Source organism: Streptomyces sp. NPDC002580 (genome assembly GCF_042889485.1).
GTDB lineage: Bacteria > Actinomycetota > Actinomycetes > Streptomycetales > Streptomycetaceae > Streptomyces.
In genome coordinates, this window is sequence record NZ_JBIAQZ010000004.1 from 522294 (window position 1) to 579964 (window position 57671).

49 protein-coding genes (2 of these 49 cut by a window edge) are annotated in these 57671 nt (G+C 71.2%); 23 read left to right on the forward strand and 26 right to left on the reverse strand.

All coding sequences use genetic code 11. The features are described from left to right. The 4 genes in view from ACFYW7_RS16340 to ACFYW7_RS16355 are tightly spaced (each overlapping or abutting the next) and all read right to left on the reverse strand, a layout consistent with a single transcriptional unit that may run on beyond the window. A protein-coding gene (locus ACFYW7_RS16340; RefSeq protein WP_389502512.1) for an ATP/GTP-binding protein crosses the window boundary here: on the reverse strand, positions 1-115 show its beginning. Its footprint begins 488 nt before the window's first position; 115 of the gene's 603 nt are visible here — the first part of the coding sequence; it begins with the start codon at positions 113-115; its stop codon lies off the left edge, out of view. Then, positions 93-455 (reverse strand): DUF742 domain-containing protein, encoded by a 363-nt coding sequence (locus ACFYW7_RS16345; protein ID WP_389502514.1) that lies wholly within the window; start codon positions 453-455, stop codon positions 93-95. Before ACFYW7_RS16345 ends, ACFYW7_RS16340 begins: the two co-directional genes overlap by 23 nt. After that, positions 452-865, reverse strand: coding sequence for a roadblock/LC7 domain-containing protein (locus ACFYW7_RS16350; RefSeq protein WP_389502516.1), 414 nt, complete (start codon positions 863-865; stop codon positions 452-454). The genes ACFYW7_RS16345 and ACFYW7_RS16350 overlap by 4 nt, the downstream gene beginning before the upstream one ends. Beyond that, positions 862-2526: an ATP-binding protein gene (locus tag ACFYW7_RS16355; protein WP_389502518.1), complete on the reverse strand. Its 1665-nt coding sequence runs from the start codon at positions 2524-2526 to the stop codon at positions 862-864. Before ACFYW7_RS16355 ends, ACFYW7_RS16350 begins: the two co-directional genes overlap by 4 nt. 261 nt (positions 2527-2787) lie before the next feature. Between ACFYW7_RS16355 and ACFYW7_RS16360 the strand changes: the two genes are divergently transcribed. Next, complete coding sequence (locus ACFYW7_RS16360; protein WP_389502520.1) at positions 2788-3705, forward strand: helix-turn-helix domain-containing protein; 918 nt, start codon at positions 2788-2790, stop codon at positions 3703-3705. On the opposite strand, the gene ACFYW7_RS16365 is transcribed toward ACFYW7_RS16360, so the two are convergent. The 5 genes from ACFYW7_RS16365 to ACFYW7_RS16385 form a co-directional block, all read right to left on the reverse strand. Beyond that, positions 3702-5075, reverse strand: a complete 1374-nt coding sequence (locus tag ACFYW7_RS16365) for a YhgE/Pip domain-containing protein (protein WP_389502522.1) — start codon at positions 5073-5075, stop codon at positions 3702-3704. The two genes, ACFYW7_RS16360 and ACFYW7_RS16365, sit on opposite strands and share 4 nt — an antisense overlap. Before the next feature lie 356 nt (positions 5076-5431). Next, complete coding sequence (msrB, locus tag ACFYW7_RS16370) at positions 5432-5839, reverse strand: peptide-methionine (R)-S-oxide reductase MsrB (protein WP_389502747.1); 408 nt, start codon at positions 5837-5839, stop codon at positions 5432-5434. Between the two features lie 46 nt (positions 5840-5885). Further along, positions 5886-7274 carry a UDP-N-acetylmuramate--L-alanine ligase gene (gene murC / locus ACFYW7_RS16375; protein ID WP_389502524.1) on the reverse strand — a complete coding sequence of 463 codons (1389 nt, stop codon included), beginning with the start codon at positions 7272-7274 and terminating at the stop codon, positions 5886-5888. Positions 7275-7556: 282 nt separating this feature from the next. Continuing rightward, complete coding sequence (locus ACFYW7_RS16380; RefSeq protein ID WP_389502749.1) at positions 7557-8012, reverse strand: indole-3-glycerol phosphate synthase; 456 nt, start codon at positions 8010-8012, stop codon at positions 7557-7559. Between the two features lie 151 nt (positions 8013-8163). Then, entirely contained in the window at positions 8164-8967 is an 804-nt protein-coding gene (locus ACFYW7_RS16385) for a pyrimidine reductase family protein (protein WP_389502526.1), read from the reverse strand. Here ACFYW7_RS16385 and zapE point away from each other — a divergent pair. The 5 genes from zapE to ACFYW7_RS16410 all read left to right on the forward strand — a co-directional run bounded on the left by zapE (position 8966) and on the right by ACFYW7_RS16410 (position 13776). Continuing rightward, positions 8966-10111 (forward strand): cell division protein ZapE, encoded by a 1146-nt coding sequence (gene zapE / locus ACFYW7_RS16390; RefSeq protein WP_389502528.1) that lies wholly within the window; start codon positions 8966-8968, stop codon positions 10109-10111. The genes ACFYW7_RS16385 and zapE overlap by 2 nt on opposite strands. Before the next feature lie 244 nt (positions 10112-10355). After that, positions 10356-11450 (forward strand): slipin family protein, encoded by a 1095-nt coding sequence (locus ACFYW7_RS16395; protein WP_389502530.1) that lies wholly within the window; start codon positions 10356-10358, stop codon positions 11448-11450. Positions 11451-11521: 71 nt separating this feature from the next. After that, positions 11522-12382 (forward strand): polysaccharide deacetylase family protein, encoded by an 861-nt coding sequence (locus ACFYW7_RS16400; RefSeq protein WP_389502532.1) that lies wholly within the window; start codon positions 11522-11524, stop codon positions 12380-12382. A 133-nt stretch (positions 12383-12515) separates the two neighbouring features. Continuing rightward, positions 12516-12719 (forward strand): hypothetical protein, encoded by a 204-nt coding sequence (locus tag ACFYW7_RS16405; RefSeq protein WP_389502534.1) that lies wholly within the window; start codon positions 12516-12518, stop codon positions 12717-12719. Positions 12720-13026: 307 nt separating this feature from the next. Then, positions 13027-13776 (forward strand): peptidyl-tRNA hydrolase, encoded by a 750-nt coding sequence (locus tag ACFYW7_RS16410; RefSeq protein ID WP_389502536.1) that lies wholly within the window; start codon positions 13027-13029, stop codon positions 13774-13776. Between the two features lie 99 nt (positions 13777-13875). On the opposite strand, the gene ACFYW7_RS16415 is transcribed toward ACFYW7_RS16410, so the two are convergent. Continuing rightward, entirely contained in the window at positions 13876-14349 is a 474-nt protein-coding gene (locus ACFYW7_RS16415) for a hypothetical protein (protein WP_389502538.1), read from the reverse strand. Between the two features lie 290 nt (positions 14350-14639). Here ACFYW7_RS16415 and ACFYW7_RS16420 point away from each other — a divergent pair, with 290 nt between their 5' ends. Next, positions 14640-14891: a DUF397 domain-containing protein gene (locus tag ACFYW7_RS16420; protein WP_389502751.1), complete on the forward strand. Its 252-nt coding sequence runs from the start codon at positions 14640-14642 to the stop codon at positions 14889-14891. 98 nt (positions 14892-14989) lie between these two features. Continuing rightward, on the forward strand, positions 14990-15913 hold the full coding sequence (locus tag ACFYW7_RS16425; RefSeq protein WP_389502540.1) for a helix-turn-helix domain-containing protein: 924 nt from the start codon (positions 14990-14992) through the stop codon (positions 15911-15913). Between the two features lie 142 nt (positions 15914-16055). Here ACFYW7_RS16425 and ACFYW7_RS16430 read toward each other — a convergent pair whose 3' ends face one another. Then, a complete protein-coding gene (locus tag ACFYW7_RS16430) occupies positions 16056-16874 on the reverse strand; it encodes an SAM-dependent methyltransferase (RefSeq protein ID WP_389502542.1) in 819 nt (272 codons plus the stop codon). A 300-nt stretch (positions 16875-17174) separates the two neighbouring features. On the opposite strand from ACFYW7_RS16430, the gene ACFYW7_RS16435 reads away from it, so the two are divergent. From ACFYW7_RS16435 to ACFYW7_RS16455, 5 genes are all read left to right on the forward strand, one after another. Next, entirely contained in the window at positions 17175-17420 is a 246-nt protein-coding gene (locus ACFYW7_RS16435; RefSeq protein WP_389502544.1) for a hypothetical protein, read from the forward strand. Positions 17421-17627: 207 nt separating this feature from the next. Beyond that, positions 17628-18941: a DUF692 domain-containing protein gene (locus tag ACFYW7_RS16440; RefSeq protein ID WP_389502753.1), complete on the forward strand. Its 1314-nt coding sequence runs from the start codon at positions 17628-17630 to the stop codon at positions 18939-18941. Positions 18942-19244: 303 nt separating this feature from the next. Further along, the gene (locus ACFYW7_RS16445; RefSeq protein ID WP_389502546.1) at positions 19245-20012 is read left to right on the forward strand and encodes a DUF4142 domain-containing protein; all 768 of its coding nucleotides are present in this window, start codon (positions 19245-19247) and stop codon (positions 20010-20012) included. Positions 20013-20138: 126 nt separating this feature from the next. Beyond that, positions 20139-20936, forward strand: a complete 798-nt coding sequence (locus tag ACFYW7_RS16450) for a TIGR04222 domain-containing membrane protein (protein WP_389502548.1) — start codon at positions 20139-20141, stop codon at positions 20934-20936. Positions 20937-21056: 120 nt separating this feature from the next. After that, positions 21057-22760, forward strand: coding sequence for an alpha/beta hydrolase (locus tag ACFYW7_RS16455; protein WP_389502550.1), 1704 nt, complete (start codon positions 21057-21059; stop codon positions 22758-22760). A gap of 61 nt (positions 22761-22821) precedes the next feature. Here ACFYW7_RS16455 and hemQ read toward each other — a convergent pair whose 3' ends face one another. Next, positions 22822-23553 carry a hydrogen peroxide-dependent heme synthase gene (gene hemQ / locus ACFYW7_RS16460; protein WP_389502553.1) on the reverse strand — a complete coding sequence of 244 codons (732 nt, stop codon included), beginning with the start codon at positions 23551-23553 and terminating at the stop codon, positions 22822-22824. Between the two features lie 4 nt (positions 23554-23557). Next, positions 23558-25048 (reverse strand): protoporphyrinogen oxidase, encoded by a 1491-nt coding sequence (gene hemG / locus ACFYW7_RS16465; protein ID WP_389502556.1) that lies wholly within the window; start codon positions 25046-25048, stop codon positions 23558-23560. Positions 25049-25324: 276 nt separating this feature from the next. Between hemG and ACFYW7_RS16470 the strand changes: the two genes are divergently transcribed. Both ACFYW7_RS16470 and ACFYW7_RS16475 read left to right on the forward strand, forming a co-directional pair. Then, positions 25325-26365, forward strand: a complete 1041-nt coding sequence (locus ACFYW7_RS16470; protein WP_389502558.1) for a DUF4349 domain-containing protein — start codon at positions 25325-25327, stop codon at positions 26363-26365. Positions 26366-26392: 27 nt separating this feature from the next. Further along, on the forward strand, positions 26393-27820 hold the full coding sequence (locus ACFYW7_RS16475; protein WP_389502560.1) for an FAD-dependent oxidoreductase: 1428 nt from the start codon (positions 26393-26395) through the stop codon (positions 27818-27820). Positions 27821-27983: 163 nt separating this feature from the next. Here ACFYW7_RS16475 and ACFYW7_RS16480 read toward each other — a convergent pair whose 3' ends face one another. Continuing rightward, positions 27984-28316, reverse strand: coding sequence for a hypothetical protein (locus tag ACFYW7_RS16480; RefSeq protein WP_389502562.1), 333 nt, complete (start codon positions 28314-28316; stop codon positions 27984-27986). A gap of 188 nt (positions 28317-28504) precedes the next feature. Here ACFYW7_RS16480 and ACFYW7_RS16485 point away from each other — a divergent pair, with 188 nt between their 5' ends. After that, positions 28505-29326 carry a rhomboid family intramembrane serine protease gene (locus tag ACFYW7_RS16485; protein WP_389502564.1) on the forward strand — a complete coding sequence of 274 codons (822 nt, stop codon included), beginning with the start codon at positions 28505-28507 and terminating at the stop codon, positions 29324-29326. 62 nt (positions 29327-29388) lie between these two features. On the opposite strand, the gene hemE is transcribed toward ACFYW7_RS16485, so the two are convergent. Then, complete coding sequence (hemE, locus tag ACFYW7_RS16490) at positions 29389-30456, reverse strand: uroporphyrinogen decarboxylase (protein ID WP_389502566.1); 1068 nt, start codon at positions 30454-30456, stop codon at positions 29389-29391. A 174-nt stretch (positions 30457-30630) separates the two neighbouring features. Here hemE and ACFYW7_RS16495 point away from each other — a divergent pair, with 174 nt between their 5' ends. The 5 genes from ACFYW7_RS16495 (at position 30631) to ACFYW7_RS16515 (ending at position 37466) form a co-directional block, all read left to right on the forward strand. Then, on the forward strand, positions 30631-31299 hold the full coding sequence (locus ACFYW7_RS16495; protein WP_389502570.1) for a DUF3000 domain-containing protein: 669 nt from the start codon (positions 30631-30633) through the stop codon (positions 31297-31299). Between the two features lie 282 nt (positions 31300-31581). Then, positions 31582-32244, forward strand: a complete 663-nt coding sequence (locus tag ACFYW7_RS16500; RefSeq protein WP_019073943.1) for a response regulator transcription factor — start codon at positions 31582-31584, stop codon at positions 32242-32244. A 167-nt stretch (positions 32245-32411) separates the two neighbouring features. After that, the gene (locus ACFYW7_RS16505; protein WP_389502572.1) at positions 32412-33689 is read left to right on the forward strand and encodes a ribonuclease D; all 1278 of its coding nucleotides are present in this window, start codon (positions 32412-32414) and stop codon (positions 33687-33689) included. 418 nt (positions 33690-34107) lie between these two features. Next, positions 34108-35334: a thiolase family protein gene (locus tag ACFYW7_RS16510; RefSeq protein WP_389502574.1), complete on the forward strand. Its 1227-nt coding sequence runs from the start codon at positions 34108-34110 to the stop codon at positions 35332-35334. After that, the gene (locus ACFYW7_RS16515; protein ID WP_389502576.1) at positions 35331-37466 is read left to right on the forward strand and encodes a 3-hydroxyacyl-CoA dehydrogenase NAD-binding domain-containing protein; all 2136 of its coding nucleotides are present in this window, start codon (positions 35331-35333) and stop codon (positions 37464-37466) included. Before ACFYW7_RS16510 ends, ACFYW7_RS16515 begins: the two co-directional genes overlap by 4 nt. Positions 37467-37604: 138 nt before the next feature. Here the strand turns inward: ACFYW7_RS16515 and ACFYW7_RS16520 are convergent, their stop codons facing one another. Then, positions 37605-38621, reverse strand: coding sequence for a hypothetical protein (locus ACFYW7_RS16520; protein WP_389502578.1), 1017 nt, complete (start codon positions 38619-38621; stop codon positions 37605-37607). A gap of 119 nt (positions 38622-38740) precedes the next feature. Here ACFYW7_RS16520 and ACFYW7_RS16525 point away from each other — a divergent pair, with 119 nt between their 5' ends. Further along, positions 38741-39127 (forward strand): NTP pyrophosphohydrolase, encoded by a 387-nt coding sequence (locus ACFYW7_RS16525; protein ID WP_389502580.1) that lies wholly within the window; start codon positions 38741-38743, stop codon positions 39125-39127. A gap of 93 nt (positions 39128-39220) precedes the next feature. Here ACFYW7_RS16525 and ACFYW7_RS16530 read toward each other — a convergent pair whose 3' ends face one another. From ACFYW7_RS16530 to ngcE, 9 genes are all read right to left on the reverse strand, one after another. Further along, the gene (locus ACFYW7_RS16530; RefSeq protein WP_389502755.1) at positions 39221-40744 is read right to left on the reverse strand and encodes an amino acid permease; all 1524 of its coding nucleotides are present in this window, start codon (positions 40742-40744) and stop codon (positions 39221-39223) included. A gap of 177 nt (positions 40745-40921) precedes the next feature. Continuing rightward, on the reverse strand, positions 40922-42853 hold the full coding sequence (gene dxs, locus ACFYW7_RS16535; protein WP_389502582.1) for a 1-deoxy-D-xylulose-5-phosphate synthase: 1932 nt from the start codon (positions 42851-42853) through the stop codon (positions 40922-40924). A gap of 226 nt (positions 42854-43079) precedes the next feature. Next, positions 43080-44402 carry a sugar ABC transporter permease gene (locus tag ACFYW7_RS16540; RefSeq protein ID WP_389502584.1) on the reverse strand — a complete coding sequence of 441 codons (1323 nt, stop codon included), beginning with the start codon at positions 44400-44402 and terminating at the stop codon, positions 43080-43082. Beyond that, positions 44399-45190 (reverse strand): ATP-binding cassette domain-containing protein, encoded by a 792-nt coding sequence (locus ACFYW7_RS16545; RefSeq protein ID WP_389502586.1) that lies wholly within the window; start codon positions 45188-45190, stop codon positions 44399-44401. The genes ACFYW7_RS16540 and ACFYW7_RS16545 overlap by 4 nt, the downstream gene beginning before the upstream one ends. Before the next feature lie 248 nt (positions 45191-45438). Then, positions 45439-46542 carry a sugar ABC transporter substrate-binding protein gene (locus ACFYW7_RS16550; RefSeq protein WP_389502588.1) on the reverse strand — a complete coding sequence of 368 codons (1104 nt, stop codon included), beginning with the start codon at positions 46540-46542 and terminating at the stop codon, positions 45439-45441. Between the two features lie 121 nt (positions 46543-46663). Further along, complete coding sequence (locus ACFYW7_RS16555; RefSeq protein ID WP_389502590.1) at positions 46664-47863, reverse strand: ROK family protein; 1200 nt, start codon at positions 47861-47863, stop codon at positions 46664-46666. Positions 47864-48105: 242 nt separating this feature from the next. Then, complete coding sequence (locus tag ACFYW7_RS16560; protein WP_389502592.1) at positions 48106-49044, reverse strand: carbohydrate ABC transporter permease; 939 nt, start codon at positions 49042-49044, stop codon at positions 48106-48108. A gap of 15 nt (positions 49045-49059) precedes the next feature. After that, complete coding sequence (locus ACFYW7_RS16565) at positions 49060-49992, reverse strand: carbohydrate ABC transporter permease (RefSeq protein ID WP_389502594.1); 933 nt, start codon at positions 49990-49992, stop codon at positions 49060-49062. 82 nt (positions 49993-50074) lie between these two features. Then, a complete protein-coding gene (ngcE, locus tag ACFYW7_RS16570; RefSeq protein ID WP_389502596.1) occupies positions 50075-51523 on the reverse strand; it encodes an N-acetylglucosamine/diacetylchitobiose ABC transporter substrate-binding protein in 1449 nt (482 codons plus the stop codon). Positions 51524-52009: 486 nt separating this feature from the next. Between ngcE and ACFYW7_RS16575 the strand changes: the two genes are divergently transcribed. After that, the gene (locus ACFYW7_RS16575) at positions 52010-55834 is read left to right on the forward strand and encodes a GH92 family glycosyl hydrolase (RefSeq protein ID WP_389502598.1); all 3825 of its coding nucleotides are present in this window, start codon (positions 52010-52012) and stop codon (positions 55832-55834) included. 158 nt (positions 55835-55992) lie between these two features. On the opposite strand, the gene ACFYW7_RS16580 is transcribed toward ACFYW7_RS16575, so the two are convergent. Then, on the reverse strand, positions 55993-57671 hold the 3' portion of the coding sequence (locus ACFYW7_RS16580; protein ID WP_389502600.1) for a GH92 family glycosyl hydrolase. The gene runs 1600 nt beyond the window's last position; the window shows 1679 of its 3279 coding nt (coding positions 1601-3279); its start codon lies off the right edge, out of view; it ends in the stop codon at positions 55993-55995.

The following is a 57671-nucleotide window of genomic DNA, read 5'->3' on the forward strand; positions in this document are numbered from 1 at the left end:
GCGTCCCGACGAACGTGGTCTTGCCGACCGCGAAGTGGCCGACGACCAGCAGCTTGACGGCCGTCCGTACGCCGTCGGGCAGATGGACGGGCTCAGAGGCGGGAGCGAAGTCCATCGAGCACCTCCTGGAGGACGCGGGCGTCGAACGGTCCGGCGGAGGGGATCGGCGCGCGGGTGAGCAGGTGGCCGCTGTCCATCAGGTCGGCGACCAGCACCTTGGTGACACTGACCGGCAGTCCCAGATGGCTCGCCACCTCGGCCACCGACAGCGCCCCCGGCCCGCACAGCTCCGTCAGGCGCCGCTTCTCGGGGCTGAGCCCGGTGAGCGGCGGGCCCGCGGCGGCGATCAGCAGGGTGACGAGGTCGAGGGTGTTGCGCGACGGGTGGGAGCGGCCGTCCGTGACGACGTACGACCGCACCAGCCGCTCCCCCGGACGGCGCCTCGGCGGCGTCATGCCGGGCTGCCGGTGTCCTGCCGTGCCGGGCTGGTCAGCTCCTTGCCGAGCCGGTCGACCAGCTTGTGCATGCGGTAGGTGACCGCCTCCATGTCCACGTCCGCGGTCGTGGACACCGCGAGGTGCGCGCCCTCGCCCGCGGCGACGAGGAAGACGTAGCCGTGCGCGAACTCGATCAGGGTCTGCCGCCACGGCGTGTTCGCGGTGCCGCAGAACTCGGCCGTGCTGCGGCTGATCGACTGCACCCCGGACAGGCCTGCGGCCAGCCGTTCGGCGTCGTCCCGGCCGATGTCCGCGGAGTGGGCCCGGAGCATGCCGTCGGCGGACAGCAGGATCGCGTGCCGCGCTTCCGGCACCTTCAGGACCTCGTCGAGCATCCATCCCAGCTCGTTGGTCTTGGGCGCGGTCATCCCGGTGTGTTCCCTTCGTTCTCGTGGGGTGTTGCGTACGACGTCACGGGGGCGTCCGTCGACGGCCCAGCCGCTTCCGGCGGCGCCTCGGGGCAGTCCGTGGCGGCCACGGGAGCGTCCGTCGGCGACCCGAGTGGCTCCGGCGGCGCGGCGGCGATCCTCACGGACGCAGGGGACGCGGTGGGCGGCGCGGGGGTGTCCGTCGGCTCGGAGCGCTGCGGCCCGCCGGGGGCGCGGGGCGGCAGCGGCGGGTCCGGCGTGCCGGTGGTGTCCCGCGCCGCGCGGCCGAAACGGGTGCCTCGCGCGAATGCGCCCATGCGCCGGGCGTTCTCCTCGGCCGACCGCGCGCTGACGTCCTCGGCGGGTACGGCGGGCGCCGTGGGTACGACGGCGGACCGGTCGCCGGGGACCGGCTGCCGATCGCGGCGGCGCCGTCTGGGCAGACCACCGGCCGTCGTCGCCTCGACCGGCTCGGCCGCACGGAGCGTCGGCCGGCCGGGGTCGGCGGACTCCCCGGCCCCGGGCCGCGCGGCCCGCCCGGCCGTCCGCGGGACCTCGGTCCGCGCGGCCTCGTCCCGCGCCGGCACCCCGGGCGCCGCGGCGACATGGGTGAGCAGCGCGGCCGGAAGGAACACCACGGCGCGGACACCGCCGTACGGGGACCGTGTGTCCACCGAGACGCTGAACCCGTACCGGGCGGCGAGCACGCCGACGACGGCGAACCCGAACTGGGGCGGATCGTCGAGCCGTGTCACGTCCACCGCGTCACGGCCGGTCAGCAGGGCGGCGGCCCGCTCGGTCGCGGGGCCGTCCATGCCGACGCCCGCGTCGTCGATGACCACGCAGGCTCCGTTGTGCACGACCTGGACGGCGACCTCGACCGTGGTGCTGGGCTGCGAGTGGCGTGCGGCGTTGTCCAGCAGTTCCGCGACGGCGAGGACCACGGGTTCGACCACGCGGCTCCGCACGGCGATGTCGGCCTGCCCGTTGACCCGGACGCGGCGGTAGTCGCGCACCCGGGAGGTCGCGCCGCGCACCACCTCGATCAGGGCGGAGGTGCTGCGCTGCCGACCGGGCCAGGAGCCGCACAGGACGGCGATCGCCTGGGCGCGACGGCCGAACTGGGCGTTGGTGTGGTCGATCTCGAGAAGGTCGCGCAGCACGTCGGGGTGATCGTGCCGGTCCTGCATCTCGGCGATGGACACCTGCTGCTCGTTGGCCAGGGCCTGGATCGAACGCATCGACGCCTTGAGGGCGGACTTCGCGGACCGGTCGGCGCGCTCCTGCGCGTGTTCCACCGCTTCCGAGAAGCGGTGGAGGACGGTGTCGAGGCACCGCGCGAAGTCCGTGTCGGCCAGCCGCGCGTCGAACGGGCCCGCGGCGGACGCACCGGAACCGGTGGCGGTGGATCCGGCAGCCGTGGATCCGGTGGCGGGGGGCCGGGTCGCCCGGTGCGGGCGCGGGGTGTCCTCCAGGGCGGGAAGGCGGACCGCGACCACGCGGCGCAGCTCCTCGTCGCGGGCCAGCAGATCGTCCGCGAGCGTGGCGGCCCGTCGGCGTTGCCGGGTGGTGATCCCGCGCTGGCGCAGCAGCAGCACAGTGACCGTGAGCAGTCCGGCGGCCAGGCACCAGGACGCGGCCTCCGGTATCCGTTCGGTCATGGTCCTCGAGTCCTCGTAGGCGGAGACGCGTTGCCGGGGTGGGAGCGGGAAGAGTGAGGGATGGTGCGCGAGGGGGCGCGGCGCATGACGGTAGCGGCGCCCGGGCTCTTTCCGCTTGCCCCGGCGCGCAAGGAAGTTGCCGTCATGCGCACCGACCGTGTGCACTAGGCTGACTCCGCGTAACTACCCTCTGACGCAAGGGAGTTGATGTTGTCGTCGCCTGCGGGAAGCTATCGGGTGGGGCGCGGTACGACGGGGGCGGTGGAACCCTGGGAGCGGACCGGCTTCTGGAGCGAGCAGGTCGGGTCCTGCCAGTCCCGGATGGGGTACCGGTACGGGCGCACCGACGACTTCCGCGGGGAGACGGTCCGTCAGCGCACCGAGACCTATCAGCTGGTCAGGTTCCGGTCCGACGAGATCGAGTACAGCAGGACCGCCACGCACGTGCGCGAGGACCCCGACGAGGACTACCGGTTACTGCTTCCGCTGACCGGGGAGATCGTCCTGCGTCAGAACGGCAACGAGGCGCGGCTGACCCCGGGCACGGGCACGCTCGTCACCTTCGGGGCCCCCTTCGAGTGCCTCCAGGCGGCCTCCACCCAGGCGTTCGTCCTCACGATCCCCGCCCGCGAGGTGGACGGACGGGTGAACCGCGGATCCGCGTCGGCCACCGGGCTCGATCTGAGCAGGGGCCTCGGCCGCGTCGTCCGTTCGATGCTCGACGGGCTGTACGCGGAGCGCGACGATCTCACCGACTGCCAGTTCAACGCCGTCTCCGACCGCGTGGTCGAGCTGCTGTGCATGCTCGCCTCCGGCGACGACCGGCCCGACGGCGCCCGCCACCTGACCGACGTGGAGACCGTGGTCCGCCGCCACGTCCGGGAGAACGCGGCCGACCCCGGCCTCACCGGTACGTCCATGGCCCGCGCCCTCGGCTGGTCACTGCGCCAGATCCAGCTGGCCCTCCAGCACGCGGGCACCACCCCCCGCGAGCTGATCCGCGAGGAGCGCCTGCGCCTGGTCCGCGAACGCCTCCGGCGCGGCGACTGCGAGCACCTGACCATCACCGACCTGGCCTACGCCTCGGGGTTCTCGTCCGCGAGCGCCCTGAGCACCGCGTTCCGCCAGCGTTTCGGGGTGAGCCCCCGCGAGATGCGCAACGCCACCCGCGCGGCTTAGGCGTTCCGGCCGGAGGGAGCGGGCTGCGGGGTCAGCCGGGACAGTCCCTTGCGGTCGTAGTAACGGGTCATCGCGAAACCGAAGATCAGGGCGAGCACGGCGCCGACGCCGATCATGCGCCAGGCCCGGTCGAGGCCGGCGTCGGCCCGCGCGTCGAAGAAGAGGATCGCCCGCACCCCGTCGCTCAGTTGACGCATGGGCTCGAAGACGGACAGGAAACGGTAGAAGCCGGGGACGGCCTGGAGCGGGACGGTGGCGCCCGAGGACGGCAGGCCCAGCACGATGAACACGAACATGGACACGAGCTGTCCGATCCCGCCGAAGGCCGCGTTGATCGCCTGGACTCCCAGCCCGACGGCGAGGCTCGCGCAGTAGGAGTAGATCCACAGCAGGGGCAGGTGCGTGGCGTCCATGCCGAGGATCGCGACGGTGGCCAGCATGACCAGGGAGACCGTGAGCACGGTGATCCCGGCGGTCATGACCATCTTCAGGAGCAGGGTCTGGGTGCGGTCGATCGGCACGGTCGGACGACGGGTGTGCCAGGGGCCGATCTCGTTGTCGGCGTAGCCGAGGGCCGTGTCGACGCCGGTGCTGATGAGGTTGCCGCCGAGGAACCCGGCCAGCACCAGGAGCAGGGTGTAGTAGAACGCGCTCAGTCCGAGACCGCTGTCGGAGCCGATGGGGTGCCCGACCCGGGTCACGACCTGAACGGGGTCGGCCAGGAGCAGCCGCGTGGTGGAGTCCGCCCGCGCGGTCGCGGAGGACGCCGTCAGCTGCTTGCCGATGGTCGCGGAGGCCTGCTCGGCGGCCGTCGTGGTGATCCGGCTCGCGAGGGACGAACCGAGGCTGCCCATGCCGGGGTTGGTCAGCACCGTCATGGTGGGCCGGGCCGTGGCGTTCGCTGTGGTCAGCGCGGCGATGGAGTCGGTGAAGTCCTCGGGGACGACCAGGGCGCCGTAGATCTTGCCCGAGGCGAGCTGGTCCGCCGCCTGCGCGCGGGTGAGCCTGCGCCAGTCGACCGTGCCGGAGGTGCCGCCGGTGACGGCCGCGGCGACCTGGGTTCCGACGTTCTGGCTCTGCCCCGGGAGCGGCTTGCCCGTGTCCGCGTCGACCAGCCCGATCGGCAGGTCGGCGAGATGCCGGTTCGGGTTGACGATGCCGCCCATGTAGAGCAGCGACAGCAACAGCGCGAGCAGCCCCGTCAGCACGGTGGGAACCAGCCACAGTTTCGGCTTGCGCAGGAGCGCGCCGGCCCGGGCCGGTCCGGGTACGCCGCCGCGGTCACCCGGGCCGGCCTGCGCGTCTCCCCGGCCGTCGCTGCCCGTGGGGTCCCCGTCGTCGGCGGCGGACGAATTGCTGTCGGCGTCCATGGTTCTCCGTAGGTTCCGGGCGGCACGGGAGCGGTCTGGGCGCGCGGCCCCCGGCCGGGGAGTCCGGGGCCGCACGTCAGGCCAGGATCGGGGGTGCGCCGTCGTCCCGGACGACGACTCGCCGAAACCCCGACCTCGGCACCCGTCTTCCCACCGAGGACCCCACGCCGGCCCTGGCGACCGGCCTGTACGACCGCGCCGTACAACCACTCCGGACGGCCACTCTTATGGACCAGGCCGCGCCGTACGACCAGGCCGTGCGACGGCGCCGGCACGGGAACACGCGTCGGTCATGGAAGAGCGCGGGCTCGTGTCCTCCAGGGACTCGAACCCGCGCTCGGACGTTCCGGCCCCGCTCAGCCCTCGTCCGGCGCCAACCGCAGCGAGATCGAGTTGATGCAGTACCGCTGGTCCGTCGGGGTCGCGTAACCCTCACCCTCGAACACGTGACCGAGGTGCGATCCGCAGCGGGCGCAGCGCACCTCGGTCCGCACCATCCCGTGGGAGCGGTCCTGGATCAGCTCGACGGCGTCGGAGTCCTTCGGGTCGTAGAAGGACGGCCAGCCGCAGTGCGACTCGAACTTCTCCGTGGAGGTGAAGAGTTCGGCGCCGCAGGCTCGGCAGGAGTAGACGCCGGTCGTCTTGGTGTCCGTGTACTCACCGGTGAAGGCGGGCTCGGTGCCCGCCTTGCGCAGCACCGTGTACTCGGCCGGGGTCAGCTCCGCGCGCCACTGCTCGTCCGGCTTCTCGATGTCGTACGACATGCTGTTCAACCCCTCACGATCAAGGAGGCCCGCTGGGGGCCGACGACTACGCGGACAGGCGGGCGAGGATCTCCGGTCCGAGATCCGTCACGTCGCCCGCGCCCATGGTGAGAACGAGATCACCGGGCTTCGTCATTCCCGCGACGACGGACGGCACCTCGGCCTTGTCGTGGACGGGTGTCACCTCCGCGCCCGCCACCCGGGCGGCCTGGAGGATCAGCTCGCTGGTGACACCGGGGATCGGGTCCTCACGGGCCGGGTAGATGTCCAGGACGACCGAGGCGTCCGCCAGTGCCAGGGCCTCGCCCATCTCCTTGCCCAGCTCCTGGGTGCGGGAGAACAGGTGGGGCTGGAAGACCACGAGGATGCGGCCCGAGGTCCCGGCGCGCATGGCCTCCAGGTCGGCCGTCATCTCGGTCGGGTGGTGCGCGTACGAGTCGATGACCTGGACGCCGGCCGCCTCGCCCTTCAGCTGGAGGCGGCGCTTCACGCCGGTGTAGGAGGCGAGCGCGGGGGCCAGCTCGGTCGCCGGGATGCCCAGGGCGACACCCGCCGCCAGCGCCGCCACCGCGTTGTGCGCGTAGTGGCGGCCGGGGACCGAGACCGTGAAGGTCAGTTCGGCGCCGTCCAGCAGGACCGTCACCTCGCTCTTGAGTCCCTGCGGGACCACGGAGAGCACCCGGACGTCCGCGTCGGCGGCGTCGCCGTACGTCACCACGCGCACGTCACGGTCCGTGACCCGGCGCGTCAGCTCGCGAGCGCCCTCGTGGTCGGCCGAGACCACCAGCGTGCCGCCCTCGGCGACGCGGTCCACGAACGTCTCGAAGGACTCGTAGATCTCTTCCATGGACGCGTAGTTGGCGTGGTGGTCGAGTTCGACGTTGAGGATGATCGCGACCTCGGGCGCGTACTTGTGGAAGCTGCGGTCCGACTCGTCGGCCTCGGCGACGAAGATCTCGCCCTCGCCGTGCAGGGCGTTCGACCCGGGGGCGTCCAGGTCGCCGCCGATGGCGTACGACGGGGAGAGGCCCAGCGACGAGAGCGACACGGCCAGCATCGACGTGGTCGTCGTCTTGCCGTGGGTGCCCGCGACCGCGATCGGGCGCAGGCCGTCCATCAGACGGGCCAGGGCGTCCGAACGGTGGACGACGGGGATGCCGAGCTCGGCCGCGCGGGCGAGCTCCGGGTTGTCCGCTCGGATCGCGGAGGAGACCACGACGCAGGTGGCGTCGGAGGCGAGGTGGTCGGGCGCGTGCCCGATGTGCACCGTGGCGCCCAGCGCGCGCAGGGCCTCGGCGGTGGCGGACTCCTTGGCGTCGCTGCCCGCCACCTCGGCGCCGCGCTGCGCGAGGATCTTCGCGATGCCCGACATCCCGGCGCCGCCGATGCCGATGAAGTGCGGTCGGTCCATCGCGGTAGGAAGGCCGGGTGCCATGCGTGTATCTCCCCAAGATCCGGGACGAAGGTGGGCGCGCTCTCCCGAGGGGAACGCGCACCCAGCCTATTGGGTGCGGCGGACAGCGCCTCACGAGGGACACCGGCCGACGCGCCCGAGCACCCGCGACGGAGCAGCCGGGGCCGGGTCGTCGGCGCCCCCGCGGGAGCCTGATCCGCCGCCCCTGGGGTCCCCGGACGAGGGGCGCACGGGACGGGGGCGGCCGAGACGGAGGGACCGGGACGGAGGGGGCCCGGACGAGGGCAACCGGGACGGGGCGCCTCAGGCCTTGCTGTGCGAGAACAGCTTCAGCACGGGCACGCCCACCTTGTGACGGGCCCGGGAGGCCCAGTCGCGGTGGAAGAACTCCTCGACGTAGTGGGGGTCGGTCAGCACGATGACCTCGTCCGCCTCGACCTCGTCGACCAGGGTCTTCAGCGCGTCGAGCGGGTGGTCCTCGACGAGCCGTCCCTCGGCCGCGCTGCCGGACGCGCGCAGCGCCACCAGCGACACCTCCAGCGCCTGCTCGCCCTGGCCGGCGGCCGCCTCGCCCTCCGGCCTCCCGCCCTCGCGGGCGGCCTCGTCGATCTCGCCGAGCGCGACGTCGTCGATGGCCCGCAGCAGCCGGTCCGCCTGGTCGCCCCGTGGCTGGAGCAGCACGTGGAAGGCGACCGCCTCGTCACCGTGCAAGGTGGTGACGAACTCAACGTCGGCGGACGTCAGGGCCTTCTCGATCATCAATACGCTTGTGAACACGACAGGCGCCCTTCTCGTCCGTGGGCCGTCACGGCCCCCTGCGGAAACCATCCTGCCCCGTGACCGCACGGGTACTGCGCGATTTAGTGTGCCCCTGCGGAAGATAAACGGAACCAGCCGTTCCGACGATTCGTCAGGACCGACGGTATCGGCAGTACAGGAACCCGGCCTCTTCCAGCAACGACGCCAGTTCGAACCGCTGCGGGACCGGCATCGACGGCCCTCCGGCGATCCGCTGGGCGTCCCCCGCCGCGAGCATCGGGGCCAGCGTCAGACACAGCTCGTCCAGCACACCGGCCGCGATCCACTGGCCCAGCAGGCGGGGCCCGCCCTCGGTGAGCAGCCTCGTGTGCCCGAGCTCCCCCAGGGCCCGTACGGCGCGGGCGGGATCGACGCCCGCCCCGTCCCCGGCGATCACCACCCGCGCGCCCGCCCGCTCGGCCGCCGCGATCCGGTCCGGCGCGGCCGCGGCGCCGGTCAGCACCAGCGTGGGCACCAGTGGCGAGGTGAACAGGGGCAGCGAGAAGTCCAGGTCGAGGGCCGCCGTGACCACCGCGATCGCGGGCGCGGGCGCCTGTCCGGCGGCCTCCCGGAGCCCGGCGAAGGCCTCGCGGGCGCGGGCCGGGCGGTACCCCTCCTGCCGCACCGTCTGCGCTCCGACGACCACGACGTCGGCGAGGCCCCTCAGGACGCCGAAGATCCGCATGTCGGTGGCGCTGGAGATGGGCTGCGAGCGGCCGTCGTGGTGGGCGGCGCCGTCCAGCGTGGACACCATGTTGGCCCGCAGCCAGGGCTCGCGCACCTCGGGGTAGGCGTACGTCCGGGCCAGCTCGCCGAGCTCCCACTCTCGCTCCGTCACCTCCGTCACCTCCGCCCCGGGGGCCTCGGTGGAGGCCTGGGCTGCTGTTTCGTAGGTCACAGGGAACAGGCGTCGCATGACGTGCAGTCTGGCACGGCGCATAGAGTGGGGAACCGTGTCGTCCACCAGCACCGCCTCCGCGATCGACCCGATAGCCGAAGCGGCACCCCTGTCCCTGTGCGCCCGCGAGCCGCACGTCCCCGCCGACCGGCTCGTCGCCGAGATGGTGCCGCCGCCGCGCTTCGACTCGGTCCGCTTCGCCACGTACATCCCGGACCCGAACCAGCCCAGCCAGATCGAGGCCGTGGGCATCCTCGAAGGCTTCGCGGGCGGGCTCGGCGGGGCGCACGCCGTCGGTGCCCCCAAGCGGAGGATGTTCGGCTTCGGCAAGGCCCCGAAGGCGCCGACCGGACCCCGGGGCGTCTACCTGGACGGCGGCTACGGCGTCGGCAAGACCCACCTCCTCGCCTCCCTGTGGCACGCGACCCCGGCGGAGCCCTCGCTCAAGGCGTTCGGCACGTTCGTGGAGCTGACGAACCTGGTCGGCGCGCTCGGCTTCCAGAAGACCGTGCAGACCCTCTCCGAACACCGTCTCCTGTGCATCGACGAGTTCGAACTGGACGACCCGGGCGACACCGTCCTCGTCTCCACGCTGCTCGGCAAGCTGGTCGACGCGGGTGTCGCGCTCGCCGCCACCTCGAACACGCTCCCGGGCAAGCTCGGCGAGGGCCGGTTCGCGTCCGCCGACTTCCTGCGGGAGATCCAGGGCCTGTCCGCGCGCTTCCGCCCGCTGCGCATCGACGGCGAGGACTACCGCCACCGCGGTCTCCCCGAGGCGCCGGCCCCGTTCTCCGACGAGCAGGTCACCAAGGCCGCGTACGCCACCGACGGCGCGTCCCTCGACGACTTCCCGCACCTGCTCGACCACCTCGCCCGTGTCCACCCCAGCCGGTACGGCGCCCTGACCGACGGCATCAAGGCGGTCTGCCTCACCGACGTCCAGCCCGTCCCGGACCAGTCGACGGCGTTGCGCCTCGTCGTGCTCGCGGACCGGCTGTACGACCGCGAGGTACCGGTCCTCGCCTCCGGAATGCCCTTCGACAAGCTGTTCAGCGACGAGATGCTGAACGGCGGCTACCGCAAGAAGTACTTCCGCGCGATCTCCCGGCTGACCGCGCTCGCGCGCGACGCGAAGGGCCTCGTGGAGAGCGGGAAGGCCTAGGTACCGGCAGGTCCGGCCGACGCGGCACCCCCGGGAACGAATCGGTGAGGGTCGCGCCCGGCCGGTGAGCCCCGGCCTGATCCGCCGCAGGGCGGAGCCGACCGGCGTCGTCGGCTGCCGGCTGCCGGCTGCCGGCTGCCGTGAACGGCCGTACCCCGCCGCGGACAGACACCGGCGGGGATGCAGACACCGCGAAGTAACCTGGAGAGACCGGACATACCGGGCGGCTCGAAAGGGGGTCGTCATGATCCAGGAGATCGTCGCGGCGATAGCACTGGCCGGAACGGCCGGCGTGGTCTACGTGGCGGCCGGAGCGCGGGTCGTCAAGCAGTACGAACGCGGAGTCGTCCTGCGCCTCGGACGGCTCGCGGGCGAGGTGCGCGCCCCCGGGTTCACGATGGTCGTGCCGTTCGTGGACCGGCTGCGCAAGGTGAACATGCAGATCGTGACGCTGTCCGTGCCGGCCCAGGAGGGCATCACCCGGGACAACGTGACGGTCCGCGTCGACGCGGTCGTCTACTTCAGGGTCGTGGACGCGGCCGACGCGGTCATCAAGGTCGAGGACTACCGCTTCGCGGTCTCCCAGATGGCGCAGACGTCACTGCGCTCGATCATCGGCAAGAGCGATCTGGACGATCTGCTGTCCAACCGCGAACTGCTGAACCAGGGCATGGAGTTGATGATCGACAGTCCGGCGATCGGCTGGGGCGTGCAGATCGACCGGGTCGAGATCAAGGACGTGTCGCTGCCGGAGACGATGAAGCGGTCGATGGCCCGGCAGGCCGAGGCCGACCGGGAGCGGCGTGCCCGGATCATCAACGCGGACGCGGAGTTGCAGGCGTCCAAGAAGCTGGCCCAGGCCGCCGAGGTGATGTCGGAACAGCCGGCCGCGCTCCAACTGCGCCTGTTGCAGACGGTGGTGGCCGTCGCGGCCGAGAAGAACTCCACCCTGGTCCTGCCCTTCCCCGTGGAACTGCTCCGCTTCCTGGAACGGGCCCAGTCGGGACAGGCACCGGCCTCGGCGGAGCGCCCGTCGGCGTCGCCGCCCGTGGCGGAGCGGGAGCCCGCGGCCGAGGACGTCGACCCCACCGCACCGTCGGACCCGATCACGGCGCCGGAGCCACTCGGCCTTCCGGACGGACTCACGGGCACGGACGGTTTCACGGACACGGACGGGCTCGGACACGCGAACGGACTCGGGCCCGCGGACGGGCTCAGGATCCCGGACGCCTTCGAGGTGCCGCCCCGGTCCGGGGAGCCGAAGGAGCCCGGGGAGCCGGACGCGTCCGCGCAGCCGGAGCGGCGCGCGGACCGGCCGGGCACGACCCCAGCCGGGTGACTTCGGCGCCCTCGCGCAGGCGGCACACCGCCACGACGGCCGAATAGTCAGATTTGCCCGCATATCTTCACATGGTGATTCTTTCTGTACGGAGCATCGCCCTGACCTGTGCCCTCGGAGCCCTCGGTGCCGCGCTCGCCGCCTGTGGCGGCCCGGCGGCCCCGCAGGCGGCGCGCCGGGGACATCACGCCCCCGCCACCAGTGCCGCGCCGTCGCGGCCCCCCACGCTCGCGCCCGGCCCCGCCGGAACGACACCCGTCTTCACGAACGGGCCCCGCACCCGGGGCAGGACCGTCGCGTTGACGTTCGACGCGGACATGACCGCGGACCAGGGGGCGCGGGCGGCGGCCGGGGAGCATTTCGACAACCCGGAGCTGATCGCGACACTGCGGGCCCTGCGCGTACCCGCGACCGTGTTCATGACGGGCCGGTGGGCCGACGAGTACCCGCGGGAGGCCAGGGACATCGGACAGGACCCGCTGTTCGAGATCGCCAACCACTCGTACAGCCACTACGCCTTCACCGGGGACTGCTACGGACTGCCGACGGTGCCCGGGAACAGGATGCGCGCGGACGTGGAGCGCGCGTACACCGCCTTCCGGAAGGCGGGGGTGCGGGACGCGATGCCGTACTTCCGCTTTCCCGGCGGGTGTCACGACCGGCGGTCGCTGCGGACGTTGAGCGCGGCCGGGGTCACCGCCGTGCAGTGGGACGTGGTGAGCGGGGACGCGTTCGCCACGGACGCGGACGCCGTGGCGCGGCAGGTCCTCGACGGCGTACGGCCCGGGTCCGTCGTCGTCATGCACTGCACGCGCAGCGCGGCGCCCGCGACCGAGCGCGCCGTACGGAGGATCGTCCCGGAGCTGCGCCGGAAGGGGTTCCGGTTCGTGAAGGTGTCCGAACTGATCGGCGCGGCGGTCGGACGACCCTGAACCGGCCGGGAGCGGACCGGACGGGAGCGGCGATGGTCGGCACCGCTCCCCCTCGGCCTCCGCCGCCCCATGCGGCCTGACCGCCCGACCGCCCGACCGCCGGACGGCAGCCCGCCGCTCGTAGGCTGGCGGCATGAGCGACGACCACCGCGCGATCGACGCGGACGGGCAGGCCGACGAGTCCCACGCCCCTCACACGGCGGCGGACGACCCATCGTCGTACGCGGAGTGCGTGCTGTGCCGTGAACCCACGGAGTACCCGGAGTCACAGCGGGGGATCACGCTGTGCCCCGTGTGCGAATGGCAGGAGGCACAGCGCACCGCGTGTTCGGGCTGACCGGCACGGGACGGACCGGGACCGGATACGGCCTCACGGACCCCCGGCGTAACAGTGGCCGGATGTCGCCCTGGGATCGGCGGCCGCTCACCGGCGGACGACCGTCGACCGACACCGGAATCCGGAACCGAACGGCTGACGGCTGACGGCTGACGGTCGGCAGCCGGAGATAGGCGACTGGAGACCGGTGGCGCGACGCCGGACGGGGACGGCCGAGGACAACCGGGGTCGATCGGGAAAGGTGTCCGCAAGAGGCGCCGATGACCGCCCGTCCTGAAGGGATCTTCCGCCTGGCAGACTGGTGGGCGTGACCAGCGACCCGACCTCCGCCGACGACAGCCCGTTCCACTCCGAGCCCACCGTGCGCGACAAGGCACGGCAGTTCGTGCTGCCGCTGGTCGTGCACATCGAGAAGACCGCTCCCCCGGCGCGCACCGACGCACTGGAGACGGCGGCCCGGGCCGTGCTGACGATCCTGAGCGACGAGCGTTCGCTCGGGGACGGCGAGTGGGCGCAGGCGATGCGGGACTGGCAGGACGCCCGGATCCGCAAGGTCGTCCGGCGGGCGCGCGGAGCCGAGTGGCGGCGGGCCGAGGCACTGCCCGGCATCACGGTGACCGGAGACTCCGCCGAGGTGCGCGTCTTCCCTCCGGTGCCGCTGGACGGCTGGCCCAAGGATCTGGCGCGCCTCCAGGTGTCCGGTACGGACCTGGAGGATCCGGAGCCACCGGCCCCGGCCGATCCGGCGGCGCCCGTGCTCTGGCTCAACCCGGAGCTCGACATGTCGGCCGGCAAGACCATGGCGCAGACCGGTCACGGCGCCCAACTGGCCTGGTGGGAACTGTCGGAGAAGGAGCGGAACGCCTGGCGCGACGCCGGCTTCGCCCTCTCCGTACGGACCGCGGACCCGGTGCGCTGGCGTGAACTCACCGCCTCCGAAATTCCGTTGGTCCGCGACGCGGGCTTCACGGAGATCGCGCCCGGACTGACCGTCGCCGTCGAGGGGCACGACCGCGTCGGGACGCTGCCGGTACGGTCGGGGCACTCGCCCGACTGACAGTCGGCCGCTCCGCCCGGCTGCGGGCGACGCCGGGGCGCGGAGGTCGGCCGGGTCACGCGGACGTTCACCGCGGTCCGGGCCCTCCGGCCCGGGCCGTCAGTCGGCCAGCGTGGAGGCGAGTTCCGTGGTGGCTCGCACGAGTTCGGTGTCCGGCTCGGTGAGCAGGTGCTGGAGCGTGCCGCGGTGGGCGCGTACGGCTTGGCGCGCCTCGCGTTCCCAGCCCACGTAGTTCTCACGGCGGTTGAGGAGCTTGGGATAGGCGGCGGCCGTCCGCTCCCACTGCCGGGCGTCCGCGATGTCCTTGAGCAGCTGGATGATCTGCACGCGGCAGGTGACCTGGGGAAGTTCGGCGAGTTCCCACAGGAAGGGGACCGTGGCGGCGGTCGCCTGCTCCACGACGAACCCGAACTGGCAGATTCGTTCCCTCAGGTCCTGGAGTGCGGCCCTGGCCGTCGCCTCGTCACCCCAGGCAACGCTGTTGAGCAGGAACGGGATGGCTTGCGCCGATCCCTTGGAGTCCTTGATCTCGTCCCACGACACGTGTTCCAGGGTCCTGAGTGGTGTTGCCATTTCCGCTCCCTCCGAAGGCGTCGGACAGTCTCAGGGACACGGGCGGGCCCGACGGTCCGGCCCGGACGATCACACTCCCAAGGAGTTCCCTGATGTGACGTCAGCACCTCACGCTGGCAACGAGGTTGACGCCGCCGCTAGTATCCACCCCGACAGCGCCTTCGTGCAATTGCACGAGAAATTGCATGGAGTGGAAGGCACGGACTGCGCGAGATCCGGCCACGGCCCGCGACCGGGGGCCGGGTGCCCACGCGGTGGAACGTCAGCAAGGAGAGTGTGTGGTGCCATCAATGCCGAACGGAGTGCGGGCGAGCTCACTGGAAGCCCGTTGGATCAAGAGCAGGCACAGCAACGCCGAAGGGAACTGCGTCGAGGTGGCCGCTCTGGGCGACGGAGGCATCGCGGTTCGCAACTCCCGTGATCCCGACGGTCCGGCTCTCGTCTACACCCCCGCGGAGGCGGCCGCGTTCCTGGCCGGCGCGAAGGAGGGAGAGTTCGACCACCTGCTCCGAGAAGGCCCTGCGATCTCCGAACTCCGTTGAAACGGAAGACCAGTTGTCCACTTCTGACTCCGCATGCGGAGAAGTCCGTCCGAGTGCGATAATTTTGGCTGTCTTCTGCCGGCCGACTGGGAGTCAGGATGTCCGTCGAGTCACCCCGCGTCTCCCGCCTCGAACCGTATCTGAGCCGGGCCGAGCCCGCTCCCACTCTGCTGAAGATGCTGGTCGGCGTTCAGCTGGCGGGCGCCCGCGAGGACGCCGGCCTCTCCCAGGAACAGGCGGCACGGTCCCTGGGGTTCAGCGCGGCGAAACTCTCGCGCATCGAAGCGGGCAAGGGACGACGGCCTCCCACGGAGGGCGACGTCCGCGCGCTGCTGGAGCTGTACGGGACCGATGAGTACGAGGCGTCGGTCCTGCTGAGACTCCTGAAGCGGGCCGGCGAGCCGGGCTGGTGGCAGCGCTACGACAAGCGGTTGATGCCGGAGTGGTTCGACCGGCTGGTCGGACTCCAGGAAGCCGCCACCACCATCCGTACGTTCGAGATCCAGTACGTTCCGGGCCTGCTCCAGACCGCCGACTACACCCGGGCGGTCGTGGAGCGCGGTCTGCCGACGGCACCGGCCGGCGAGGTGCAGCGCCGGGTGGAACTCCGGATGCGCCGACGGGAACTGCTGGACCGCGCGGACGCCCCGCACCTGTGGGCGGTCGTCGACGAGTCCGTGCTGCTCCGCGTCCTGGGCAGCCGCGAGGTGATGCGCGCCCAACTGGAGCACCTCATCGAGATGGCCCAACGCCCCCACGTGATCCTGCAGTTCGTGCCGTTGGACGTCACGAACGCGTCGGCACCGGCCATCCCCGTCACGTATCTGCGTTTCGGCGGCGCCGAACTGCCCGACGTCGTCTACCTCGAGCACATCAGGAGCGCCAACTTCCTGGAGGACCGGGACGAGACGGAGGAGTACCGAGTGGTGCTGGACCGGCTCGCCGACGAAGCCCTCAGCCCCCGCGCCTCCTTGGCGCTGCTGCGCGAGACCGTCGAACAGCGTTACAGCCGGTCGCACTGACAGGCCGCGCCCCGCCGTCGCACCGGCGGGCCGCACCGCGGTGGGGGGGGGGCGGGGGGCCGGGGGCGCGCCCCCCGGCGGGGGGGGGGGGGGGCGCCCCGCCCCCCCCCCCCACCGCGGTGCGTGAAGTCGTGGCGCCCTTCTAGCGGATGCGGCCGACGCCGCCGAACTCGATCCACTCCTGAGTGAGTTGGCGCGCCACCACTTCGGTGTCCGGCCGCCAGGTGGAGACCTCCACCAGTCCGGGGTCGAGGATGTCCATGCCGTCGAAGTACTCCGCCACGTCCTTCTCCTGGCGCACCCGGCCCCAGTGGCCCTGCGTCGCGGTGTCCATGAAGTCGGTGACGAACTTCCGGACTTCGGGGTCCTCGCTGACCAACTGGCACATCACCATGAAGCTGCCGGGTGCCAGCCGTTCGGCGACACGGCGGATCACGGAGACGGGCCCGTCGGTCTCGCTGTCCGGGATGCAGTGGAAGACCGAGTTGAACAGCACGGCCACCGGCTGCGAGAGGTCGATCAGCCGCTCGGTGTCGGGATGGGAGAAGATCTTCTCGGTGTCGCGCAGGTCCGCGTGGATGACGGCCGTGCGGTCGTTCTGATCCAGCAGGGCCCGGCCGTGGACCAGGACCATCGGGTCACTGTCGACGTACACGACCCGGGAGGTCTCGTCGACGCCCTGGGCGACCTGGTGCACGTTGTTCTGGGTGGGCAGGCCGGACCCGTGGTCGAGGAACTGCCGGATTCCGTACCCGCCGGCCAGCGTCCCGACCACCCGCTGGAGGAAGCGCCGGTTGTTCAGGGCCAGCGCGCGCGTGCTGGGCACGACCTTGTCCAGTTCCTCGCAGGCCGCCCGGTCGGCGGCGTAGTTGTCCTTGCCGCCCAGGTAGTGGTCGTACATGCGCGCCGCCGTGGGCACCGTGGCGTCGATCGATGTGGACAACTGCTGGTCAGGCTGCATCGTTCCCGTTCCCCCAGATCCGTGCCGCGCCAACCGGACTGGCCCGACCGACAATACATATTAGAGAAACGGAAGTTGGCCTTACCAGCCCTCGAACGAAGGACTTGGAGAACGCGCCCCCCTCCTGTCACTTCCGCCCTCCCGGCGCCGCCGACCCGGCGACCCGGCCACCCACTCCCGTTCGGCCGTCGCCCGGCCGTTCGACCGCTCCCCGGTCCAGCGCCGTCGTCCGGCGCGTCCGGTCGGCCGGCGCGCAGGGGCGCCGCGCTCGTCCTGGTCGGCACCGGTCCGCTCCGCCCCGTGCGACGCGGCCCGGCGGACCGCCGCGCCGACCGGGCTACGCTCGGCATCCGTCTCGCACTGTCCGGCTCCGTCCTCGAAGCGGCGGCGGCCGCCGCCCGCCGTGTCCCGGCCGACCCCGCCGCCAGGGGGCCGGACCTCGCGTTCGGGCCGACGCTGGACGTACCGTCCGGGTCGGACCCCCTGTCCGAGGCGTTACGGCTGCTGGGCCGCGACCCGGACGCATGGCCTTCGGCGCGCCGGTGACGCCCCGGCGCGGTTCCTCGAAGCTGGGCGAGATCCCCGGCAGTCTCCCGAAACCTCAAATGTTGCTCTGAACGTCGTCTCCGGTGGGTTCGGCCCCGGCTCCCGGGGCCATCACAGGGGCACGCCGGAACACGGGCCGTCGTGAGGGGACGACACGCAGGCAGGCCCGGTCGAGGTCGTGACCGAGGAGGGGACATGGGCGAGCCGATGCGGCTGGGTACGGGAATCGGGTGGCGGCCGGAGATCGCCGAGGCCGTGGAGCGCATGCCCGGCATCGACTGGGTCGAGGCCGTGGCGGAGAACGTGTGCCCCGGTCACCTCCCGGAGTCGCTGCTGCGGCTGCGCGAGCGGGGTGTCACGGTGGTGCCGCACGGGGTCTCGCTGGGCCTGGGCGGAGCCGACCGCCCCGACGAGTCCCGGCTCACCGCGCTCGCCGAACGCGCCGAGGCACTGGGCTCCCCGCTCGTCACGGAGCACATCGCGTTCGTACGGGCGGGCGGCCCGCTCACCGCGTCGCCGCTTCTGGAGGCCGGGCACCTGCTGCCGGTCCCGCGCACCCGGGACGCGCTGGACGTCCTGTGCGAGAACATCCGGGTCGCCCAGGCGGCCCTGCCCGTCCCCCTCGCGGTGGAGAACATCGCCGCGCTGATCTCCTGGCCCGGCGAGGAGATGACCGAGGGGCAGTTCCTCTACGACCTGGTCGACCGCACCGGCGTCCGGCTCCTCATCGACGTGGCCAACCTGCACACGAACCACGTCAACCGCGGCGAGGACCCCGCGAAGGCCCTCGACGAACTCCCGGTCGAGGCCATCGCCTACGTCCACGTGGCCGGCGGCTTCGAACGCGACGGCGTCTGGCACGACAGCCACGCCCACCCCGTTCCCCGGCCCGTTCTCGACATCCTCGCGGACCTGGCCTCGCGGGTGACCCCGCCGGGGGTCCTCCTCGAACGGGACGAGGACTTCCCCGAACCGGCCGAGCTGGAGCGCGAACTGACGGCGATCCGGGAGACGCTGGAGCGGGCGGGGAGTCCGGCCGGTACCGGCGGGCCGGGCACGACCGCGCCGGTGGGCGGCCCGGCGGTCCCGGGCTCCGGCCCCGCCGCGGACGCCGCCCGGCAGCGGCTGGCACTGGGGCAGACCGCGCTGCTGTCCGCGCTCGTCGCGGGGACCCCCGTGCCCGAGGGGTTCGACCGCGTCCGGCTCGGGGTGCAGGCGCGCGCGCTCGCCGGCAAGCGGGCGGACGTCGTGGCGAAGGTGGCTCCGGAGCTGCCGGAGATCCTGGCGGCCGGCTACCGGCCCGCGTTCCTCGCGTACGCGCAGCGGCATCCGATGACCGGCGGGTACCGGCGCGACGCCCTGGACTTCGCCGAGCGGCTGCTGCTCACGGGGCTCCCCGAGGGCGCGGACACCCGGCGGCTGCGCGACTGGTGGCTGGAGCGGTCGGGTCCGGCCCCGCTGTCACGGCGCCCCGTGGCACGACTGGCCCGCGCCACGCGCAGGGCGCTGCTCGGCCAGTGAACGCGCCGCCCGGTTCCCTCCACCGGCGCCGCCACGGAGCGCTCGCGCGGGCCCGACGACACCCCGGGCCGCGCCGTTTCCGCGAAGTGTGCCCGGAGTAACACCCCTTCTTGTGAAGGTGGCGTGCGCGTCCGTTTGCTGGGGGTTCAGGGCGGTCTGACGCGCGCTCGGACTACCGCGATCGGCACCTTCCTCCCTCCGCTCGATCGGATCCTCCCGTACGGCAGTCGGCGTAGCGGCCGCAGTAGCATGCCCACCCGCACGCGAAGCGCATTAGCGTGCGGTGCCGCAACAGGAGGCACCATGCGATCCATCAACCGCACCGGATCGGTCAGTGGCACAGGGCTCGTCGTCGCCGCCCTCCTGGCGACGCTGGTCGCGCTGGCCTTCCCGATCTGGTCGTACGCGGACCGCGCCGGCACCGGTCTGGACTCCCTGAACGCGCAGAGCGTGCCGACCCGGTTCGGCCCGTTGTCGGCCCTGGACCGGGAGTTCGTCACCAAGGTGCGGCAGGCCGGGCTCTGGGAGCTGCCCGCGGGCCAGCAGGCCCAGGAACGCGGCACCACCGGGGCCGTACGGACGGCCGGCGAGCACCTCATCGAAGGGCACACGTTCCTGGACGCCCGGGTCCGCAACGTCGCCGCGCGGCTGGGCCTGGAGCTGCCCAACCAGCCCAGTCCGCAGCAGCGTCAGTGGCTGGACACGTTGAACGCGGCCCACGGCACGGAGTACGACCGGGACTTCGCGAACCTCCTGCGCGCGGCGCACGGCAAGGTCTTCGCCGTGGTCGCCCAGGTCCGCGCGAACACCCGCAACTCGCTCGTACGCGATCTCGCGGACGACGCGAACACCACCGTGCTCGACCACATCAAGGTCCTGGAGGCGACCGGCTACGTGGACTTCGACGCGCTGGCCCGGGACGCCGCGACCTCCGTCCCGGCCCCGCTCACCGCCTCCCCCGCGCCGCCCGGCCCGACGTCGTCGCCGCGCCCGCCGGTCCCGGTGACCGCGTCCCCGGGCCATCCGCTCCCACCTGCGGCCTCGCGCCCCAACCCGAGCACGACTCCATGAGGGTGCGTCAGAACGTCCGCCCGGCGCGCGACACCCACGAACCGGAACGTCTCATACCTGCAACGCTCCGTCCCGCACGGGGAACAGGGCTTGGCGTCCACCCGTCCCTTCGCATAGAAAAACGCCATGTTCTGGGTTCTTCTCCTGCTCCTGGCCTGGGTGGCGGCCGGCGTCTCCTGCACCCGCCTCTGTCTGGCCGCCGTCCACGCCGCGACGGCCGACACCGACGCGCCGCGCGGCCACGACCTCACGCTGTACGAGGCGGCCTTCCTGTCCGGCGGCCCGGCCCGGGTGGCCGATCTGACCCTGGTGTCGATGGCCCGGCAGCGTCGGCTGCTGCTCGCGCACACCGGCTGGGCGACGGTGGTGGACCCGCGCGGGCGCGACGACATGGAGCGCTCGGTCATCCGGGCCATCGGTCCGGAGGGCCAGTCCCGGATAGCGCCGGTGCGGGCGGCCGCGGCCGCCGCGGACTCGGTACGCCGTCTCGCCGACCGCCTGGTCGCGGCGGGCCTCGCCGTCCCCGACGGCGCCCGCACCACCGTCGCGGAGGGCGTCCGCCACGTCCGGGCCGCCGCCGTCGCGGTCCTCGCACTGGCCGTCGTGGCCCTGCTGCTGCCGTCCCAGGCCGCCGGGAGCGGGGTCCCGGTGGCCGTCTGGTTCGCCCTCCCGTTCATCCTGACGGTGAGCTGTCTCGCCATCGCCCGGTTCGAGGCGCACCCCTGCACCCGTTGGGCCTCCCCCGCCGGGCAACGGCTGCTGGGCACCCTGGCCCGGCACCCGGGCGAATCCGCGGACGACCGTACGTACCTCACCTCCGTGGCCGTGCGCGGCGTTCGCGCGGTCGGCGAGCCGGAGGTGCGCGCCGCCCTGGCGCACCGGGACCGCGGCGCCTGGCCGCAGGGGGCTCACGAGGGGGGCTGACGAGCCGCCAGGGGGGCGCATCGGGGTCATTGGCGCCGACACCGGCGGCCGGTGCTTTACTTCGCCAACTGCCCGACGAAACATCCTTTTTGTCGCTGCCGCGCGCTGAAGGGATTCGCGATGAGAGCTGCCGTCCTCCACGGAACCGCAGGGTCCTTGCTCCTGACGGGCCTCGTCGCCGCTCCGGCGGGTGGTACACCGGCCTGGCCCGGCGGCGCCGGTTCCGCGGAGGCGCGCGGTACCGCCGTCGCCGCCCAGCGCGCCGCGGCCGCCGGCATCCGCTTCGGCAAGTGCCCCGAGGTGGAACGCCTGCCGGGCAGCCTCCGGTGCGGCACGGTCACGGTGCCCCTCGACTACGCGCTCCCGGACGGCAAGCGGATCAAACTGACCGTCAGCCGCGTCAAGGCCACCGGCAAGGACCCGCACAACCCGAAGCGGAAGGTGCCGCGCCAGGGTGCCCTCGTCTACAACCCCGGTGGTCCGGGCGCCTCCGGCATGTACTTCCCGCTGATCGGGATGCTCCCCGAGTGGAAGCCGATCGGGGCGGCGTACGACCTCGTCGGCTACGCCCCGCGCGGCGTCGACCGCTCCGCGCCGCTCTCCTGCCGGGACCCGAAGCGCCGGCCGAAGACGTCGCTGCAGTCGCCCACGTTCCCGTCCGAGGCGTACAAGCGGGAACGGATCGCGGAGGCGAAGGCGTACGCCCGCGGCTGCGCCCTCCGTTCGGGATCCGCCCTGCGCCACTACAACTCGCTCAACAACGCCCGCGACCTGGACGTGCTGCGCGCCGCGCTCGGGGAGCCGAGGCTGACCTTCATGGGCGCGTCGTACGGGACGTACTACGGCTCGCTGTACGCGACGCTGTTCCCCTCGCACGTCCGCCGGATGGTGTTCGACTCGGCGGTGAACCCCGACCCCGGGAAGGTCTGGTACGGGAACAACCTCGACCAGTCGGCCGCCTTCGAGGTCCGCTGGGCGGACTTCCGCGCGTGGATGGCCCGGCACCACAAGGTGTACGGGCTCGGCCGGACGCCCGAGGAGGTGCTCCGTTCCTACGAGAGGGCGCGGGAGCGGCTCGGGGCCTCGCCCGCGGGCGGCACGGTGGGACCCGCGCAGTTGCAGGGCGCGTTCCTGCAGGCCGGGTACTTCGACGACTACTGGCCGCAGCGCGCGCTGGCGCTGTCGGCCTATCTGAAGGGTGACGCGAAGCCGCTGATCCAGGTGGCGGGACCGCATCCGGAGGCGGCCGCCGAGCAGGAGAACGGCAACGCGGTCTACACGGCCGTGGAGTGCAACGACGCGCCCTGGCCGACCGACTGGCGCGTCTGGGACCGCGACAACACCCGGCTCGCGCAGGTCGCGCCGTTCGAGACCTGGGACAACGTGTGGCTGAACCTGCCGTGCGCGTACTGGTCCGCGCCGCGCCAGAAGCCGCTCGACGTGCGGACGCTGCCCGGGGAACTGCCGCCGACCCTGATCCTGGCCGCCGAACGGGACGCGGCGACGCCGTACGAGGGCGCCCGGGAGTTGCAGCGGCGGCTGTGGGGCTCGGTGCTGGTCACCGAGAACGGCGCCGGCACCCACGGGATCGGGGGCGGCCCCAACAAGTGCGTGAACGGCTACCTGAACGCCTACCTGCTGGAGGGCAGGCTCCCCGAGCGGAGCGCGGCGTGCGCGCCGCACGCCGCGCCGAAGCCGCAGCCACCGGCCGGTGACACACGGAGCGGCGGGACCCCCGAGGACGCCAAGAGCGGCGCGGGCGCCGTGTCGTCGAAGACCTCCGGGCCCGCCGGCACCACGAAGGCGGTCCGGCAGGCTCCCTGACGGCGATCACGTGGAGCGAAGGCGGGCGTCCTCCCGAGGGCGCCCGCCTTCGTCGTGCGGGTCAGGCGAGGCCGGCGACCAGTTCGGCGAGGTCCTTGCGGCGGCCGGTGTAGAACGGGACCTCTTCGCGGACGTGCATCCGGGCCTCGGAGGCGCGCAGGTGGCGCATGAGGTCGACGATGCGGTACAGCTCGTCGGCCTCGAAGGCGAGGATCCACTCGTAGTCGCCGAGCGAGAACGAGGCGACCGTGTTCGCGCGCACGTCGGGGTAGCCGCGGGCCATCTTGCCGTGGTCCGCGAGCATCCGGCGGCGGTCCTCGTCGGCCAGCAGGTACCAGTCGTAGGAGCGCACGAAGGGGTAGACGCTGACGTAGTCGCGGGGCGTCTCGTCGGCGAGGAACGCCGGGATGTGCGAGCGGTTGAACTCGGCGGGCCGGTGCAGCGCCATGTTCGACCAGACCGGCTCCAGGGAGCGGCCCAGCTTCGTCCGGCGGAAGAGGTTGTACGCCTCCTGGAGCTGGTCGGCGGTCTCGGCGTGCCACCAGATCATGAGGTCGGCGTCGGCGCGCAGCCCCGACACGTCGTAGGTCCCGCGCACGGTGACGTCCTTCGCGGCGAGCTGGTCGAACAGCTCCTGGACCTCGTCGGCGTAACCGGCGCGGTCCTCGGGCAGCACGTCCTTCAGCCGGAAGACGGACCACAGGGTGTAGCGGATGGTCTCGTTGAGGTCCTTGGCCAGCTTGCCCTTGTTCGGGACCCTGCCGGACTCGGTGGTGGGGGCGTCGTCACTCATGGGGCTATTCTCCCGCTCCGCCGTGCAGGCTCTGCACCGGGGCGGCGCGCAGCGCGTCGAGGCCCTCGGTGTCGCCGCGGAGGCCGTCCACGGCCGCGTACGCGGACGCGATGCAGGCGGGGATCCCGACGCCGTCGTAGGCCGCGCCGCACACCACGAGGCCCGGGAGCCTTCCGACGTGGTCGCGGACGCGGGCCACGCGCGCGTGGTGACCGACGGGGTACTGGGGCAGTCCGTCGTCCCAGCGGGTCACGAGGGTCTCCACGGGGTCGGTGTCGAGCCCGGTCGCCTCGCGCAGATCGTGCCGGGACACCCGGACCAGGTCGGCGTCGGGCCGGCCGAGCACCTCCGTCTCGCCGTGGCGTCCGACGGAGGTGCGCAGGACCGTCAGGCCGGGGTTCCGGTCGGCGATCCAGCCCCACTTCCGGGAGGCGAAGGTGGCCGCCTTGATGGTGTGGCCGTCGACCGGCGGCACCAGGAAGCCGCTTCCCTCGGGGAGGGTGATGTCGGCGCTGCGGTAGGCGAGGGTCACCAGGGCCATCGACGCGTACTCCACGGCGGCCAGTTCGTCGGCGGCGGCGGGCGACTCGGCCCGCAGCAGCGCGGCGGCGGCCGGGGCGGGCAGCGCGAGGACGACGGCGTCGGCGTCCAGGACACGGTCCCCGGCGACGACGCGCCAGGCCGCGCGCGGCCGTCCACCGGTGGCCGGATCGGCCGCGGCGGTCCTGCGCAGCGCGGTCACCGGTGTCCCGGTGAGGATCTCGCCGCCGCGCGCCGTCACGGACTCGGCCACGGCGAGCGGCAGTCGGCCCACCCCGCCGTCGATGCCCATGAACACCGGGCCGGTCTGCCCGGCGGTGGCGGCCTTGGCCTGGATCTCGCGGACCGCCTCCGTGAGGGACGTGTGGCCGCGGGCGGCGGCGTACAGCTGGGGGACGGCGAGCCGCAGCGAGATGCGGTAGGCGTCGCCCGCGTACACGCCGCCGAGGAGGGGTTCGACGAGTCGGTCGACGACCTCGCGGCCGAGGCGTGCCGCCACGTACTCGCCCACGGCGATGTCGTCGCCCACCTCGGTGCGCGGCAGGTCCGCGTCCCGCTCGACGCGGCGCAGCCCCTCGTCGGAGAGGACCCCGGCGAGGGCGGAGGCGGTGCCGGGAACGCCCATGACGTGCCCCTTGGGCATGGGGATCAGGGCACCGCGGTTCCACAGGGAGGCCGTCGCGGTGGCGGGCGCCTGGAGGCGGTCGCCGAGTCCGACCTCGCGGGCGAGGTCCACGGCTTCCGGGCGGCGCGCCAGCATCGACTCGGCGCCGAGGTCCACGCGCGCGCCCGCGATCTCGCCGGGCAGCAGCTTGCCGCCGACGCGGTCCGACGCCTCCAGCACGGTGACGCGGGCGCCGCCCCCCAGGAGGCGGTGGGCGGCGGCCAGTCCCGCGATCCCCCCGCCGACGACGACGACGTGTCCCGAACCCGTGGAAGTGTCCTCTTCGCGCATGTCTCCACCCTCTCAGACTCCGCCGACGCCCCCGGAGGGGAGCCCGGTGTCCCGCGCGAGTCCGGACCGTGACCGCATCGGGACCGGAACACCCCAACGTCTCGTGCCGGTCCGGCGTCGAAGAAGCGTCAGTCGTCAAGACCTTGGGGGTAGGCCCGCATGCTCACACGCAGTTCCGGACGTCCGGCACGAGAGGTGCCGTCCGTCCCACCCATCTCACCCGCCCCGCCCGCTCCGTCCGTACGCACGGCCCGCCCGGCCCGGTTCATGGCGGGGATGTTCCTCGTCACCGCCCTCGCACTGGCGGGATGCGGTGCCGGCGACGCCGACGACTCGACGGGCGGCAGCGACAGGGGCTTCGCCCAGGACGCCGGGGACGCGAAGGCCGGCCCCGCGGAGCAGGCGGACTCGGGGGCGGCCGGGAGCGACGGCTCGGGCGGACGCAAGGCCGCCCCGCCCAAGGTGACCGTGAACCGCATCATCCGCACGGCCTCCCTGACCGTCGAGGTCAAGGAGGTGCCCGCGGCGCTGGACGACGCCCGGACCACCACCGAGAACGCCGGCGGCTACGTCGGCAACGAGACCACCACCCGCGACGGCAGGGGCCACGAGCGCACCCGCGTCGTCCTGCGGGTGCCCACCGAGCGGTACGACCAGGTGCTGGCCGATCTGGAGGGCACCGGCAAGGTGGTCGAGCGGACGGCCAAGGCGCAGGACGTCACCGACCAGGTCGTGGACGTGGAGAGCCGCCTCAAGTCGCAGCGCGCCAGCGTGATCCGGGTCCGCGAGCTGATGGACAAGGCGACCAAGCTCAGTGACGTGGTCGCTCTGGAAGGGGAGTTGAGCAGTCGGCAGGCCGACCTCGAGTCGCTGCTCGCCCAGCAGGCGTCGCTGAAGGACCGTACGAGCCTGGCCACGATCACTCTCTCGCTGTCCGAGACCCCGGTGAAGAAGGCCGCGAAGGAGGACGCGGACCCGGGCTTCCTGGACGCGCTCTCGGGCGGCTGGCACGTGCTGGTCACCGTGGTGCGCTGGCTGGCCCTGGCGATCGGCGCGCTCCTGCCCTTCGCGGCGGTCCTCGCCGTGATCGTCGCTGTCTGGACGTGGGTGGTGCGCCCCCGGCTGTCCCGCCGCCCGTCCCCGGCCGTCGCCCCGGCTCCGGTCCCGTCCCCGGCCCCGGCGGTCGCCCCGGGTCCGGCCGCCCCCGTTCCGGGCGCCCGTCCGGCTTCCGAGCCCGCCCCGGGAAGCGGGGGCGCGCCGCCGAAGGCCGCTCCGTCCCACCGCGGCGGGTCCGCGGAGCACGCCGAGGAGGAGTGAAGTGCCGGGCCCCCGTAGCGTGTTCGTATGAGTGTGATTCATGCGAGCGGCAGCGGCGGGGCCCGGGAACGACTGGTCGTCATCGGCGGTGACGCGGCGGGCATGTCCGCCGCGTCACAGGCGCGCCGACTGCGTGGTCCCGACGAGTTGGAGATCGTGGCGTTCGAACGGGGCCACTTCTCGTCGTACTCGGCGTGCGGCATCCCGTACTGGGTGGGGGGCGACGTCCCCGAACGCGACCGGCTGATCGCGCGGACGCCCGAGGAGCACCGGGGGCGCGCCATCGATCTGCGGATGCGTACGGAGGTCACGGAGATCGACGTCGCGGGCGCCCGGGTGCGTTCGCGGGAGCTGGACACCGGGGCCGAGGCGTGGACGTCGTACGACAGGCTCGTGATCGCGACCGGCGCGCGCCCGATCCGCCCCGATCTGCCGGGCATCGACGCGCCGGGCGTGCACGGCGTGCAGACCCTGGACGACGGGCAGGCCCTGCTCGACACCCTGGCGGCGGCCGGGGGCGGGCGCGCCGTGGTCGTCGGCGCGGGATACATCGGCGTGGAGATGGCCGAGGCCCTCGTGAAACGCGGGTTCGAGGTGACGGTCGTCAACCGCGGCAAGGAGCCCATGTCCACGCTCGACCCGGACATGGGCCGGCTGGTGCACACGGCCATGGAGGGCATGGGCATCACCATGGTCGACGACGCCGAGGTCATCCGGGTGCTCACCGACGACGAGGGGGCCTCCCCCGGGGGAGGGCGGGTCCGCGCGGTCGTCACGAAGGACGCCACGTACCCGGCGGACGTGGTGGTGCTCGGCATCGGGGTGCGCCCCGAGACGACGCTGGCCCGGGCGGCGGGACTGCCGCTGGGCGAACACGGCGGGCTGCTCACCGACCTGGCGATGCGGGTGCGCGGGCACGAGAACATCTGGGCGGGCGGCGACTGCGTGGAGGTCCTCGACCTGGTATCCGGCCGGGAACGGCACATCGCGCTGGGGACGCACGCGAACAAGCACGGGCAGGTGATCGGCTCCAACGTGGCCGGCGGGTACGCCACGTTCCCCGGTGTCGTCGGGACCGCGGTGAGCAAGGTCTGCGACCTGGAGATCGCCCGCACCGGGCTGCGCGAGAAGGACGCGCGGCGGGCCGGGCTGCGGTTCGAGGCGGTCACCGTCGAGTCGACCAGCCGGGCGGGCTACTACCCGGACGCCGCCCTCATGACGGTGAAGATGCTCGCGGAGCGCCGCACGGGGCGGCTGCTCGGCGTGCAGATCGTCGGCCGGGAGGGCGCGGCGAAGCGCGTGGACATCGCGGCCGTGGCGCTGACCGCGCGGATGACGGTGGAACAGATGACGGCGCTGGACCTGGGCTACGCGCCGCCCTTCTCACCGGTCTGGGACCCCGTCCTGGTGGCGGCCCGCAAGGCCGCGGCGAAGGTGCGCGACGGCGCCCCGTGAGAGACCCGGGAGAGCGGGGTGGCGGGGAGACCGGTCGCCGGGCGGGTGCGCGCCCGGTCGCCGGCCCGCGGCGGCCGGGGCGTCCGGACGGCGGCGGCCGGGGCGTCCGGACGGCGGCGGCCGGGGCGTCCGGACGGCGGCGGCCGGGGCGTCCGGACGGCGGCTAGGCCGACTCGTGCCCCGCGGTTCCGTTGATGCGGTCGATCGTCTGCCGGGTCTGCTCCGCGGGCGGCCGGGGCGGCAGCGAGGAGACCGAGGCCGCCGGGGTGACCGGGGGCGACGTCTGGGCGGGCTTCGCGTGCGCCGCGGAGCGGTTGGAACGCAGCCGATGGCTGACGGCCTCGTCCAGGGTCACGGGCCGCTGCAACCGGGCCGCGAGGCGTCCCGCCTCCTGGCCGAGCGTGGCGACGTCCTCCCAGGGGAGGTGCAGCACCAGGGCGATCTCCGCCTCGCCGTCGGGAAGGGCCTGCATCGGAGGAGTTGTCCGGTCGCTCATCGCCTGTCCTCACGTCTTCACGTCGTCGCGTCGAACCCGCGTCGCGGCGCGGGCGGTTGAGGATTCATACGGCCGTGGGGGCGGGTGTGTTCAGTGGGGCGCCGCATCGGCCGCCGGGCCCGACGCATCGTCCTCCCGGAGCCCGGTGGGCACGGATTCGCCCGGCACATCGGGGGCAGTACTTCCTCGTGGTCATTCCCGTCCATGACGTGAACCCGGTGCGGCGCACGCCCTATGCGACCTACGCGCTGATCGCCGCCAATGTCCTCGTGTTCCTCTACACCCCCGGCCTCGCGGGCTCGGTGGCCGGGGACAGCGCACTGTCGCAGCTGTGTCATCTGCACGCGTTCCTGGACCACTACGCCGCCGTACCGCAGGAACTGATCCACCATCGGATGCCCACGGTGGTGCCGACCGGTGAGGTCGGCGGCGGCGGGCCGCACGGGGCGGGGTGCGTGGTGGGCCCGCCGCACTACGACAAGTCGCCGCCCCTGTCGGTGTTCACGGCCATGTTCCTGCACGGGAGCTGGCTGCACCTGCTGGGCAACATGCTCTTCCTGCTGATCTTCGGCAACAACATCGAGGACCGCCTCGGACACGTGCGGTTCACGCTGTTCTACGGGGTGTGCGGTTTCGCGGCGGCGTACGGCTTCGCGCTGGTCAACGCGGAGTCGGGCGATCCGCTGATCGGCGCCTCCGGGGCGATCGCCGGGGTCCTCGGCGCCTATCTGGTGCTGTATCCGAGGGCCAGGGTCTGGGTGCTGGTCCCGTTCCTGGTGTTCCTGCCGCTGCGGCTGCCCGCGTGGCTCGTGCTGGGCTTCTGGTTCGTTCTCCAGGCGGCGTACTCGTCCGGCGCGGCCGTGCCCGCCGCGAGCACCGTGGCGTACGCGTCGCACGTGGTCGGCTTCCTCGCCGGCATGCTGCTGGCCTGGCCGCTGCGCCCCGGCACCCCGCCACCGCCCGAACCGCGCCGCCTGCTCTGGGGCAGACAGGCGCGGCACGGCTGGTGATCCGGGGGACGCGGAACCGGCCGAGGACCCGCTTCCGGCTGTTCCGGCGGTCCTCTTCGGTCCTAGCGGGCCGTCTGCGTGTGCACGTACTCCACGAGGCGGGTGAGCGCGTCGGGGTCCATGCTCGGCATGACGCCGTGCCCGAGGTTGAAGACGTGGCCCTCCAGACCGGCGGCGGCGGCGAGCACCTCGCGGGTCTTCGCCTCGACGGCCTCGGTGCTCGCGTACAGGACCGCGGGGTCGAGGTTGCCCTGGAGCGCCTTGCCGGGTCCGACGCGGCGGGCGGCCTCGTCGAGCGGGACGCGCCAGTCGACGCCGACGACGTCCGCGCCTGCCTCGCCCATGAGGCCGAGGAGTTCACCGGTGCCGACGCCGAAGTGGATGCGCGGCACGCCGTACGAGGCCACGGCGTCGAAGACCTTGACGGAGGCGGGCATCACCGAGCGGCGGTAGTCGGCGGGTGCCAGGGCTCCGACCCAGGAGTCGAAGAGCTGGACGGCGCTCGCGCCCGCCTCGATCTGCACCTTCAGGAACGCGGAGGTGATCTCGGCGAGACGGTCGAGCAGGTCGGCCCAGAGCTGCGGGTCGCTGTACATGAGCGACTTGGTGTGCTCGTGGTTCTTGGACGGGCCGCCCTCGACGAGGTAACTCGCGAGGGTGAAAGGCGCGCCCGCGAAACCGATGAGCGGCGTCTCGCCGAGCTCGGCCGTCAGGAGCCCGATCGCCTCGGTGACGTACCAGACGTCCTCGGGGGTCAGATCACGCAGTTGGGCCAGGTCGGCGCGGGTGCGGATCGGGTTCTGGACGACCGGGCCGACGCCCGGCTTGATGTCCAGGTCGACGCCGATGGCCTTCAGCGGGACGACGATGTCGCTGAAGTAGATCGCCGCGTCCACGCGGTGCCGGCGGACCGGCTGGAGGGTGATCTCGGCGACCAGCTCGGGCCGCATGCAGGACTCCAGCATGGGGACGCCCTCGCGCACCTTGAGGTACTCGGGCAGTGAGCGACCGGCCTGCCGCATGAACCACACGGGCGTGTGCGGCACAGGCTCGCGCCTGCACGCCTTGAGGAAGGCGGACTCGTACGTGGCTGTCGGCTGCTGCCCTGCGGGGCTGTGGTTGGCGCTCACGACCCAAAGTCTCCCACGGCTCACGGACACCACCGTCCCGGGCTCCGACGGGTCCGGCCGCCCCCGCTCCGGCGCACCCGGGCGGCCGGGTTCGCGCCGCTCGATCCGGACAGGGGTCCCACGCACGGGTGTCTCTCCCTGCGCGCGGGCTCCGTTCCCCTTAATCTTCCCGGCATGGCTGCGGCTCAGGGACGACTGTCGGACGGCGCTGGCGGAATGGACGACGCGAAGGGGGAGGACAGGAATGCGGCGGAGACGGACCCGTTGCCCTTCCGGGCGGCCGTCGACGCGCTGCGGGCCGCACGGCTGCGGCCGGACATCGAGATCGACCCGACGCGACCACCACAACGGCTGGCTCCGTACTCGTACGCGCTGGAGGCCGCCGTCGTCGCCGACGACGAGGATCTGGCCGACGGCCGCCTCGTCCTGCTGCACGACCCGGCCGGGCACGACGCCTGGCAGGGCTCGTTCCGGCTGGTGACCCTGGTCCGCGCGGAACTGGAACCCGAGATGGCGGCGGACCCGCTGCTTCCCGAGGTCTGCTGGTCGTGGCTGACCGACGCCCTCCAGGCCCGCGGTCTGTCGTACGGCGAGGCGAGCGGCACCGTCACGCGCGCGAGTTCGCACTACTTCGGCGGGCTCGCGGAGCGCCCGGCCGCCTCCCAGATCGAGATCCGCGCGTCGTGGACACCCCGGGAGGGCCGCGGCGGCGTCCCGGACACCGCCGCGCACCTCGCGGGCTGGTGCGACCTGCTGTGCCAGATCGCGGGGCTGCCGCCGGTGCCCCCGGGGGACGCCTCCGTGGTCACGCTGCCGCAGCGCCGGGGACCACAGTCCCGCTGACCCTCAGGAGGGCGCGCGCCGACGCGCGCGCCCTTTCCGTTTTCTTACCGGTCCCTTTGTCGATACGACCACTTTCGGCCGCGTATCGACGCGGAACGACTCGGTTCGATCTTCGGATGATCGATCGCGTGTCCGAATTGCACGGATTGTTACTCACCACATCGTGATCATTCTCTAAAGGTCCACGGGTTTGATGCCGAAGACGTCTGTGACCTTGAAAGCACAGTTCGTCCTGGCTCGCCCCCCAGAGCCGGTCCCCGTCCCCGCACCCCAGGAGGCCTGGTGTCCGTTCTCCTCGAGCAGCCCGCAAGCCTGGTCGCCTACCGCCCGAACAAGCCGACCGCCATGGTGGTCGTGGCCGACCCCCGGGTCCGCTCCACCGTCACCCGCCATCTGTGGGCGCTCGGAGTACGCGACGTCATCGAGGCGTCGTCCGTCGCGGAGGCCCGTCCCCGCATCGGCAATCCGCGCGACATCTGCGTCGCCGATGTCCATCTGCCGGATGGTTCCGGCCTCACCCTCCTGTCCGAAACCCGAGCCGCGGGCTGGCCCAACGGCCTCGCCCTCTCCGCCGCCGACGACATCGGAGCCGTGCGCAACGCCCTCGCGGGCGGTGTGAAGGGCTACGTCGTCACCGGCACCCGTACGAACGTCGGGCTCCCCACCCGGCCCGGCGCCGCACCCATCGGCTCGGCCGCCGCCCGTATGCACCGCCGCCCCCCGGGTGCCCCGAGCCACCCGGGCGGCTACCGCGAACTGTCCGGACGTGAGGTCGAGGTCCTGCGCCTGGTCGCGGAGGGCCAGTCGAACAAGGCCATCGGCGTCTCCATGGGCCTGTCCGCGCTGACCGTCAAGAGCCACCTGGCCCGCATCGCCCGCAAGCTCGGCACGGGCGACCGTGCCGGAATGGTCGCGGTGGCCCTGCGGACCGGAATCATCCACTGACCCCTCCCCGACACCACCCGCCCCTCCCCCACCCAGGCCCCCATCCCGGCCCCCTCCGCGCGCGTGAACCGGATCTTTCACTTGCCTGACTGGTTTACGACCCTCAGACGCCCGTCGACGGAACGTTCCGTCGACGGGCGTCTGTCATACACAGATACTCTTGACAGGTGACCGACGCCCAAGAGACCGCAGCAGACAGCTCACTGCGAACCACCGGAGGCGGCCCTCCGGACGACGTCGAACCGGCGCCGATCCCTTTGCTCGAGCCCCGGGAGGGCATTCCGCCCGTGATCGTGGACGAGGCCTCGCTCGCCGAGGTGATCGCCGCCTTCGCCGCCGGATCCGGCCCGGTGGCCGTCGACGCCGAACGCGCGTCCGGGTACCGATACGGCCAGCGCGCCTATCTCGTGCAACTGCGCCGCGAGGGCGCCGGCAGCGCGCTGATCGACCCCGTCGCCTGTCCCGACCTGTCGGGTCTGGGCGAGGCGATCTCCGGAGCCGAGTGGGTGCTGCACGCCGCCACCCAGGACCTGCCCTGCCTGCGGGAGATAGGCATGATCCCCGGCAGCCTCTTCGACACCGAGCTGGCCGGACGGCTGGCCGGGTTCCCCCGGGTGGGCCTCGGCGCCATGGTCGAGAGCGTGCTCGGCTTCACCCTGGAGAAGGGGCACTCCGCCGTCGACTGGTCGACGCGCCCGCTGCCCGACCCGTGGCTGCGCTACGCCGCGCTCGACGTGGAACTCCTCGTCGACCTGCGCGACGCCCTGGAGAAGGAGCTCGACCGGCAGGGCAAGCTGGACTGGGCCCGGCAGGAGTTCGACGCGATCGCGCAGGCCGAGCCCGCTCCGCCCCGCAAGGAACCCTGGCGCCGCACGTCCGGGATGCACAAGGTGCGCCGCCGCCGGCAGATGGCCGTCGTACGGGAGCTGTGGGAGACCCGCGACCGGGTCGCGCAGCGCCGGGACATCTCCCCGGGCAAGGTGCTCGGGGACGCGGCGATCGTCGAGGCGGCGCTGGCCGTCCCCGCCGATGTGCACGCCCTCGCCGCGCTGAACGGCTTCGGACACCGGATGGGCCGCCGTCAGCTGGAGCAGTGGCAGGACGCGGTCGAACGGGCGAAGGCACTGCCCGACGTGGAGCTGCCGCAGCCGGGCCAGCCGGTGACCGGACCGCCCCCGCCGCGGGCCTGGGCCGACAAGGACCCGGCCGCCGCGGCCCGGCTCTCGGCCGCGCGTAGCGCCGTGTCGGAGCTGGCCGAGCGGCTGAACATGCCGCAGGAGAACCTGATCACCCCGGACACCGTGCGCCGCGTGTGCTGGGAACCGCCCGCCGAACCGGACACGCGGTCCGTGGGCGCCGCGCTCACCGGTTTCGGAGCCCGGCCCTGGCAGGTCGAGCTGGTCACGCCGGTGCTGGTGACCGCGCTGTCCCTCAAGACCGACTAGAGAACCACCCCGTCCCGGCGGCCGCGACGCGGCCGCCGGTCGACGTGAGGCGCGCGGCGGCATCCTTTCGCGAGGATGCCGCCGCGTTCCGGTTCCGGCCTCCGGTCGGGAACCCGCTGCCGACGGGGTCCCGGTGACGGGCATGGCGGCCGTGACGAGTGGGGTCACCGGAGGCCCGCCCGCCTCCCGCGGCTCCCCCGTTTACTCCGAACGGGGCTTCGGAGCGGATCCGGCACGTCGAGTTCGCGCCAAGATCCGCCCGTCGGGCCCCGGTCCGCGTCAGTCTTCCGGATGTGACCTTCGCCGCTCCCGCCCTCGGGACTGGGCAGGTTGGTTACTCGTAAGTAGCATGGGTGCTGAGCGCGCGCTCAGGCGTGTCCGCGCAGCAGTGCCATCCCGCATCTGGAGGAGAGCCATCGTGCCTCGTACCGTCAGGGACGTCGTCTTCGTCGACGGCGTCCGCACCCCGTTCGGCAAGGCGGGCCCGAAGGGCATCTACCACGAGACCCGCGCCGACGACCTCGTCGTGAAGGCCATCCGGGAGCTGCTGCGCCGCAACCCCGGTCTTGACCCCGCGAAGATCGACGAGGTCGCCATCGCGGCGACCACGCAGATCGGTGACCAGGGCCTGACCCTGGGCCGCACGGCCGGCATCCTCGCCGGGCTCCCCCAGTCGGTCCCCGGCTACTCCATCGACCGCATGTGCGCCGGCGCCCTGACCGCCGTCACCGCGACCGCGGGCTCGATCGCCTTCGGCGCGTACGACGCCGTCATCGCCGGTGGCGTCGAGCACATGGGGCGCCACCCCATGGGCGAGGGCGTGGACCCGAACCCGCGGTTCGTCAGCGAGAAGCTGGTCGACGAGTCCGCCCTGTTCATGGGCATGACCGCCGAGAACCTGCACGACCGCTACCCCACCATCACCAAGCGCCGCGCCGACGAGTACGCCGTGCGCTCGCAGGAGAAGGCCGCCAAGGCGTACGCCAACGGCAAGATCCAGCAGGACCTGGTGCCGATCTCGGTGCGCAACACCAACGCGGCCGCCGGTGAGACCGGCTGGGGCCTGGTCACCGCCGACGAGCCGATGCGTCCGGGCACCACGCTGGAGAACCTGTCCGGCCTGAAGACCCCGTTCCGCGTCCACGGCCGCGTCACGGCCGGTAACGCGGCCGGTCTGAACGACGGCGCGACCGCGTCGATCCTCGCCTCCGAGGACTTCGCCCGCGAGAACGACCTGCCGGTCAAGATGCGTCTGGTCTCGTACGCCTTCGCGGGCGTCGAGCCGGAGGTCATGGGCTACGGCCCGATCCCGGCCACCGAGAAGGCCCTCGCCAAGGCCGGCCTGTCGATCGAGGACATCAACCTCTTCGAGATCAACGAGGCCTTCGCCGTCCAGGTGCTCGCCTTCCTGGAGCACTACGGCATCGCCGACGACGACGCCCGCGTCAACCAGTACGGCGGCGCCATCGCGTACGGCCACCCGCTCGCCTCCTCCGGCGTCCGTCTGATGACGCAGCTGGCCCGCCAGTTCGAGGAGCAGCCGGAGGTCCGCTACGGCCTGACGACCATGTGCGTCGGCTTCGGCATGGGCGCCACGGTCATCTGGGAGAACCCGCACCACAAGGACGCCGGAGGCGACAAGTGAGCACAGCTGAACTCCTCAAGGGAGCGGCCGAGCTGTTCCCCGACGAGGTCGTGACGTCCGCGAACGTACGCCACCTCGACCTGCCGTTCGGTGCGGGGCGCTTCGCGCTCATCACGCTGGACAACGGCTTCGACCACACCAAGCCGACCACCTTCGGCCCGGCGTCGCTGGCGAACCTCGACACGGCCATCGACCAGGTCGAGCGGGAGGCCGCGGCCGGCGAGATCGTCGGCATCGGTGTCACCGGCAAGCCGTTCATCTTCGCGGTCGGCGCCGACCTCAAGGGTGTCGAGCTGCTCAAGGAGCACGACGACGCGCTCGCCATCGGCAAGGGCGGCCACGAGGTCTTCAAGCGCCTGTCGGGCCTCGCGGTCCCGACCTTCGCGTACTACAACGGCGCGGCGATGGGCGGTGGCGTCGAGGTCGGTCTGCACTGCTCCTACCGGACCGTCTCCGCGGCCCTGCCGGCCTTCTCGCTGCCCGAGGTCTTCCTCGGTCTGGTCCCCGGCTGGGGCGGCTGCACGATCCTGCCGAACCTGATCGGCGCCGACAAGGCCGTCTCGGTGATCATCGAGAACTCGCTCAACCAGAACAAGCAGCTCAAGGGCGGTCAGGTCTACGACCTCGGTATCGCCGACGCGCTCTTCGAGGGCGCCGACTTCCTGGAGCAGTCGCTGCTCTGGACGGCCGCCGTCCTCAAGGGCGAGATCGCCATCGAGCGCCCGGCGATCGACCGCGGCGAGGCCTGGGACCAGGCCGTCGCGCGGGGCCGTGCCATCGCCGACGGCAAGGTGCACGGGGCCGCCCCGGCCGCCTACCGCGCGCTGGACATCATCGCCGAGGCCAAGGACGGAGACCTGCAGAAGGGCTTCGACGCCGAGGACGTGGCGCTCGCCGACCTGATCATGGGTGGCGAACTGCGCTCCGGCATCTACGCCTTCAACCTGGTCCAGAAGCGCGGCAAGCGCCCGGCGGGTGCGCCGGACAAGTCGCTCGCGCGTCCGGTCACCAAGGTCGGCGTCGTGGGCGCGGGCCTGATGGCCTCGCAGCTGGCGCTGCTCTTCCTGCGCCGCCTGGAGGTCCCGGTCGTCCTCACGGACATCGACCAGGAGCGCGTCGACAAGGGTGTGGGCTACGTCCACGCCGAGATCGACAAGCTGCTGCTCAAGGGCCGCGTCAACCAGGACAAGGCCAACCGCCTCAAGGCCCTGGTCTCCGGTGTGCTGGACAAGGCCGAGGGCTTCTCCGACGCCGACTTCGTCATCGAGGCCGTCTTCGAGGAGATCGGCGTCAAGCAGCAGGTGTTCGCGGAGGTCGAGGCGGTCGCCCCGGCGCACGCGATCTTCGCCACCAACACCTCCTCGCTGTCGGTCACCGAGATGGCCTCGAAGCTGAAGAACCCCGAGCGGGTCGTCGGCTTCCACTTCTTCAACCCGGTCGCGATCCTCCCGCTCCTGGAGATCGTGCGCGGCGAGCAGACCGACGACGCCTCGCTGGCCACGGCGTTCGCCGTCGCCAAGAAGCTGAAGAAGACCGCGGTCCTCACCAAGGACGCCCCGGCGTTCGTCGTGAACCGCATCCTGACCCGCTTCATGGGCGAGATCCAGAACGTCATCGACGAGGGCACCTCGGTCGAGGTCGCCGAGAAGGCCATCGAGCCGCTCGGCCTGCCGATGTCGCCGCTGGTGCTCCTGGAGCTGGTCGGTCCCGCGATCGGCCTGCACGTCTCGGAGACCCTCAACCGGGCCTTCCCGGACCGCTTCACGGTCTCCCCGAACCTCGCGGCCGTCGTCAAGGCGGGCAAGCGCGGCTTCTACGTCTACTCCGCCGAGAACGGCTTCAAGCCGGAGCTGGACCCCGAGGTCGCGGCTCTCCTCAAGCAGGGCGACGTCGTCCTGACCGAGGAGCAGGTGCGGGACCGGGTCCTCGACGCGGTGGCCCAGGAGATCGGCCTCATGCTGGACGAGGGCGTCGTCGCCGAGGCCCAGGACATCGACCTCTGCCTGATCACCGGCGCCGGCTGGCCCTTCCACCTGGGCGGCATCACGCCGTACCTGGACCGTGAGGGTGTCTCCGAGCGGGTGACCGGCAAGCGGTTCCTGGCGGCCGGCGTCGCCAGCGTCCCGGCGTAACGCTCCACCGAGTCACGAAGGTGCCCCGCACGCCGAGTCGGCGTGCGGGGCACCTTCGTGTTCCCGGGGCTCCGCCCCGGACCGCGCTCCTGGAATCGCCGGAGGGGCTGACCGCCTTCCCGTCCCGCGACGACAGGATCAGACGGTGCGCCACGCCTCCAGGGCGATCCCCGGTTCGTCCTTGCGGCGGGTGACCCGGAGTTCGCCGGTGCCGGGGGCGAGCGTCGCGGCCACCACCCGGCCCTCCTCGTCCTCCGCCAGCGACACCAGTGCGTCGGCGGGGAGTTCGGGACCCGACTCCGTCCACCACGCGCCCGCCGACTCGTCCTCGGTCGGGTAGGCGGCGAAGCCCACCCGCCCGCTCGTCGCGCGCTGGGCGAGCAACGTGCAGTCGTGGCCCTCCAGTCGGCAGCGGATGACGCAGACGGGACCCGGGCCGGCCGAGGCCAGGAGCACCACGGGCTTGGTGCCGGGACGCCAGGCGCACACATCGCCCGCGTCGTCGGTGAAGTAGAGCGTGGTGGCGTCCCCGGAGGTCGCGAGCGCGCGCAGGGTGCCCGGCCGGACCGGCGCCTCGAGGGCCTCGTCCAGGACGGGCGGCTCGCCCGCCTTCTCCTGGCGCCAGTGCAGAACGCCGCCCGGGACGGCCGCGTACAGCTCGACCAGGCCGGACATCCCGGTCACCGCCGCCAAGTCCCCTTGGACGTCATGCCCCTTGAGGTCGCGCCAGGGCCCCCAGCCGCCCTTCTCCTTCTGGCCGATCATGCTCACCCCGCCGCTCTTGTTGCGGACGAAGACATGGGCGCGGCCCACCGCGTCGACCGCGACGGCCGGGTTGCCCGTACGGCCCCCGGTGCGGTCGGGGTGACCGATCGCATGCCAGTCGAGCGCGGAGAGGTCCGGCCGGTAGTGGGTCGAGTGGACGAGGCCCGACTCCTCCCGGACCGTCGGCCGCCAGGAGACCAGGTGGGTGTAGCGATCGGTTCCCTGCCCCAGGGCCATGACGGAGTGCAGGCGTTGGGTACCGCCCACGATGCGCGGAGGGTCCCAGGGACCGCCGGGCCCGCGCTCGGCCCGGCAGTGGACGACAGCCTCCGACAGCAGGTACGCACTGAGCCTGCCGTCGCGGCCACGTATGAGCCAGTCGACGTTCACCGGTTCACCTTAATCGGGGGCGAGCCGCTCACCGAGGCCCGCCCCAGTACCGGTCAGCCGCCGACACCGCCTCGGTCGTCACGCGCCCTCGGCCGAGGGCGATCTGGCACGGTGAGGGCATGACGACTCTGCTCATCGTGGACGGCGCCAACGTGGTCGGGTCCGTACCGGACGGCTGGTGGCGCGACCGCCGCGGGGCCGCCGAACGGCTCAGGGACGCCCTGACGGAATTCGCCGAACGGGGCCTGCCCGAGCACCCCGGCCCCCTGGAGATCGTCCTCGTGGTGGAGGGCGCGGCACGCGGGGTGGCCGCCGTCCCGGGGGTCCGTGTCGACGAGGCGCCGGGCAGCGGCGACGACCGTGTGGTGGAACTGGTGGCCGGGGCGCCGGGCAGGCCCCGGCTGGTGGTCACCGCCGATCGCGAGCTGCGGCGCCGCGTGGGCGAACTGGGCGCCGAGGTCACGGGTCCGCGCACGGTGCGCCCCGGCCCTGACCGTCGGCCCTGACCCGTCGGCGCGGACCGTCGGCGCGGACAGGCCGCGGGCCCCGCGGTCCCCGGCTGAGCGGGGTGCACGGGGCCCGGGCACGGAGCGGGTACGTCAGCCGACGGCGCCGCCGGGCGGGTTCTCGATCCCTCCCCGCGTCGTCTCCTCGTGGCGGCCGAGGCGGCTGTGGCCTCGTCCGTAGAGGAAGTAGACGACGATGCCGATGACCATCCAGATCGCGAACCGCAGCCAGGTCTCCGCGGGCAGGTTCAGCATCAGCCACAGCGTCGCGAGCACCGACAGGAGCGGCACCCACGGCACCAGCGGGGTGCGGAAGGACCGGTGCAGGTCGGGGCGGGTGTGACGCAGGACGACCACGCCGACGGCGACCACGACGAAGGCGAAGAGCGTGCCGATGTTGACCAGTTCGGCCAGCTCGCTGAGGCTGGTGAAACCGGCCAGGATCGCGATGATCACACCGAGCAGGATCGTCGGCCGGTGCGGGGTGCGGAACCTCGGGTGGACGCGGGAGAAGAACCGCGGCAGGAGTCCGTCGCGGCTCATCGCGAAGAAGACACGGGTCTGGCCGAGCAGCAGGATCATGCAGACCGTGGTCAGTCCGACGGCGGCGCCGAAGCTGATGAAGCCCGCGTACCAGGGGTGCCCCGTGGCCTTGAACGCGTCGGCGAGCGGGGCGTCGATGGACAGTTCGGTGTACTTCTGCATGCCGGTGACCACGATCGACACGAGGACGTAGAGCGTGGTGCAGATGATGAGCGAGCCGAGGATGCCGCGGGGCATGTCCCGCTGCGGGTTCTTCGTCTCCTCGGCGGCCGTGGCGACCACGTCGAAGCCGATGAAGGCGAAGAACACGACGGAGGCCGCGGTGAAGATGCCCATCACGCCGAAGTTGGTCGGCGCCCAGCCGAACATCAGCTGGATCAGGGGGGACTTGATGCCGCTGCCCGCCTCCACCGCCTGGGCCGGGGGGATGAACGGCTTGTAGTTGTCGCCCTCGATGAAGAAGGCGCCCGCGATGATCACGACCAGGACGACGGTGACCTTGATCGCGACGACCAGGGTGGTGATCCGGGCGGAGAGCTTCACGCCGACGACGAGGATGGCGGTGAGGACCAGCACCAGCGCGGCGGCGAGGATGTCGAAGCCGAACCCGTCGGCCCCCTCGCGCCCGCTGAGCGACGCGGGCATGTGCCAGCCCGCGTTGTCCATCAGCGAGCGCACGTAGCCGGACCAGCCGACGGCGACCACCGCCGTGCCGAGCGCGAACTCCAGGACCAGGTCCCAGCCGATGATCCAGGCGGGCAGCTCGCCCAGGGAGGCGTACGAGAACGTGTACGCGGAACCGGCGACCGGGACGGTGGAGGCGAACTCCGCGTAGCACAGGGCGGCCAGACCGCAGGCGACACCCGCGGCGACGAAGGCCAGCGAGACCCCCGGCCCCGCGTTCTCCTTGGCGACCTTTCCGGTGAGGACGAAGATGCCGGTGCCGATGATGACGCCGACGCCGAACACGGTGAGGTCCAGAGCGGACAGCGACTTCTTGAGTGCGTGCTCCGGCTCCTCAGTGTCCAAGATCGATTGTTCGACCCTTTTCGTCCTGAAGAGGGTGTTGCCCACGGCCGTACCTCCCACGTTTGTCGTCCTCGACATGATCGAGAGGGCAGGTTCCACGTGTGCCCCGACGCGGCCCGGTTCACGCGGATGGGCCGGTTTCACCACCCGTACAGGGTGCTGAAACCGGCCCATCGGCCCAGAGTCCCCGGTCGGCCGCCGGGGGTCGCGTCGGTCGGAGTGTCAGTCGCGCGCGGGCTCCACCGCGTCCACGGCCTGCACGGCGCTGTGGTCGTACCGGCCGTCGAACTTGGCGACGAGGCCGGTGACCTGCCGGGCGATGTCCGGTGCCGTCAGGCCGATCTCCGCCATGACCTCCGCGCGGGAGGCGTGGTCGAGGAAGCGGGGCGGGATGCCGAAGTCGCGCAGCGGGACGTCGACGCCCGCGTCGCGCAGGGCCTGCGCGATCGCCGAGCCGACACCGCCGACCCGGGAGTTGTCCTCGACGGTGACGACCACCCGGTGCCGCTCGGCGAGCGGGGCCATGGCCTCGTCGACCGGCTTGACCCAGCGCGGGTCCACGACGGTCGTCGAGATGCCCTGCCGGTCCAGGAGGGTGGCGATCTCCAGGCACATCGGGGCGAGCGCGCCGACGGAGACCAGCAGCACGTCCGGCGTGTCGGTGCCCGGCTCCCGCAGGACGTCCATGCCGCCGATCCGGCCCACGGCGGGGACGGCCGGGCCGACCGCGCCCTTGGAGAAGCGCACCACGGTGGGCGCGTCCTTCACCTCGACGGCCTCGCGCAGCTGGGCGCGGACCTGGTCGGCGTCGCGCGGTGCCGCGAGCCTGAGGCCCGGGACGACCTGGAGGATCGACATGTCCCACATGCCGTTGTGCGAGGCGCCGTCGGTGCCCGTGACGCCCGCGCGGTCCAGGACGAAGGTGACGCCGCACTTGTGCAGGGCCACGTCCATCAGGACCTGGTCGAAGGCGCGGTTGAGGAAGGTCGCGTAGACGGCGAAGACGGGGTGCACCCCGCCGGTGGCGAGGCCCGCCGCGGAGACGGCGGCGTGCTGCTCGGCGATGCCGACGTCGTACACCCGGTCGGGGAACGCCTTGGCGAACCGGTCGAGGCCGACCGGCTGGAGCATCGCGGCGGTGATCGCGACGATGTCCTCGCGCTCCTTGCCGAGCTCGACCATCTCCTCGCCGAAGACGGAGGTCCAGTCGGCGCCGGAGGAGGCGATCGGCAGGCCGGTGTCCGGGTGGATCTTGCCGACGGCGTGGAAGCGGTCCGCCTCGTCCTGGAGGGCGGGTTGGTAGCCGCGGCCCTTCTCGGTGAGGCAGTGCACGATGACCGGGCCGCCGAAGCGCTTGGCGCGGGCCAGAGCCGACTCCAGGGCCTCGATGTCGTGGCCGTCGATCGGGCCGACGTACTTCAGGCCGAGGTCCTCGAACATGCCCTGCGGGGCGATGAAGTCCTTCAGGCCCTTCTTCGCGCCGTGCAGGGTCTCGTAGAGGGGCTTGCCCACGACCGGGGTGCGCTCCAGGAAGTCCTTGCCGCGCGCCAGGAAGCGTTCGTAGCCGTCGGTGGTGCGCAGGGTCGCCAGGTGGTTCGCCAGACCGCCGATGGTCGGCGCGTACGAACGCTCGTTGTCGTTGACGACGATGACCAGCGGCCGGTCCTTGGCGTCGGCGATGTTGTTCAGCGCCTCCCAGGCCATGCCGCCGGTGAGGGCGCCGTCACCGATGACGGCGACCACGTGGTCGTTCCTGCCGAGGACCTCGTTCGCCTTCGCCAGGCCGTCGGCCCAGCCGAGGACCGTGGAGGCGTGCGAGTTCTCGATGACGTCGTGCTCGGACTCGGCCTGTGAGGGGTAGCCGGACAGGCCGCCCTTCATCTTCAGCCGGGAGAAGTCCTGGCGGCCCGTGAGCAGCTTGTGGACGTAGGACTGGTGGCCCGTGTCCCACAGGACCCTGTCCTTGGGCGACTCGAAGACGCGGTGCAGAGCGATGGTCAGCTCCACGACACCGAGGTTGGGGCCGAGGTGGCCGCCGGTCTTGGAGACCGCGTCGACGAGGAAGGTCCTGATCTCGCCGGCGAGCTGGTCCAGCTGCTCCAGGCTGAGCCGGTCCAGATCGCGCGGTCCCCTGATGCGGGTCAGCAGCGGCACCCGTGCCTCCTTGCAGTAGAGCTGTTGCCGGGCTTGGTCGAGTCTAATGTTCCGTCTTCGCGGGCGCGGCCCGGGTCCGGCGTTGTACGCCACCCGGTCGGCCCACCCGGACGGGAACGGGTGTACGGGTCCGGACGTGACTGTGCCCGGCGCCGCCATTGGCGCCGGGCACAGGGTCTTTCACAGGAGCGCCACCGCGGAGTGCCGTGGCGCGTCCCGCGGGGTGTTACGCGCGGCCGGAGGCCTTCTGGCTCTTGCGCGACACGGAGTCGATGACGACCGCGCCGAGCAGGACCGCGCCGGTGATCATGTACTGGATGGACGTGTTCATGTTGAGCAGGTCCAGGCCGGTCTGGATCGACTGGATGACCAGCATGCCCAGGAGGGCCGACCAAACGTTTCCGCGCCCACCGAAGAGGCTCGTACCACCGATGACGGCCGCCGCGATGGCGAGCATCAGGGTGTTGCCGCCACCGGCGTTCAGCGTGGCGCTCGCGGTCTGGCCGGCGAAGAACATACCGCCGACCGCCGCGAAGCCGCCGGAGATGGCGAACACGGAGATACGGACCATGGACACGCTGATACCGGCACGACGGGCCGCCTCGATGCCACCGCCGACGGCGAAGATCTTCCGGCCGTACGTCGTACGACGCAGGATGAAGTCGACGACCACCAGGGAGGCGAGGAAGATCACCAGGGCGTTGGAGACACCGGAGGCGTTGTTCAGCACGACGGCGGCGGCGATGGACACCACGGCGAGCGCGCCGACGCGCAGCACGATCTCACTGGTGGGCCGGAAGGGCACACCGGCGGCCTTGCGGCGGCGCTGGTCGATGAACGAACCCACCAGCATCGACAGGACACCGAGGCCGGCCAGCAGGTAGGCGCCGATGACGGCCTGGTCCATGAAGAACGAGCTCTGGCCGAGCAGGTGCACCGGGCCGGTCTCGCCCGGGATGTTGATGGTGCCGGCCGAACCGAGCAGCCACAGCATCAGGCCGTTCCAGCCGAGGAAGCCGGCCAGCGTCACGACGAAGGCGGGCACGCCGATCCTGGCGAAGAACCAGCCCTGCAACGCGCCGATGACCGCACCGGTCACGATGGCCAGGACCAGGGCCAGCCAGGCGTTCACGCCGTGGTTGACGACGACGACCGCGAAGATCGTGGAGGCCAGTCCGCTGACGGAGCCGACGGAGAGGTCGATCTCGCCGAGCAGCAGCACGAACACCAGGCCGATGGCGAGCATGCCGGTGGCCGAGAGGTAGTAGCTGATGTTCGACAGGTTGTCGGCGCTCAGGAACCGGTCGTTCTGCAGCTGGAAGATCGTCCAGATGACGATCAGGCCGATGAAGACCGGGAGCGAGCCCAGCTCGCCACCCTTGATCTTGCGCTTGAACTCGGTGATGTAGCCCTTGAGGCCCTCTTCACGGACCAGCAGACGCGGGTCCACGACGGCCACGGGAGCGGCAGTGGGGTCGTCGGCGGGAGCCACCGTGTTCTGGTGCTCCACCTCGGCCTCCGCCTTGGAAACCTTCGACGTGTCGCTCACTTTGCGGCCTCCGTGTTGCGACGCCCGGCACGACGGGTCACGGCGTTTTCCGTGGCTCCGGTGATCGCGGCGATGATCTCTTCGTGGCTGGTGTCCTTCACGGAGAAGGAGCCGTTGTTCTTGCCCAGACGCAGGACGGCGACGGTGTCCGCGACGGCCTTCACGTCGGCCATGTTGTGGCTGATGAGAATGACACCGAGGTTGCGCTCGCGCAGTCGCTCGACCAGGTCGAGGACCTGCGCGGTCTGCTCGACGCCGAGAGCGGCGGTCGGCTCGTCGAGGATGACGACCTTGGGGTCACCGATGAGGGCGCGGGCGATCGCGACGACCTGGCGCTGACCGCCGGAAAGGCTCGCGATCGGGATGCGCACGCTCGGGATGCGGATGGAGAGCGTGCTCAGGAGCTCGCGCGCCTTCTGCTCCATCGTGACCTCGTCGATGACGCCGCGGTGCAGCAGCTCGCGACCGAGGTAGAGGTTGCCGACCACGTCGAGGTTGTCGCACAGCGCGAGGTCCTGGTAGACGGTCGCGACGCCGAGTCCCTGGGCGTCGTGCGGCTTGTTGATGCTGACGGGCTGACCGTCCCACTCGATGACGCCCTCATCGATGGGGTGGACACCCGCGATCGTCTTGACCAGCGTGGACTTTCCCGCGCCGTTGTCGCCCACCAGGGCGACCACTTCTCCGGGGTGGACCTCCAGCTCAACATCGGTGAGTGCCTGCACAGCACCGAATCGCTTGGAGACTCCGCGCAACGCCAGCACGGGCGTAGCGGACACGTGAACCATCTCCTTCGCCGCCTGACCGGCGGGGATGCCCGCGCTCGAACTACAGGCGCGGAGGGATGTGCGAAATGCACAAGGTTTACAAGATGAACATGCGCGAATCCGTCACATTTCGCAACGGTTCCATCCGACGCCCGCCCCGCAGCGGGGTTTGAAGGTGGGGCAGGCGTCGGACAGGTTCGCGAGACCGCCGGGCGGTCGTGAATCGGGCGGCCACCCGTCGTGCGGGTGGTCGCCCGAGTCGATCGTGCTTACTTCAGGCCGGCAGCGGCGCAGGCCTTGGCGTAGTCAGCGGTGCAGATGTCGGAGACCTTGTAGAGGCCGTCCTTGACCACCGTGTCGTTGATGTTCGCCTTGGTGACCGAGACCGGGACCAGGAGCTGCGAGGGCACCTTGTCGCCGGAGCCGCTGGTCAGCGTCTGGGTGGCCAGGGACTTGATGTCCTTGCTCTCCAGCAGGTTGACCGCGAGCTGGGCGGCGGCGTCCGCCTCCGGCTTGAAGGCCTTGTAGACGGTGGAGGACTGGGTGCCGGCGACGATGCGCTGGATACCCGCGAGCTCCGCGTCCTGACCCGTCAGCGGGATGCCACTGATCTTCGCACCCTTGAGGACGGTCGCGATACCACCGGCCATGCCGTCGTTGGCGGAGTAGACGCCGGCGATGTTCTTGGCGCCGAGCTGCGTGATGGCAGCGGTCATCTTCTGGGCGGCGACGGTGTCCTTCCAGAGGCCGGACTGCTCGTAGGCGATGTCGACCTTGCCGTCGAGGGCCTTGTGGGCACCCGCCTTGAACTGACCGGCGTTCGGGTCGGCGTCGTCACCGTTGATCATGACGATCTTCGACTTCTTGGTCGCCTTGTCACCGAGCGAGGTGAGGAGCGCCTCGCCCTGGAGCTCGCCGACCTTCTGGTTGTCGAAGGAGACGTAGGCCGAGACCGGACCCTGGGCGAGGCGGTCGTACGCGATGACCTTGATGCCCTTGTCGACCGCGGTCTTGATCGAAGACTTGATGGCGGCCGAGTCCTGGGCGCTGATCACGAGGACCTTGACGCCCTGGGTGATCATGGTGCTGACCTGCTGCGCCTGCTTGGCGGCGTCACCGGCGGCGTTCGCGTACTGGACCTTGCAGTCCGAGCACAGCTCCTTGACCTTCGCCTCGAAGAGCGGGTGGTCGAACTTCTCGTAGCGCGCGGTGACGCTGTCGGGGAGCAGGAGACCGATGGTCTTGCTGCCGCCCGCGGAGGAGCTGCTGCTGCTGTCGGAGTCCTTGTCGCCGGCCTTGCCACAGGCGGCCACCGAAAGGGCCATGGAAACAGCGGCGGTACCGATGACGACTCTACGCATCGTGGTGTTCATTGGTGGTGCCTCCCTGACAGGGCCGCAACGCTGCGGCCGAGGTGGTTTGGAGTCAACTCGGCCGCAGGTTCGACGTCAAGAAGTAAATACTTAACGGGTTGGCAACAGCGTGTTTCGTTCTCTAAGTGAAGGCAGGCGAAACAGCGGTCAGCGAACCATCCAAAAGGGTCGAATCGCCCATCTCACTGAGTGCGAGAGCGAGCGCGCCGAGCACCTCCGCACGGCCGCCAAGCGCCCCTGGCAGCACCGAGAGCTGACGCGCGGCGCTGGGGATCGCGTAGCGGCCGACAGACTCCCTGATGGGCCCGAGAACGAGCTCACCGGCCTCGGCGAGATCGCCGCCCAGGACCACCCGGCTCGGGTTCAGCAAATTACAGAGGTTCGCGACTCCACTTCCGATGTGTCGGCCGACGTCGGCGATCACCCGACGGCAGCCCGGGTCACCGTCCCGCGCCAGCCTGACCACGCCCTCCATGGTCAGATCGGTACCATGACTGGACTGGAGGAGCGGCAGCACATAGCGCGCCGCCGCGAAGGTCTCCAAGCAGCCGCGGTTGCCGCAACGACAGACGGGGCCGGATTCATCGAGTGTAATATGCCCGATTTCTCCCGCCGTGCCACCGGGGCCGCGATAGATCTTGCCCTCTATCACCAGCCCGGCTCCCACACCGCTGGCGACCTTGATGTACGCGAGGTCCCTGACCCCTCGGCCACTGCCCCAGACCATCTCGCCGAGCGCGCCCAGATTGGCGTCGTTGTCCACGTACACCGGCACGCCGAGCCGCCCCCGCAGCTCCTCGGCGGGCCTGGCGCCGGTCCAGCCCGGCAGGATCGACGTGGACCCCAGAGTGCCCGATTCAACGTCGATGGGGCCCGGCACGCCGAGCCCCACACCCGCGATCTTCGAACGGTCCACACCGGTCGCCGCGATCAGGCGGTTGACCAGCTCCTCGGCGCGGTCGAAGCCCTGCGCGGCGGAGGCGTCCACGTCCAGCGGCTCGGACTCCTCCGCCAGCACCTGGTGGGCCAGGTTGCCGACCGCAACCCGCAGATGCGTGTGCCCGAAGTCGACACCGATGACGATGCCGGCGTCACCGCTCAAGGACACGCTGCGCGCCCTGCGGCCGCCGGCCGAAGTGGGTGTGACCTCGACCGTTCCCCCGTCCTTGAGTTCACGAACGATATTGGAAACGGTCGCGGCCGACAGGCCCGTCGCCCTCGCGATCTCCGCCTGCGTGAGCGAGCCGGCTAGCCGCACCGCCCGCACGACGCGTTCCAGATTGGCTCGGTGCAGCGAAGACTGCGACCCCGGAGTCTCCATCGACTCATCCACTCCTGCCCTCAGCCGGGCGGCCCCGATGCCGCCCGTGTGACCTGGGTCACGACAACGGGACCCGGTCACTTACAAGTTGTGAACTCCAAGCTCCGCTGAACGGGTTACCGCCGTCAAGTCCTTGACGAGAATCGGCTCCCCTCGGGCACGTGCGCTTTCCGTCACCGGCCGGACACACGTACGCCACCCCCGGGGGCCGGAGGTGGCGTAGGCGATGAGGTGACGCGGCGCTACTTGAGCGTCGCCGAGGTCAGGCCGGCCTGGACCTGGCGCTGGAAGGACAGGTAGACGATCAGCATGGGGACCATCGCGATCGTCACGCCGGCGAACAGGACGGGAAGATCGGTCGCGTAGCCCTGCTGCTGCTGGAGCTGGATGAGGCCCTGGGTCAGAACGTAGCGTTCCGGATCCGAACTCGTCTGCGGCTGCATCAGCACCGAGGGCAGGATGTACTGGTTCCACTGCCCCAGGACGTTGAAGATGCCGACGCTGAGCAGTCCGGGCTTGGCCATCGGCAGCATGACCTGGAAGAACGCCCGGGTGTGCGAGGCGCCGTCGAGCACCGCCGCCTCGAAGACCGCGGTCGGGAGCGTCCGGAAGAACGCGTGCATGAAGAACACGGTGAACGGCAGCGAGTACGCGACGTACACCAGGACCAGACCTTGGTACGTGTTCAGCATGTCGAAACGCTTGACCATGAAGAACAGCGGGACCAGGGCCAGAAAGACGGGGAACATGGCCCCGCCGACGAAGAAGTAGTAGACGAGCCGGTTGCCCGGGAAGTCGTAGCGTGCCAGTACGTAGGCCGCCATGGCCCCCAGGAGCATGGTCAGCGGGACGGAGAACACCAGCACGATCAGGGTGTTCGCGAAGTAGTCGCCGATGCCCTTGCTCCAGGCCCGGCCGAAGACGTCGAGCTGCCAGTTCGAGGGCCAGCCGAGGGCCGAACCGCCGATCTGCGCGTCGGTCTTGAAGGAGCTCAGGACCAGCCAGAGCAGCGGCAGGATGATCAGGACGGCCCACAGGGCGAGGAACCCGTGCGAGAAGACGTTGAGGGCCATGCCCTCGCTGCGCTTGTCACCCGGTCGCGCCGGGGCCTTCCGCACGGTTCGCTGCGGGGGTACTCCGGCGCCGTCGACCTTCGTCGGCTCCGTGATGGGTGCGCTCATAGTCGTGTCTCCCGCTCAGAACTCGATGCGCTCGCGGCGGGTGGCGCGCAGCGTGACCACGGACAGGATCAGGGTGAGGAAGAGCATGACGACGCCCATGGCGCAGGCGTAGCCGCTCTTCCCGAAGTAGAGGAAGTTGCGCATCATGACGTTCGCCATGACCTCGCTGTGGTGGTCGGGCCCACCGCCGTAGCCGGTGCCCTGGGTCGTGGTCGAGACGAGCACGAACATGTCCATCGCGATGATGCCGAGATAGACCCAGGCGGTCTGCACCGTGTCCCACAGCAGGGGCAGGGTGACCCGGAAGAAGGTGTGGGTGCGGCTCGCGCCGTCCAGCAGCGCGGCCTCGTAGATGTCCCGCGGGATGGACTGCATGGCCGCGGAGAACAGCACCAGGTAGAAGCCCACCCCGTGCCAGACGACGACCGCCATCAGGCACCAGAGCACCAGGTTGGGCTCGTTCATCCACTCGATGGGGCTGTTCGCGTCGACCAGGCCGAGCTTGATCAGCAGACCGTTGAGCAGACCGCCGCTGTCGCTGCGGTAGAGGGCCCCGAAGAGCACCGCGACGATCGCGAGCGACAGCACCTGCGGGAAGAAGTACACGATCTTGTAGAACCGCGAGCCGGCGACGCCCTGCACGCCACCGGCGCCGCCCCGCCCGCCCGCGTTCACCATGAAGGCGAAGAAGAGGGCGAGCAGGATGGTGATCACCGGGATGAACACCAGGAACAGGATGTTGTGCCAGATCGCTCCGAGGAATACGTCGTCCTGGAACAACGCCTTGTAATTGTCCAGGCCGACGAAACTGAACGTCTGCGACTGGCCCTTCCAGTCGGTGAAGGAGTAGCCGATGGTCTGTATGTAAGGCCAGATCACGAAGATCAGATACAGCGCCAAAGGTGCGAGGAGAAACCCCGCGACGAACCGGTACTGCCCTTTTCGCATGGCATCCTGCCCTGGTGTTCCGGGTGTACGTGACCCGGGTGTTCCGGGTGTGAGCGACCCTGATGTTCCGGGTTTCGCGTGATCAGTCGCGGTGGTTCTTCTTGGACTCCGGGTCCTTGGCGGCCTTGTCGACGGCGGCCTGGGCCCGCTTCAGCCATTCCTTCGGCTGAATGCGCTTGGACATCAGCTCGTTGGACGCGTTCTGGATGGCGACGTCCATCTCGCTGTACCAGTTGATGTACAGGTAGTTGAAGGTGTTGTCACCCGCCGCCTTGGAGGCTTCGACCGTGGACTGCGTACCGGGACGCAGCTCCACGCCGTCGGACACGCCGTCCTTGAGGATGGTGAGCGAGTTGGCCTTCTGCGCGAAGACCGTCGACCACTCCTTGGAGAGCATGGAGCGCATGAACTCCTTGGCCTCGGGCAGGTTCGCGGCCTTGGCCGGGATGATGAACGGCTCGCCCGAGCCGGCCCGGATCGCCTCGAACGGCAGCGCGCTGCCGGGCAGGTTGGGCATCGGCATGAACTTCATGTCGAAGTCGTCCGGGGTCTGCTTGAGCTGCTCGTTCTCCAGCCAGGAGCCACAGGTGATGAAGGCTGCCTTGTACTGGTTCCAGCGGGTCTGGGACTCGGTGTGGGTCAGGCCGTTGGTGCCGGCCAGCAGGTAGCCCTTCTCCACGATCTCGTAGATCGCCTCGACGGCCGCCAGCGCGGCGTCGGACCCGACGAACGCCTTCGGGTCGAGGTTGTCGATCGCCTTCATGGCGTCCAGACCGCCCTTCTTGGCGATCAGGTCCATGATGGCGATGTTGATGTAGTACGGGTACTTGCCCTGGTGCGCGAGACCGCCGATGCCCTGCGACTTGGCGTCCTTGCAGATGGCGAGGAAGTCGTCCCAGGTCTTGGGCACCTCCCAGCCCTTCTCCTTGAAGAGCTTGCCGGAGTACCACAGGCCCCACACCGTGTAGATGTAGTTGAGGGCCACGACCTTGCCGCCCTGCAGGCCCGGGTCGAGCGTGCCCGGGATCAGCGTGTCGCGGACCTTCTTGCTCGGGTCGTCGATGGACGGGGCGTCCAGGACCGCGGCCAGGTCGAGGAGTTGGCCGCTCTTGTAGAGCACGTCCAGCTTGATCTGCTGGGCGCCCGAGTCGTCGACGATGTCCGGCGGGTTGCCGCCGTTGAAGCGCGGCTGGAGCTTGCCGGTGATCTCCTGGGTACCGGTGTGGGCGCTCTTGGTGCCCCACTTCTTGTCGAACGCCGCTTCCCACGACTTGGCGTACTCGTCGCCGTAGCCGCCCTTGAAGACGACGACGTCGAGCTTCCCGCCGCCCTTCTTCACGCCGAAGGGGTTGTCCTTGCTGGTCTTGCCGGTGCCCTTGTCGTCGGACTTGCCGTCATCGCCGCCGCTCGCACAGGCGGACAGGAAGCTCATCGTCGGGACGGTGATCAGACCGAGTGCGGCCGACCTCTTGATGAGGTCACGGCGGCCGACACCCTCGGGGCTGCTGTTCTCGGCGGAAGTGGATCCCATGCTCAAGTCCTCGCCTTCTCCAGGACTCAGGCGGTGAACCGGATCCTCCCCGGCACCGCGGTTAGGTCAAGCTGGGGTCGTGCGTAGGGGATTCAGCGGGGCGAACCGACGGTAGGTGTATAGACCACGATCCGTCGCCCCTCGAAATTCCCCCCCTGGGTCCTGCCTGTCCAGAGCCAGTCGATCGACTGGCCGGACGCGACAGGTATAGTCCACTTCCCGCCAGCGGAGCAAGATCGAATGCAGGTTTGCCCGTCGGTCTTTTCCGAGTTGAGACCTCCCGGAAATACGGGACACCCCCGGACCACCCCGGCGAAGATCCAGGAGGCCCACCTCCCGCAATGAACCCAATGCACGGTTCGTCGCACCACATTCACCCCGGATGCCGCACCCAACACCCTTGACAGCACTGACCCCTTGGCTTCCAAATGGACCTTGCGCCTCGAATTTGACAACGTTGTCCAAGTGCAGGGAGGGTGCTCGCGCATGCAGCACAGAGCTCGGTACAGACGAGGTTCGACGAGTCGGACCGGACGGCTTTCCCCGGCGGCACTGGGGGTCGCAGCGCTTTCCCTGGTGGTGGCCTCGCAGGGCGCGGCGGTCGCCCTGCCCGCCCGAACGGCGGTCGCCGAACGGACGTTCAGCTCGTCGTTCGAATCGGGTGACCCGCTTCCGGACTGGCTCAACACGGTGGACACGGCTTCCGACGGCACGAAGCGGTCCTCCGGGGTCGACGGCGGCTACAGCACGGGCATCCCCGGCAATGTGACCGACCACGTCACGGACGTGCGGGCGAGCGGTGAGAACACCGGCGCCGGCGAGGTCAAGGAGAACCTCGTCGACGGCGAGCCCAGCAGCAAGTGGCTGACCTTCGAGCCCACCGGCTGGGCCGAGTTAGACCTCGACGCACCGGTCAAGGTGGTCACGTACGCGCTCACATCCGCAAACGACCACGACGAGCGCGACCCGAAGGACTGGACCCTCCAGGGCTCCACCGACGGCAAGGACTGGAAGACCCTCGACACCCGTTCCGGTGAATCCTTCGGCGAGCGCTTCCAGACGAAGTCGTACGACATCGAAAGCCCGGCCGAGTACCAGCACTTCCGGCTCGACGTGACCAGGAACAACGACGGCGACATCCTCCAGCTGGCCGACGTCCAGCTGTCCACCGGCAAGAGCGACGACCCGACGCCCAAGGACATGCTCTCGCTCGTGGACCGGGGACCGAGCGGCTCCCCCACCGCGAAGGCGGGCGCGGGCTTCACGGGCAAGCGGGCCCTGCGCTACGCCGGCACCCACAAGGGTGAGGGCCGGGCGTTCTCGTACAACAAGGTGTTCGACGTCGACGTCGCCGTCGGGCGCGACACCGAACTGTCGTACAGGATCTTCCCCTCGATGGCGGACGGCGACCGGGACTACGACGCCACGAACGTCGCCGTGGACCTGGTCTTCACCGACGGTTCGACGCTGAGCGGTCTGAACGCCGTGGACCAGCACGGCTTCGCGCTCACGCCGCAGGGTCAGGGCGCCTCCAAAGTGCTGTACGTCAACCAGTGGAACAACGTGTCCTCGCGGATCGGTTCCGTCGCGACCGGGAAGACCGTCGACCGCGTCCTGGTCGCGTACGACTCCCCGAAGGGCCCCGCGAAGTTCCGCGGCTGGCTGGACGACGTCTCGCTGAAAACGGTCGCCCGGGAGAAGCCGAAGGCGCATCTGTCCGACTACGCGCTGACGACCCGGGGCACCAACTCCAGCGGCGGATTCTCGCGCGGCAACAACTTCCCGGCGACGGCCGTCCCGCACGGCTTCAACTTCTGGACGCCGGTGACCAACGCGGGCTCACTGAGCTGGCTGTACGACTACGCCCGCGACAACAACGCGGACAACCTGCCCACCATCGAGGCGTTCAGCGCGAGCCATGAGCCGAGCCCCTGGATGGGCGACCGGCAGACCTTCCAGGTCATGCCGTCGGCCGCCTCGGGCACCCCGGACACCGGGCGGGCGGCCCGCGGGCTGGCCTTCCGGCACGAGAACGAGACCGCGCGGCCGTACTACTACGGAGTGACCTTCGAGAACGGTCTCAAGGCGGAGATGGCGCCGACCGATCACGCCGCCGCACTGCGCTTCACCTACCCGGGTGACGACGCGAGCGTGGTCTTCGACAACGTCACCGAACAGGCGGGGCTGACGCTGGACACCTCGTCCGGTGTGGTCACCGGCTACTCGGACGTCAAGTCCGGCCTGTCCACCGGCGCCACCCGGCTCTTCGTCTACGGGGTCTTCGACGCGCCCGTGACCGAGGGCACCTCCAGCGGCGTCAAGGGCTACCTGAAGTTCAAGCCGGGCGCCGACCACTCCGTCACCCTGCGCCTGGCCACCTCCCTCATCAGTCTCGACCAGGCCAAGGACAACCTGCGCCAGGAGATCCCGGACGGCAGGTCGTTCGGGGAGGTCAAGGCCGGGGCCCAGCGGCAGTGGGACCGGCTGCTCGGCAAGGTCGAGGTGCAGGGCGCGACCCCGGACCAGCTGACCACGCTGTACTCCAGCGTCTACCGGCTCTACCTGTACCCCAACTCCGGTTTCGAGAAGGTGGGTTCCAAGTTCCAGTACGCCTCGCCGTTCGTCCCGATGCCGGGGCCCGACACCCCGACCCACACCGGGGCGAAGATCGTCGACGGCAAGGTGTACGTCAACAACGGCTTCTGGGACACCTATCGGACGACGTGGCCGGCGTACTCGTTCCTGACGCCGGGGCAGGCCGGTGAGATGGTCGACGGGTTCGTCCAGCAGTACAAGGACGGCGGCTGGACCTCGCGCTGGTCCTCGCCCGGGTACGCGGACCTGATGACCGGCACCTCGTCGGACGTGGCGTTCGCGGACGCGTACGTCAAGGGCGTCGACTTCGACGCGGAGTCGGCCTACGACGCGGCGCTGAAGAACGCGACCGTCGTCCCGCCGACGTCCGGCGTGGGCCGCAAGGGCATGACCACCTCCCCGTTCCTCGGCTACACCAGCACCTCCACCGGCGAGGGCCTCTCCTGGGCCATGGAGGGCTACGTCAACGACTACGGCATCGCCGAGATGGGCCGCGCCCTCTACAAGAAGACGGACGAGAAGCACTACAAGGAGGAATCGGACTACTTCCTCAACCGCGCCCGGGACTACGTGAATCTCTTCGACTCCAAGGCCGGCTTCTTCCAGGGCCGCAGTGCGAAGGGCGACTGGCGGGTCGACTCCGCGAAGTACGACCCGCGGGTGTGGGGCTACGACTACACGGAGACCAACGGCTGGGGCTACGCGTTCACCGCGCCGCAGGACTCGCGGGGACTGGCGAACCTGTACGGCGGCCGGAGCGGGCTGGCGGACAAGCTCGACACGTACTTCGCGACGCCCGAGACCGCCTCGCCGGACATCGTGGGCTCGTACGGCGGGGTCATCCACGAGATGACGGAGGCCCGGGACGTACGGATGGGCATGTACGGGCACTCCAACCAGGTGGCCCACCACGTGAACTACATGTACGACGCGGCCGGACAGCCCTGGAAGACGCAGAAGAACGTCCGCGAGGTCCTCTCCCGCCTGTACACCGGCAGTGAGATCGGGCAGGGCTACCACGGCGACGAGGACAACGGCGAGCAGTCGGCCTGGTTCCTCTTCTCCTCGCTCGGCTTCTACCCGCTGGTCATGGGCAGCGGCGAATACGCCATCGGCTCCCCGCTGTTCACCAAGGTCACGGTCCACCTGGACAACGGCCGGGACCTGGTGGTCAAGGCCCCGCGGAACAGCGCGAAGAACGTGTACGTGCAGGGGCTGCGGGTCAACGGCAAGCAGTGGAAGTCGACTTCGCTGCCCCACTCGCTGATCTCCCGTGGCGGGGTGCTGGAGTTCGACATGGGCTCCGAACCGTCCGCCTGGGGCACCGGCAAGAACGCGGCGCCGGTGTCGGTCACCGAGGACGACAAGGTGCCGACGCCCCGCGCGGACACCCTCGCGGGAGACGGCGCGCTGTTCGACAACACCTCGGCCACGGACGGCGCGGTCACCTCGGTGGACCTGCCGGTCGGCGCCGCCACGGAGGGCGTCCAGTACACGCTGACGTCCTCGGACCGGGCGAAGGCCCCGGCCGGCTGGACCCTCCAGGGTTCCTCGGACGGGACGACGTGGAAGGACCTCGACAAGCGTTCGGGGGAATCCTTCCGCTGGGACAAGCAGACCCGGGCGTTCACGATCGCGGATCCGGGCTCGTACACCCACTACAGGCTCGTCCTCGACGCCGAGGCGACCCTCGCGGAGGTGGAACTGCTGGCCTGAGGCGCCGGCGAAGGGAAAGGGGCGGGCCCGGAGGAGACTCCGGGCCCGCCCCGCGTTCCGGACGGATCAGTTCACCGGTTCACCGGGCACCGCTTCAGCGGTCCACGGGTTCAGCGGCTCAAGGGCCCACCGGCCGAGTCGGCTTCCAGCCGGATCGGTCACGGGCTGACCGCGAGGGTGAAGACGTGCAGGTCCGCGTCGTCGGGGAGCTTGACGCTCTTGACGGTCCTCCCGGCCGGCGCCTGGAAGGGCTCGGTGGCGAACACGTAGGTGGCCACCGGGTCCTTGTCCGCGCCGGCGACATTGCGGTAGGCGGTCTTGGCGATGGTCCTGTTGCCGTACTGGACGGTGCCGCCCCCGCCGCCGACGGTCCAGTCCGTGAAGGACAGGTCGACCGAGTCGGTGCCGCCGTCGGTGTAGGTCACGGTGGCACTGGTGCGCTGGTTGCCGTTCACGGCACTGCCGATGAAGGACAACCGGCTGACGGGCTCGGCCAGTTCGATGGTCTGCGAGGTCGCCGAGGCGTTGTCGGGGCGGCCGGACGGCGAGTTCGGCCAGGTGTAGGCGAGGCCGTCCACGGTGCCCCGGCCGCCCGGCGTCAGCCCCACGTCGGCCAGGGCCTGGCGGGAGTAGCTCCAGCCGCCGCCGTCGTAGTCGGCCTCGTCGTGGTCACCGGCGTCCTCGGAGACACCGGTGTTGTTGTAGGCCGCGAGCAGGGACCCGGGTGCCGCGACCGTCAGGGCCACCGGCTGCGCGTACGACGTGGCGTCCGAGGTCACCTTCACCTTGACGTCGTAGAACCCCTGCTCGGCGTCGTCGGCGGCGGTCAGGGTGATCCGCCGGGCCCCGTCGGTCACGGTGCCCTCGGCTGGCGTCGCCGTCACTCCGGCGGGCACGTCCACGTGGAAGCGGACCTCGGGCCCGGCACCGCCGCCGAGGGCGAGGGCGCGGATGTCGAGCGCGGTGCTGCCACCGGGCGCGAGCGTCGCCGCCGTCGGGCCCACACCGATCTGGTACGGCTGCTCGCCCGCACGGAAGGAGGGCGGGGCGGCCGACTCGGCGGTGCCCCAGCTCTTGTCGGGGGCGGTGGCCAGCGTGTAGTCGAGCGTGCCGCCGTCGCGGACGAAGGAGGCGGGCAGCCACGGCCGTTCGCTGCTGCGGCCGTCGACCCGCAGGGACTGGATGTACGGGGCGTCCGCGGCCGCTCCCCGGGCCCGGATCTCGATGTCGGCGCCGCCCGGCCGCTCGATCTCGATCCTCGGGAACAGCGGTGAGGACAGGGTGAGTTCGGCACGGGAGGGCACCTGGGGGTACATTCCGAGGGCGGAGAAGACGTACCAGGACGACATCTCACCGAGGTCGTCGTTGCCGGGGATGCCGCCCGGCTCCGTCGACCACAGCCTGCTCATGGCCGCACGGACGGTCTCCTGCGCCTTGTAGGGCGCGCCCGCGTAGTCGTACAGGTAGGGCACGTTGACCGACGGCTCGTTGTCCAGCTCGGACTTGTCGCCGCCGCTGCCGGTGAACGCCCAGCCGCCGTCCGCGTCGTGGAAGAAGGTGTCGAGCCGGTCGAGGGCCTTGGCGCGCCCGCCCATCGCCGCGAAGAGGCCCGCCGGGTCGTGCTGGACCATCCAGGTGTACTGGGCCGCCGTGCCCTCCACGAAGCCGTTGCCGGTCGCCGGGGTGAAGCCGGTGACCCAGCTTCCGTCGGCCTTGCGGTTGGCGATGTAGCCGCCGCCGGGGTCGGCCGCGATGTTGAAGTTGTTCTGCCAGTACTGGGAGCGTTCGGCGAAGTCGGCCGCGGTCTTCTTCTCCCCGGCCGCCTTGGCGAGTTGGG

Bases quoted from the DNA above. Each gene is read 5' to 3' on its own strand.
- ACFYW7_RS16345 (WP_389502514.1), bottom strand. From the start codon at position 455: ATGACGCCGCCGAGGCGCCGTCCGGGGGAGCGGCTGGTGCGGTCGTAC.
- ACFYW7_RS16350 (WP_389502516.1), bottom strand. From the start codon at position 865: ATGACCGCGCCCAAGACCAACGAGCTGGGATGGATGCTCGACGAGGTC.
- ACFYW7_RS16355 (WP_389502518.1), bottom strand. From the start codon at position 2,526: ATGACCGAACGGATACCGGAGGCCGCGTCCTGGTGCCTGGCCGCCGGA.
- ACFYW7_RS16365 (WP_389502522.1), bottom strand. From the start codon at position 5,075: ATGGACGCCGACAGCAATTCGTCCGCCGCCGACGACGGGGACCCCACG.
- msrB (WP_389502747.1), bottom strand. From the start codon at position 5,839: ATGTCGTACGACATCGAGAAGCCGGACGAGCAGTGGCGCGCGGAGCTG.
- murC (WP_389502524.1), bottom strand. From the start codon at position 7,274: ATGGCACCCGGCCTTCCTACCGCGATGGACCGACCGCACTTCATCGGC.
- ACFYW7_RS16380 (WP_389502749.1), bottom strand. From the start codon at position 8,012: ATGATCGAGAAGGCCCTGACGTCCGCCGACGTTGAGTTCGTCACCACC.
- zapE (WP_389502528.1), top strand. From the start codon at position 8,966: ATGACGTGCAGTCTGGCACGGCGCATAGAGTGGGGAACCGTGTCGTCC.
- ACFYW7_RS16385 (WP_389502526.1), bottom strand. From the start codon at position 8,967: ATGCGACGCCTGTTCCCTGTGACCTACGAAACAGCAGCCCAGGCCTCC.
- ACFYW7_RS16395 (WP_389502530.1), top strand. From the start codon at position 10,356: ATGATCCAGGAGATCGTCGCGGCGATAGCACTGGCCGGAACGGCCGGC.
- ACFYW7_RS16400 (WP_389502532.1), top strand. From the start codon at position 11,522: ATGGTGATTCTTTCTGTACGGAGCATCGCCCTGACCTGTGCCCTCGGA.
- ACFYW7_RS16405 (WP_389502534.1), top strand. From the start codon at position 12,516: ATGAGCGACGACCACCGCGCGATCGACGCGGACGGGCAGGCCGACGAG.
- ACFYW7_RS16415 (WP_389502538.1), bottom strand. From the start codon at position 14,349: ATGGCAACACCACTCAGGACCCTGGAACACGTGTCGTGGGACGAGATC.
- ACFYW7_RS16420 (WP_389502751.1), top strand. From the start codon at position 14,640: ATGCCGAACGGAGTGCGGGCGAGCTCACTGGAAGCCCGTTGGATCAAG.
- ACFYW7_RS16425 (WP_389502540.1), top strand. From the start codon at position 14,990: ATGTCCGTCGAGTCACCCCGCGTCTCCCGCCTCGAACCGTATCTGAGC.
- ACFYW7_RS16430 (WP_389502542.1), bottom strand. From the start codon at position 16,874: ATGCAGCCTGACCAGCAGTTGTCCACATCGATCGACGCCACGGTGCCC.
- ACFYW7_RS16440 (WP_389502753.1), top strand. From the start codon at position 17,628: ATGCGGCTGGGTACGGGAATCGGGTGGCGGCCGGAGATCGCCGAGGCC.
- ACFYW7_RS16445 (WP_389502546.1), top strand. From the start codon at position 19,245: ATGCGATCCATCAACCGCACCGGATCGGTCAGTGGCACAGGGCTCGTC.
- ACFYW7_RS16450 (WP_389502548.1), top strand. From the start codon at position 20,139: ATGTTCTGGGTTCTTCTCCTGCTCCTGGCCTGGGTGGCGGCCGGCGTC.
- ACFYW7_RS16455 (WP_389502550.1), top strand. From the start codon at position 21,057: ATGAGAGCTGCCGTCCTCCACGGAACCGCAGGGTCCTTGCTCCTGACG.
- hemQ (WP_389502553.1), bottom strand. From the start codon at position 23,553: ATGAGTGACGACGCCCCCACCACCGAGTCCGGCAGGGTCCCGAACAAG.
- hemG (WP_389502556.1), bottom strand. From the start codon at position 25,048: ATGCGCGAAGAGGACACTTCCACGGGTTCGGGACACGTCGTCGTCGTC.
- ACFYW7_RS16470 (WP_389502558.1), top strand. From the start codon at position 25,325: ATGTTCCTCGTCACCGCCCTCGCACTGGCGGGATGCGGTGCCGGCGAC.
- ACFYW7_RS16475 (WP_389502560.1), top strand. From the start codon at position 26,393: ATGAGTGTGATTCATGCGAGCGGCAGCGGCGGGGCCCGGGAACGACTG.
- ACFYW7_RS16480 (WP_389502562.1), bottom strand. From the start codon at position 28,316: ATGAGCGACCGGACAACTCCTCCGATGCAGGCCCTTCCCGACGGCGAG.
- ACFYW7_RS16495 (WP_389502570.1), top strand. From the start codon at position 30,631: ATGGCTGCGGCTCAGGGACGACTGTCGGACGGCGCTGGCGGAATGGAC.
- ACFYW7_RS16525 (WP_389502580.1), top strand. From the start codon at position 38,741: ATGACGACTCTGCTCATCGTGGACGGCGCCAACGTGGTCGGGTCCGTA.
- ACFYW7_RS16545 (WP_389502586.1), bottom strand. From the start codon at position 45,190: ATGGTTCACGTGTCCGCTACGCCCGTGCTGGCGTTGCGCGGAGTCTCC.
- ACFYW7_RS16550 (WP_389502588.1), bottom strand. From the start codon at position 46,542: ATGAACACCACGATGCGTAGAGTCGTCATCGGTACCGCCGCTGTTTCC.
- ACFYW7_RS16555 (WP_389502590.1), bottom strand. From the start codon at position 47,863: ATGGAGACTCCGGGGTCGCAGTCTTCGCTGCACCGAGCCAATCTGGAA.
- ACFYW7_RS16560 (WP_389502592.1), bottom strand. From the start codon at position 49,044: ATGAGCGCACCCATCACGGAGCCGACGAAGGTCGACGGCGCCGGAGTA.
- ACFYW7_RS16565 (WP_389502594.1), bottom strand. From the start codon at position 49,992: ATGCGAAAAGGGCAGTACCGGTTCGTCGCGGGGTTTCTCCTCGCACCT.
- ngcE (WP_389502596.1), bottom strand. From the start codon at position 51,523: ATGGGATCCACTTCCGCCGAGAACAGCAGCCCCGAGGGTGTCGGCCGC.
- ACFYW7_RS16575 (WP_389502598.1), top strand. From the start codon at position 52,010: ATGCAGCACAGAGCTCGGTACAGACGAGGTTCGACGAGTCGGACCGGA.